Genomic DNA, 44,626 nt, shown 5'->3' on the forward strand with positions numbered 1-44,626 from the left:
TATGTGCTCTGTGTTTTTTTTTTTTGTTATTTTTTATTATAGAGCCAATCCGGGCGGCGCGGGCGCGGCGCGCCCCGCGCCCCCCCCCCCCCCCCCCCCCCGCCCCGCGGCCGGAACCGCGGACCACAGGAACCCGGGACACGTACAACCATTCGACGAACCGGGCTGTCCCAGAGGGTGTCGCCTGCGTGACCGCACGGGCGACAGCAGGTCTCGTTCTTCTGGGGGTTGTCATCCTGTACCCGCACTCCGCGCGTTCCGTCCGCACCGGCCGACGTCACCTCACGGCCGCCGTCGCCACGGCCCTCGCCGTCACCCTCGGCGGGGCCGTCCTCACCGCCGCCCCCGCCTCCGCCGCCACCGACGCCGTGACGGCCGAGGCGGGGACCACGAACCCGAAGCCGGTGGTGCTCAAGGCCACCGACCGGCTCGACGCCGTCGGCGCGACCGGATTCGTCGCGGGCGGACGCTGGTACGCGTACGCGGACGGCAGTTCCGTGCCGCTGACCGCGCCGAGCTACGACAGCGCGGGGGGCGATGTCGTCGCGACCGGTGACGACTACGCGCTGACGGCGTCCCGCGTCGTCACGCTGCACGACATGGCCACCGGCGCCGCGCCCGTCACCTTCGACCTGAACAGGCTGAACGCCCGCTACGTGAAGGCCGTCGGCCCCGCGTCCCTCCTCGTGCAGGTGGCGCTGGAGGACGGCTCCGTCGAACTGCGGCTCGCCACCGCGGACGGGGACCGGATCAGCCAGCGGAAGATCGCGGGAGTCCCCGCCGGGAAGACCTGGTTCAGCGCCTCCACGCCCCTGAACGGCTCCGTCGCCGTCCAGTACTTCTCGGGCGCGGACACGGCCCGCAAGGCCCAGTACGCGGTGGTCGACCTCGCCGCCGCCGAGGCCGTCTCCGTCCTGGCCACCTCGCCCACCCACAACGGCGACGTCAGCCTCTCCGCCACGCACGTGCTCGCGGCCACCACGAAGGGCGCCGAGGGCTACCGCGGCTTCGTCGCGCTCGACCGCGCCACCGGCGAGGAGACCCCGGTCGACCTCGGCCTCGACTCGGACCTGGTCACCGGACTCACCGGCTCCTGGGCGACGTACGCCGCCCGGACCGGCCTGACCGACGAGGGCATGCTCGACGAGACGCGCAAGGCGCTCGTGCCGCTCCGGGCCCGGTCGCTGACGAGCGGGGAGTCCGTCCGGCTCCTCGACCACGTCTCCAAGGCCCTCACCGCGCCCGACGGTTCGCTGATCGCCGAGGGCGGCACCGTCAAGGACGACGAGGGGCTCTACCGGATCGCCCTGGACGCGGACGGCAGGCCCACCGCCCGCCTCGTCGCCTCCAAGGGCGTGCCGACCGAGGTCGTCCCCCGGGGTACGGACATCCCCTACTCCGTCCGCCTCGACGGGAACACCACCCTCAAGTGGCGTTTCTCCCGGGTCAACATCGACGTGCACCTCACGCTGCGGAACCGGGCCACCGGCGCCTCCTTCTCGTACACGATGCCCCTCTCCACCGAGTCCGCCGGCTCGCCGTACTACTACGGCGACAACACCGTCGGCATCACCTGGGCGCGCATCGCCGAGCTGTCCCAGCTGGGCAGGGACGCGCGTTCCGGCATGTACGAGTGGACCATCCGCGCCGTCCCGCAGAACGGCGTCGGCCCGGACGCGGAGACGTCCGGCACCTTCCAGGCCACCCACCTCGCCGACCTGCACGACATCAAGCAGAACGGGGGCCCGTCGCTCGTCCTCCGGGACGCCGCCGGGCAGATGAAGCGGATCGACACCCGCTACGACGCCGCCACGAAGACCCTCAAGCCGACCGGGGCGCCCGTCGCCGGCGGCGGCGGATGGGGTGCCTACGACCGGATCGAGGCCGTCGGGGACGTCGACCACATCGACGGCGGCGACGTCGTGGCACGCGACCGCGACGGCTTCCTGTGGCTGCACCCGGGCGCCGGCAGCAGGTGGAGCCCGACGTTCACGCCCCGCCAGCGCGTCGGCGACGGCTGGAACACCTACGCCCGCTTCACCGGCGGCAGCGACCTGACCGGCGACGGCCGCGCCGACCTGACGGCCGTCGACGCGCGGGGCGACCTGTACCTGTACGAGGCCACCGGCTACGGGCCCCAGTGGTACAAGGCCCGCAAGAAGACCGGTCACGGCTGGGACATCTACCACCAGATCACCGCCGTCGGAAACATCGCCGGAGCGGGCGCCGGTGACCTCGTCGCCCGCGACAAGGACGGCGTGCTCTGGCTCTACCTCGGAAAGGGCGACGGCACCTTCGCCCCGCGCACGAGGATCGGCGGCGGCTGGAACGCCTACACCGACACCGTCGGCATCGGCGACGCCGACGGCGACCGCGTCACCGACCTCCTCGCCTACGGGCCGAGCGGCGCCGCCTTCTTCTACAAGGGAACCGGCGACTGGAAGGCACCCTTCGCGCCCCGTGTCGCGAGCCCGGCCCTCAACGGCGCCGGCGCCTACAACATCGTCTTCTGATCTCCGGACCCCCAGGGAGCCCACTGTGAACCCCGTACGCACCGCGCGTCCGGCGCGGCGCCGTGCCAAGGCCGCCGCCGCCGTCGTCGCCCTCTCAGGCGCACTCGGCGCGGGCGTGTCCCCGGCGAGCGCCGCGCCGTTCCCGTCCTACCGTCCACCGAACCTGCACGGCCTGAAGAACCCGTTCCTCTCCCCGGACCTGCTCGCCCGGGACGCCTCCGGGAAGCTGTGGCGGATCGGCAGCGTCCGGGACGCGAGCGGCAGGAACTTCACCGCCGCGGGAGCCCCGGTCCTGGAGGGCGGCGGCTGGCAGACGTACGACCGGATCGAGATGGTCGGCGACGTCACCCCGGACGGCTACCCGGACGCCGTCGCCCGCGACCGCGACGGCGTCCTGTGGATGTACGCCGCGAAGAGCGCGTCGTACGCGGGCTCCTTCTGGACCCGCACGAGGATCGGCGGCGGCTGGAACGCGTACACGATGTTCACCGGCGGCAGCGACCTGCGCTACGACCTCCACCCCGACCTCGTGGCGGTCGACCAGCGGGGCGATCTGTACCTGTACGAGGGCTCCGACGGCTCGGGCGACCGCGAGTACCTGCCCCGGCGCAAGATCGGCCACGGGTGGGGCGTCTACGACCGGATCACCGCCGTCGGCAACGTCGGCGGCGGGATCGAGGGCGATCTCGTCGCACGCGACAAGGCGGGGGTCCTCTGGCTGTACCTCGGCAAGAAGGACGGCACCTTCGCCCCCCGCACGAGGATCGGCGGCGGCTGGAACGCCTACGCCGACGTCATCGCCGTCGGCGACGTCGACGGCGACTGGCGCAACGACCTCTACGCCTACGGTCCGGACGGCACCGGACACCTCTACCGGGGCACCGGCGAGTGGAAGGCGCCCTTCGCGTCGCGCGTCGCCAACACGACCCTGAAGGACTCCGGGATCAAGGCCGACCTGGTCTTCTGATCCCGGCCACGTCCGCTCCGCCCGACGGCGACCGGTCCGCCCCGGTCGCCGTCGTCCCCGGCGCCACGGTCGTACAACCCTTCGACCACCTCATGGGTCTCGCGGGTGTGACGGAACCTCCGTCCCACCTCCCGCCCCGTCACGAGGACCACGCCATGCCTCTCCCTCCCCGTCCGACCCGTCGCGCGCTCGCCGTCGCGGCCGGAACGGTGCTCGCCGTCACCGCCGGCGTCGCCCTGACGCCGCCGGCCGTCGCCGCCCCGGCCGCCGTCGCCGCCCCGGCCGCCACCGACGCGACCGAGCGGCTCCCGCTGCTGTCGGGCGTCCTCGCGGGGACGGGGACGAGCGGCTACCTGACCCGCGAGGACCTGGGGCGCGAGGGAGTCTTCTTCCGCTGGGTCCGCCACTCCGACGGTGCGGTGACCCTGATACCCCACGACTACACCGTCCAGCACATCAACGGCACGGACAGCGTCGTCTCCGAGGACCGCACCACCGCGACGATCCGGGACATGACGACGGGCGCGGTCGTCCGGACCGTCCCCAACTCCGCGCTGTACCAGCAGTGGGTCCTGGGAGCCGTCGGCTCCACGCTCCTGTCCCTCTCCACGGACGGGACGACGGGATTCCAGAAGCTGCGCGTGTACCGCCCCGACGCGACCACCTTCGCGACCGGCCTGCCCGCCGACGCGACCGGGGTCACGGTCGGGACGGTCCAGGGCGGCGGCGTCGCCGTCGGCTACGAGGCCGACGGCGCGCGGTACCGGGCCGTGCTCGACCTCGCGACGAGCACGCTCAGCGGCGCCGTGCGCTTCCCGCTCTCGCACGGCGCCTGGGTCGGAGACAGGTCGGAGACCACCAGCGCCTGGCAGGCGGACAGTGCCGCGCCCCTCGTCATCGAGGACCTGAGGACCGGCGCCCGGTCCTCCGTCGACCTCGGGTACACCCACAGCCCGGTGGTCCGAGTCCTCGGCGACTGGGTGCTCTTCGGCGACACCCGCGGCTTCTACGAGCCGTCGCCCCTCCAGGCGCTCCGCGGCCGGACCGTGTCCGGCCAGGAGGTCCGCCTCCTCGACACCGTCACGAAGGCCATCCGCGAGCCCGACGGCTCGCTCCTCGTCCAGGGCGGCACCCTGGCCGACGGCGAGGGCCTCTACCGGATCCGCGTCGGCTCCGACGGCAGGCCGGCGGCGACCCGGATCGCCTCCAACGGCAAGCCGCTGAAGCTCGTCGCCGGCCCGTCGAAGATCCCCGCGGTGCTCGACCTCGACAAGAACCGCACCGGGGTGAACCTCGACTGGCCGCTGTCCCGGCTCAACGCCGAGGTCACCGTCACCCTCCGCCACCAGCGCACCGGCAAGGCGCGCACCACGGTCCTCTACCCGGCGAGCAACGACTACGTCGCCGAGGGCCTGGTCCGCTTCGCCTGGGACGGCACCCTCGACGGCGGCGGGCGCGCCTTCAACGGCGCCTACGACTGGAAGATGACCGCCGCCCCGCAGGACGGGCTCGGCCCGGCGGCCACCGCCTCCGGCTCGTTCACCGTCACCCGCAGGGCGAACGCGAGCGACCTGACGGACAACGGCTCCCCCGACCTGATCGTCCGGAACAGCGGCAGACTCGACCGGCTGGACCTCACCCACTCCTCGACGCTGCCGGGCTTCAACGCCCTCCGCACCGAGATCGGTTACGGCTGGGACGTCTACGACCGCGTCGAGACCACCCGGAACATCGCCGGCTCGGCCCTGCCCGACCTCGTCGCCCGCGACAGGAAGGGCGACCTCTGGCTCTACCAGGGGAACAGCGGGGGCGGGTTCGGCGCCCGCGCCCGGATCGGCGGCGGCTGGCAGGTCTACGACCAGATCGCGGCCGGCTCCGACCTGAACCGCGACGGCCGCCCCGACCTCGTCGCCACCGACAGGGCCGGCGACCTCTGGCTGCACAAGGGCACCGGCGTCGCCAAGGCCCCCTTCGCGCCCCGCACGAAGATCGGGCACGGCTGGAACACGTACGACCGGATCGCCGCGACCGGGAACATCGGCGGCGACCCGTCCGGCGACCTCGTCGCCCGCGACCGGTCCGGCGTCCTCTGGCTGTACCTCGGCAGGGGCGACGGCACCTTCGCGGCCCGCACCAGGATCGGCGCCGGCTGGAACACCTACGCCGACTTCACCTCGGTGGCGGACGCGAACGGCAACGGCGTCGACGACCTCGTCGGCATCGACAGCCTCGGCGACGCCAGGCTCTACCTCGGCACGGGCAACTGGAGGGCGCCGTACACCCGCCCGCAGGCGCTCGGGGGCGGCGACTACGACGACAGGCTGCTGGGCTGACCGGGGCGCCGGCCGGAGGGGCCCGTCCACCGGCCCCTCCGGCCGGCGCGCCCGGAAACGCCGCCCCTCGCCGACGGGCTGCGGCCCGGTCCCGAGCCCGTCGGCAGGGTGCTCCCCGGTGCGGAGCGGCGGCCGTGGTCAGGACTGCTGCGTGGCGAGCCGCTCGGCCGATGCGCGGCGGTGGGCCTGGAGGGGGTCCACGAGGACGCCCGAGCCCTTGCCGGGCGTGTGGTTCCAGCCCCGGATCTTCGCCGCGGCCCGGGTGAGGCGATCGTCGCCGGGCGGGACGTCGATGGAGAACAGCGACTCGTCCGGCCTGGCGTCGTCACCGCCCCAGCGCACCACGCCGTCGCAGTCGGCGAGGATGTCCCGGATCACCAGCTCCTCCAGCGGGAAGAAGCCGCCGCGGGCCCCGGAGGGATAGGAGCCGGGCCGGATCTGGACGGCCGTACCGGATGCCAGGTTGGACTCCGCCAGGCCCTTGCGTACGGAACCGGGCTCGCGCCAGCCGACGACCTCGCCCGCGCGCAGGGCGTCGATCTCGTAGTGGAACCGGGTGATCACGTGGACCAGGACGGTCTCCACCTCGGCCATGCGCATCCGGACCCCGTCGAGCGGGGTGCCGGGGACCGGCCTGGTGTAGATGTGACCGCGGTCGTCCGCGGTCTTCTCCATCTCCCAGCCGTTCTTGGAGGGAGTCCCCGTCAGCACGCGCTTGTTGCGCTCCTGCGCCTTGCGGATGCCCTCACGGATCTTGTGCGGGTCCGGGGTGCTGCCCGCGGCGAAGGCGGGAAGGGACAGCGCCTGCGACGCGGCGACGCCGGCCGCCACGAAGGCGGCGCGTCGCAGGAGGGTGCGGCGATTGATGTCCACGGTCACTTCTTCGTCTCCTCGAATCCTCTTACCGATGGTGGGACGTTCGGCCACGTCAGACGTTCCGGGAGATGGAGTTGTACTTCTCCATGATCTGGTAGAGGGCGGTCCGCTGCCGGGCGTGTTCGGTCGCCTCGGTGCCCTCGGCGCCCTGGTACCGGCGCAGGATCTGGTAGATCTCGCTCTCCGTGTAGTCGAGGCTGATGGGGCGCATGGCCTTCTCCGGAATGGCGTTGCCCGGAGCCCCGCCCGCGTTCCAGAGATGGATCAGGGGAACGGTGGACATGGCGAACTGTTCGTCGAAGCGGCACTTGTTCCAGATGTTGTACTTGGCCTCGGCGTTGGTGACGTCGCGGATCTCACCGGTCTCGTAGCCGTTCCGGATGGCGTAGTTCCACGCGAGAGCGGCCGTCAGGCCGAACTGCTGGGCTATTCCGGTGGAGCTGTCCTTGAAGTAGCCGGTCGTCAGGAAGGTGTCACGGACCACCTCGTCGACCGTCAGGTCGATCGGGTCGATGTGCCGCATCTCCCAGTAGGCGGTCGTCTGGATGAGCGCCTTGCGCATCTTGTACTTGTAGGCGAGATAGGTGGTGACGGTGTCCCATTCGAGGACGACCCTCCGGAAGCACTCCTCGTGGGTGTGCGACCTGAGGCCGCCGTCGTTGGGAAATCCGATCGACTCCATGTACTTGCCGACGTCCGTCCGCATCGCCGAGATGACGCTGGAGGCGAGGTTGGTGTCCGGCAGGGGAGTTCGGGGGGCGTTGAACGAGCCCTGTCCGACATCGCGGCCCGAGGCGATGTTGACGTCGAGATTGATCGCGCCGTCGCCGGTGCCGATGGTGCGGGTGACGATCTGGTCGTAGGCCCAGTTCGCGGGCAGCGGATATCCGAAGTTGCCGGAGAATCCGGACGACATGTCGGAGACGAACGAGGCCGTCGCGTGACCCGCCTCGCCGACGCGCGTACAGACGTTGCGCGGTCCGTAGACGCCGATGCCGAACCGGTTGCCGTCGTCGGCGATCGCGTCCGCGATGCCCTTGAAGTGGGGCAGGACGTTGCTGGTGACGTCCGCGTCGAGGGCGTCGAAGTCGACGGCGAAGAAGATCCGCGTCCCCGCCTTGAAGCCGTGGTCCAGTGCCGCGTTGATGGCGGACTGGCCGGCCGCACGCCCCTGGGGGTAGCTGAAGTTGGAGGCGTCACGGCCGAACGTCTGGTAGATCGGGAAGCAGCGCAGCCCGTTGTCGGCGATGGTCTTCAGCTCGCCGGGCTGGATCGCCTTGTGACGCAGGGGGTCCTGGTCGTTCTCCGGCGGGACGGGGTTCGTGAGGTAGCGCCCCACGTACTTGACGCCGTTCGCCTTCAGCGTGGCCGCCCGCGCCGGGGTGATCAGCGTGATGCCGTCGCACGCTTCGCCGTTGCGGGACTGGTCGCCGTACGAGACCAGCAGCGAGGCCCAGGTCGAGAAGTTGCCCGTGCCGGTGACCGGAAGCATCGCGAACGACTGGAAGGCGCTGACGGCGGAGGAGAGGCTGCCGGTGAAGGTGGAGGTGAATTCCACGGGCCGCTGGTTGAGCACCATGCCGGCCGAGAAGAGCCGCACCCACGTGCCGGAGTCGCCCGTGGCGACGGGGTGGCTCTTCAGCCCGCTCTGCGTGCCGGGTCCGAAGACACCGTTCGCCGTGCCGTCGGCCATGCCCAACTCGTACTGCACGGCGAACAGCATGGATTTGGCCACGTCGCGCGAATGGTGGCCGTCCGCCGGAATGATGTTGAAGTCCCGGCGGTTCAGGTACGACCCGTTCAGCCATCGCTGCACGGTCCGGATGGATTCCGAGCCGCCGTTGACGGTGACGTAGGCGTCCATGTTGAGCAGGCCCTTGAAGACCTTGGGCACCAAGGAGTCGCCGGGAAAGGCGGATTCCACTCCCATGTCCCGCTTGAGACTGGTGATGGACGCCGACACCCGGGAGTTGTACTTCCCGTCGATGTCGCCCCCGTCGTACCCCTTGCAGTACAGGCCGGACTGGATGATCCGCGCGAAGTTCGCGGACGGTACCGTGCCGGCGTCGAGGACCGGGTACTTCGACTGGAGCGTGCTCAGGGTCGTCGGGCCGAACGAGTCCGAGAGGGTCGCGATGCCGAGCTCGTACTGGAGCGCGCGGGTCAGCGCGAACATCACCTTCCAGCTGGTGACCCCGTTCTCGGCGACGGGCTCGATTCCCAGCCTTCCCGCGTACGTGACGTTGATGAACTTCTGAGCTCTGAGCACCATCTCGTCGGCCATGCGGCAACTCCCGTCGGTCGCGACAGAGGCACGTCACGGCATGGCGATGGGTCCCCCATGACCACAACGCCCCCCGGCATTGATTGGCGCGTGCTCCGGCCACCTGGGCGGAAAGCGTCGCGTTTGATCAACTTAAGCGCCGGAGTGGGCCCATGGCAGATCAAAGAGCGACGCGAAGGAAGTTGGCCAGAAAAAACCTGTTGCCGGCAGAGGCCGCGACGGTCAGCAGGTCTGGCCGGGTGCGCACTCCATGGCGAACTCCCAGAAGAGCAGAGCGAGGGCGCACACGGCGAGGGACACCGCGCCCATGACCGCGAAGCGCCGACGGGCCGGCCGCTGCCGCGAACGGAGGGCGATCAGGAGCCCGGCGGCGGGGGCGACCACCACACCGCCGATGCCCGACCACAGCAGCACGACGGAGACGGCTTCCCAGAACGGATCGCGATCGCGCGAGTGGAGACCGACGACCGTCGCGAGGACGAAGGCGACGGGCGACGCCAGCCACCACAGGGACAGCCCGGCGATCGTCCGCCTGGTGGAGGCGGAGAGGGTGACGGGACTGCCGGACGGGGCGCTGCGGACCGGAGCGGAACGGTGGGGCGGCATGACCGAACCGTACGTCCTCCCGCGTTGCGCGGGTCGGGCCCGGCGGCCGCTACGCACGCGGAATTCGGTGCCGTGTGCGGCGTGTCACACCCAGGAGTCGCGGGATCGCCGTGGGATCGTTGACGCGGCTCCACATCCGGGCTCCGCCCCCACCCCCGGGGCGAGAAGGCGTGGACCGGGCGAGGCAGCAGGCCGGGGACGTCCGTCCTGCCGCACCGACGCGAAGCGGTCACCGCACGCGAAAACACCCCTCAAGGGGGCGTTTTCGCAGGTCAGATCGTTTTTCCGTGGTGGGGCGGGTGGGACTCGAACCCACGGCCGACGGATTATGAGTCCGCTGCTCTAACCGGCTGAGCTACCGCCCCGAACGGTGAGGCGCGTACATGTGTGCGCGCCGTCTGCCGCAGCATAGCCGCTCATACGATCTCCTGCTCCGGATGATCGGCTCTGCTCGACCATGAAGACCGCACCGCGCCGCCGATGGTTCCCGCAGACGCGAAAAAGGACCCCGAAGGGTCCTCTTCCGTCTCGCTCCCCCGACTGGACTCGAACCAGTAACCCTCCGGTTAACAGCCGAATGCTCTGCCAATTGAGCTACAGGGGATCGCGCTCCCCCGACTGGACTCGAACCAGTAACCTGCCGGTTAACAGCCGGCTGCTCTGCCAATTGAGCTACAGGGGATTGCTGCGTTGCACCGATCGTACCCAGTCCGGCTGAACCGGGAGGGCGCTCGCTCGCTGCGAGACATACATTAGCGCAAGCAGGGGGGTGCTCCGCCAATCGGTATCCCCAGGGCCTCCAGGGAAGGATCGCAGCCGTGCGGTACAAGCTGACGTTCGTCGTGGGACTCGCCCTCGGTTACGTGGTCGGCACGCGGGCCGGGCGCGAGCGCTACGAGCAGATGAAGAAGTCCGCGAGGGAGTTCGCGCAGAACCCGGCCGTCCGGAACGCGGCGGAGTCCGCCGCCCAGACCGGGCGGCAGGCCGCGGGCAAGGCGGCCCACGCCGTGGGCGACCGGCTGCCCTCCTCCGTGACCGACCGGGTGCAGGCGCTCCGCGGCCGGGGCAACGGCAAGGTCGACGAGGAGGACTGGGGCACCAGCAACACCTGAGGCCCCGCGTGCGGCAGAATCATGTGTCATGGGGATAGTCGCCGGACTCGACAGCTCTGCGGAGTTCACACGCATCGTCGTCTGTGACACGGACACGGGTGCCGTACTGCGGCAGGGGTACGCCGCACATCCCGGCGAACCCAAGGCCGCGGACGTCGATCCGCAGACCTGGCTGCTCTCGCTCGGGGAGGCCGCCACCGGCGGGCTCCTGGAGGGCGTGGAGGCCATCGGCGTCTCCGCGCAGCAGTACGGGCTCGTGCCGCTCGACGCGCAGGGCGGCCTGGTGCGGCCCGCGCTCGTGCGCAACGACAAGCGGGCCCAGGTCGCCGCCGCCGACCTCGTCGAGTCGCTGGGCGGACGGCAGGCCTGGGCCGAGGCCGTCGGCAGCGTGCCCGTCGCCGGACAGCCGGTCGCCAAGCTGCGCTGGCTGGCCCGGAGCGAGCCCGAGAACGCCCAGCGGGTCGCCCTGGTCCTCCAGCCGCACGACTGGCTCGTCTGGCAGCTCCTCGGCCGTCCCGCCCGCCGCACCACCGACCGCGGTGCCGCCTCCGGCACCGGCTACTGGTCGGTGGGCACCGGCACGTACCGTCCCGACCTCGTCGAGCTGGCCCTCGGCCACCTGGCCGTGCTGCCCGAGGTCCTCGGGCCCTCCGACGCGGCCGGCATCACCCCCGAGGGCCTGCTCGTCTCCGCCGGCACCGGCGAGACGATGGCCGCGGCGCTCGGCCTCGGGCTCGGCCCCGGCGACGCGGTGGTCTCGCTCGGCGCCTCCGGCTCCGTGATGGCCGTGCACCACGAGGCCCTCGCCGACCCCACCGGCATGATCACCTCCTTCGCCGACGCCACCGGCATGTACCTGCCGGTGGTCTCCACCTCCAACGCGGTGCGGGCGCTGCGCGGCACCGCCGAGATGCTGGGCGTGGAGTCGCTGGAGGAACTGTCGGCGCTGGCGCTCAAGTCGACGGCGGGTGCCTCCGGGCTGGTCCTGCTGCCCTATCTGGAGGGCGAGCGGACCCCGGGCCTGCCGCACGCGGCGGGCACGCTCAGCGGGCTGCGGCGCGAGTCGATGAAGCCCGAGCACCTCGCCCGGGCGGCGTTCGAGGGAATGCTCTGCGGGCTCACCGACGCCATGGACGTGCTGCGCGGGCGGGGCGTCGAGGTCCGGCGGGTCTTCCTGCTCGGCGCGGCGGCCGCCCTGCCGGCCGTACAGGCCCTCGCTCCGGCGCTCTTCGGCGCCCAGGTCGTCGTCCCCCAGCCCGCCGACTACGCGGCGCTCGGCGCGGCCCGCCAGGCCGCCTGGGCGCTCGGGGTCGCACGGGGCACGCTGTCCCCGTCCGCTCCCCCGGCCTGGCAGGGCGCCGTCGCACAGATCCTGGAGCCCGGTGACGACCTGTCCGCCGGGCAGGCGGTCCGGCAGCAGTACGTGGCGACGCGGGAGCAGATCCACCCCGGCGCCTTCGGATCGTAAAGTCTTGCCCAGGGCTCCGCCCGCACCCCGAAACCGAGTCGTAACGCTCCCGGGGTGCGGGCGATAGTAGGAGCCGTGCTCATAAGACTTCTCCGAACCCACCTGCGGCCGTATCGAAAACCCATCGCGCTGCTCGTCCTGCTGCAGTTCCTGCAGACCTGCGCGAGCCTCTACCTGCCGACCCTGAACGCCGACATCATCGACAACGGTGTCGTGAACGGGGACACCGGCTACATCCTGCGCTTCGGCGCCCTGATGGTCGGCGTCTCCGTCGTCCAGGTCGTCTGCAACATCGGGGCCGTGTACTACGGCGCGCGGACCGCCTCGGCGCTCGGCCGCGACGTGCGCGGCGCCGTCTTCGACCGGGTGCAGTCCTTCTCCGCCCGCGAGCTCGGCCACTTCGGCGCGCCCTCCCTGATCACCCGTACGACCAACGACGTGCAGCAGGTCCAGATGCTGGTCCTGATGGCGTTCACGCTGATGGTCTCCGCGCCGATCATGTGCGTCGGCGGCATCGTGATGGCGCTCGGCCAGGACGTCCCCCTGTCCGGTGTGCTGCTCGCGGTGGTGCCGGTCCTCGGCGTCGCCGTCTCGCTCATCGTCCGGAGGATGCGGCCGCTCTTCCGCACGATGCAGACGCGCCTCGACACGGTGAACCGGGTGCTGCGCGAGCAGATCACCGGCAACCGCGTCATCCGCGCCTTCGTGAAGGACGGGTACGAGGAGGAGCGCTTCCGCGGCGCCAACGGCGAGCTGACCGAGGTGTCGCTGGCGACCGGGCGGCTGATGGCGCTGATGTTCCCGACGGTGATGACCGTCGTGAACGTCTCCAGCGTCGCCGTGGTCTGGTTCGGCGCGCACCGCATCGACAGCGGCGGGATGGAGATCGGCGCGCTGACCGCCTTCCTCGCCTATCTGATGCAGATCGTGATGGCCGTGATGATGGCCACCTTCATGTTCATGATGGTGCCGCGCGCCGAGGTCTGCGCCGAGCGCATCGAGGAGGTCCTCGGGACGGAGACCAGCGTCGTGCCGCCGGCGGAGCCGGTGACGAAGCTGCTCCGGCGCGGGCACCTGGAGGTCAGGAGCGCGGACTTCCGGTACCCGGGCGCGGAGGAGTCGGTCCTCAAGGACGTGGAGCTGGTCGCCCGGCCCGGGGAGACCACCGCGATCATCGGTTCGACGGGCAGCGGCAAGTCGACGCTGCTCGGGCTCGTGCCCCGGCTGTTCGACGCCACGGGCGGCGAGGTCCTCGTCGACGGCGTGGACGTGCGGAGGCTCGACGCGAAGCTGATGGCGAGGACCGTGGGGCTCGTCCCGCAGAAGCCGTACCTCTTCTCGGGGACGGTGGCGACGAACCTGCGGTACGGGAAGCCCGACGCGACCGACGAGGAGCTCTGGCACGCCCTGGAGGTCGCCCAGGCCAAGGACTTCGTGTCGAAGCTGGAGGGCGGTCTGAACGCCCCCATCGCCCAGGGCGGCACCAACGTCTCCGGCGGGCAGCGGCAGCGGCTCGCCATCGCGCGGACGCTCGTGCAGCGGCCGGAGATCTACCTCTTCGACGACTCCTTCTCCGCGCTCGACTACGAGACGGACGCCCTGCTCCGGGCCGCGCTGGCCGAGGAGACGGCGGACTCCACCGTGGTGATCGTCGCCCAGCGGGTGTCGACCATCCGCGAGGCCGACCGGATCGTGGTCCTCGACGAGGGCCGGGTCGTGGGCACCGGACGGCACCGGGAGCTGATGGCCGAGAACGAGACGTACCGGGAGATCGTGCTCTCCCAGCTGACCGAGGCGGAGGCAGCCTGATGGCCGGTCCTGGCGGACGCATGATGGCCGGCGGCGGCCCCGACCAGCGGTCGATGGACTTCAAGGGCTCGGGCAGGCGGCTGCTCCGGCAGCTGGCGCCCGAGCGCGGCGCGCTCTGGGTGATGCTCGTCGCCGGCGTGCTGTCGGTGGCGGCCTCCGTGGTCGGGCCGAAGATCCTCGGCAAGGCGACGGACCTGATCTTCGCGGGGGTCGTCGGGCGGAACATGCCCGAGGGCGCCACGAAGGCGCAGGCCCTGGAGAAGCTCCGCGCCGACGGCGACGGCGGCATGGCCGACATGCTGTCCGGGGTCGACTTCACCCCCGGCCACGGCATCGACTTCGGCGCGGTGGGCGAGGTGCTGCTGTGGGTCCTCGCGGTCTACGTGGCGGCGGGCCTGCTGATGCTGGTCTCCACCCGCATGTCGATCAAGGTGATCAACCGGACGGTCTTCCGGATGCGGGAGGACGTCCAGACGAAGCTCGCGCGGCTCCCCCTGTCGTACTTCGACAAGGCGAAGCGCGGCGAGGTGCTGTCCCGGGCGACCAACGACATCGACAACATCTCCCAGACGCTCCAGCAGTCGATGGGCCAGCTGGTCAACTCGCTGCTCACGATCGTCGGCGTGCTGTTCATGATGTTCTGGATCTCGCCGCTGCTCGCCCTGGTCGCGCTGGTGACGGTGCCGGTCTCGGTGTTCGTCGCGGCGAAGATCGGCAAGCGCTCGCAGCCGCACTTCGTGCAGCAGTGGAAGTCCACGGGCACGCTCAACGCGCACGTCGAGGAGATGTACACCGGGCACGCCCTGGTGAAGGTCTTCGGGCGGCAGGAGGAGTCCGCGCAGGACTTCCGCGAGCAGAACGAGGCGCTGTACGAGGCCGGGTTCAAGGCGCAGTTCAACAGCGGTGTGATGCAGCCGGTGATGTTCTTCGTCTCGAACATCAACTACGTCCTGGTGGCCGTGGTCGGCGGTCTGCGGGTCGCGACCGGCAGCCTGTCCATCGGTGACGTGCAGGCCTTCATCCAGTACTCGCGCCAGTTCTCGATGCCGCTGACCCAGGTCGCGTCGATGGCGAACCTGGTGCAGTCGGGTGTGGCCTCGGCGGAGCGGATCTTCGAGCTGCTCGACGCCGAGGAGCAGGAGCCGGACTCCCCGACCGCGGAGAAGCCGGTCGACCTCAAGGGCAAGGTGGCCCTGGAGGGCGTGTCCTTCCGGTACGAGGAGGACAAGCCGCTCATCGAGGACCTGTCGCTCACGGTCGACCCGGGCCAGACGGTCGCGATCGTCGGCCCGACCGGCGCCGGCAAGACGACCCTGGTGAACCTGCTCATGCGGTTCTACGAGGTGACGGACGGCCGGATCACCCTGGACGGGGTGGACGTCGGGCGGATGTCCCGCGAGGAGCTGCGCAAGCGCATCGGCATGGTCCTCCAGGACACCTGGCTCTTCGGCGGCACCATCGCGGACAACATCGCGTACGGCGCCACGCGCCCAGTGACCCGCGCCGAGGTCGAGGAGGCGGCGCGCGCCGCGCACGCCGACCGGTTCATCCGGACCCTGCCCGACGGGTACGACACGGTGATCGAGGACGACGGGGCGGGGGTCAGCGCGGGCGAGAAGCAGCTGATCACCATCGCGCGGGCGTTCCTGTCGGACCCGGTGATCCTCGTCCTGGACGAGGCGACGAGCTCGGTCGACACCCGCACCGAGGTCCTGATCCAGAAGGCGATGGCGCGCCTGGCCCACGGCCGGACGAGCTTCGTCATCGCGCACCGGCTCTCCACGATCCGGGACGCGGACGTGATCCTGGTGATGGAGAACGGCTCGATCGTCGAACAGGGCACGCACGAGGAGCTGCTGGCGTCCGGCGGGGCCTACGCCCGGCTGTACGCGGCGCAGTTCGCGCAGGCGGTCGCCGAGGTCGACTGACCCGGCCCGCACCGAGGGGGTGTCCCGCCCGTCCGGCGGGGCACCCCCTCGTCAGTCCAGGTAGCCCCTGAGCTGGTCGGCGTAGGCGTGGTCGCGGAGCTTGTTGAGGGTCTTGGACTCGATCTGGCGGATGCGTTCGCGCGTCACGCCGAAGATGCGGCCGATCTCCTCCAGGGTGCGGGGCCTGCCGTCGTCGAGGCCGTAGCGGAGCTGGACGACCTTCCGTTCGCGTTCGCCGAGGGTGGAGAGGACGTCCTCCAGGTGGCGGCGGAGCAGCAGGAAGGCGGCGGACTCGACGGGTGAGGCGGCGTCGCCGTCCTCGATGAGGTCGCCGAGGGCGACGTCCTCCTCCTCGCCGACGGGCGCGTGCAGCGAGACGGGTTCCTGGGCGAGGCGGAGGACCTCGCCGACCCGCTCGGGGGCCAGGTCGAGCTGGGCGGCGACCTCTTCGGCGGTGGGTTCGTAGCCGCGTTCCTGGAGCATGCGGCGCTGGACGCGGATGACCCGGTTGATGAGTTCGACGACGTGCACGGGGACGCGGATGGTCCGGGCCTGGTCGGCGAGGGCCCGGGACATGGCCTGGCGGATCCACCAGGTGGCGTACGTGGAGAACTTGTAGCCGCGCGCGTAGTCGAACTTCTCGACGGCCCGGATGAGTCCGAGGTTGCCCTCCTGGACGAGGTCGAGCATGGTGAGGCCCCGGCCCACGTACCGTTTGGCGACGGAGACGACGAGGCGGAGGTTGGCCTCGATGAGCTTGCGCTTGGCGATCCGGCCGAGGACGACGATCCGGTCCAGGTCGTGCGCCAGCCGGCTGTCCAGGTCGGGGGTGCTGGTGAGTTTCTCCTCGGCGAAGAGCCCGGCCTCGACGCGGCGGGCGAGGTCGACCTCCTCCTCGGCGCTGAGCAGCGGGATGCGGCCGATCTCGCGCAGGTACTGGCGGAACAGGTCGGAGGAGGGGCCGTTGCCGCCGGAGTCGCCGGTGCGGCGGCGCTGGACGGGTATCTCGGGGGGTTCGGCCTGCTCGTCCGGTTCGGTGGTGGTCTGGATCTCGGTCTGCACGGCGGGCGACCTCCAGGTGGGGCGGAACGGCTCCGTCACCCAGTGTGGGGTACGACACATCGCCGCCACGAGGGGCGTGCGGTGACTTTTTGAGTCCGGACCGTGACCGACGGTCAGAGTGCGGCGGCGCCGTTGTTCCGGAGGGACTGGCCGTACTGGGTGAGGACCCAGAGCTCGTTCTGCACGGCGGCGAGCTGCTCGGGGTCGCCGTGCGCGCCGAGCCGGGCCAGGGTGCCCTGGACGTCGCGGATGCGGCGGTCGACGGCGCGGAGGCGGACGGTGACGAGCTGGTCGCCGGCGTAGGCCTCGTCGACGGTCTTGGCGAAGATCGTCTCGACGGCGAGTTCGGTGACGAGGGCCCGGACCGAGTCGTTGGGGGCGGCCTCGCGGACGGTGTCGAGGTAGTCGGAGGGGGCGCCGGTGGCGCCGCCCGCGTCCTGGACGCACTGGCGGACGGCCGCGTAGGGCGGGGCGGTGAACTCGTCGGCGCCGTACGCGTCGAAGGCCGGGGAGACCAGTTCGGGCCGCTGGAGGGCGAGCTTGAGGAGTTCCCGCTCGGTGCGGTGGGCGGGGCTGCGCAGGTTGAGCGCGGGGCCGGAGGGCGCGGCGGCCGGGGCGGGGGTGTCGTACGTCCGCTGGGGCTGCTGCTGCCGGCCGGGTCCCCGCTCGCCGCCCTGGCGCTGCCAGCGGGCGATCTGGGCGACGCGCCGGACCACGAACTGGGTGTCGAGGATGCCGAGCATGCCGGCGAGCTGGACGGCGACCTCGTGCTGGGAGGCGACGTTCTTGATCTTCGCGACGATCGGCGCGGCCTCGTCGAGCGCGGCGGCACGGCCCGCCGGGGTCTCCAGGTCGTAGCGGCGGACGATCTGGCGGAGGGCGAACTCGAAGAGCGGGGTGCGGGGCTGGACGAGTTCGACGACGGCCTCGTCGCCCTTGGCGAGGCGGAGCTCGCAGGGGTCCATGCCGTCGGGGGCGATGGCGATGTAGGTCTCGGCGGCGAACTTCTGGTCGTCCTCGAAGGCGCGCAGGGCGGCCTTCTGGCCTGCGGCGTCGCCGTCGAAGGTGAAGATGACGCGGGCCGAGCCGTTGTCCATGAGGAGCCGGCGGAGGATCTTGATGTGGTCGCCACCGAAGGCGGTGCCGCAGGTGGCGATGGCGGTGGTGACGCCGGCGAGGTGGCAGGCCATGACGTCGGTGTAGCCCTCGACGACGACGGCCCGGCTGACCTTGGCGATGTCCTTCTTGGCCAGGTCGACGCCGTAGAGCACCTGGGACTTCTTGTAGACCGGCGTCTCGGGCGTGTTGAGGTACTTGGGGCCGTTGTCGTCGTCGCGGAGCTTGCGCGCGCCGAAGCCGACGATCTCGCCGCCGACGTCCTTGATCGGCCACATGAGGCGGCCGCGGAAGCGGTCGATGGGGCCGCGGCGGCCGTCCTGGGAGAGGCCGGAGAGGATCAGTTCCTTGTCGGAGAAGCCCTTGCCGCGCAGGAAGCGGGTGAGGTGGTCCCAGCCGGCCGGGGAGTAGCCGACGCCGAAGTGTGCGGCGGCGGCCTGGTCGAAGCCGCGCTCGGCGAGGAACTTCCGGCCGATCTCGGCCTCGGCGGAGCCCAGTTGGCCGGCGTAGTACTCGGCGGCGATCTTGTGGGCCTCGATCAGGCGGATGCGTTCCCCGCGCTGGTGGCCGGGGTTGTAGCCGCCCTCCTCGTACCGCAGGGTGATGCCCGCCTTCGCGGCGAGGCGCTCGACCGTCTCCGAGAAGGAGAGGTGGTCGATCTTCATCACGAAGGCGATGGTGTCGCCGCCCTCCTGGCAGCCGAAGCAGTGGAAGAGTCCCTTGCTGGGGCTGACCTGGAAGGAGGGCGACTTCTCGTCGTGGAAGGGGCAGAGGCCCTTGAGGTTGCCGCCGCCCGCGTTGCGCAGTTGGAGGTACTCGGACACGACGGCGTCGATCGGGACCGCGTCCCGTACCGCCTTCACGTCGTCATCGTTGATCCTGCCTGCCACGCATGAAGTCTACGGGTGTCCCACCCCATTCAGATCAGGCTCTCCAGGGGTACGGAGGGGTCGGCGAGGGCCTCCTGGTCCACGGCCGTACGGGCCCGGATGAGGTCCTGGATCGGGCCTGTGACGTCCCACACATTCACGTTCATGCCGGCGAGGACCCGGCCCTCCTTGAGCCAGAAGGCGATGAACTCGCGCTTGCCGGTGTCGCCCCGGACGACGACCTGGTCGTACGTCCCCGGGGGCGCCCAGCCGGAGTACTCCATGCCGAGGTCGTACTGGTCGGAGAAGAAGTAGGGCACCCGGTCGTACGAGACGTGCTGCCCGAGCATGGCGCGGGCGGCGGCGGGGCCGCCGTTGAGGGCGTTGGCCCAGTGCTCGACGCGGAGCCGGGTGTGCAGGAGCGGGTGGTGGGCGGCGGCCACGTCCCCGGCGGCGTAGACGTCGGGGTCGGAGGTGCGCAGGGACTCGTCGACGGCGATGCCGCCGCCGTCGGCCCGGTCGACGAGCGCGAGCCCGGAGTTCTCGGCGAGGACGGTACGGGGGGCGGCGCCGATCGCGGCGAGGACGGCGTGCGCCGGGTGCTCCTCGCCGTCGTCGGTGCGGACGGCGAGGACCATCCCGTCCTGGCCGACGATCTCGGTGAGCCGGGCGCCGAAGTGGAAGCGGACGCCGTGGTCGGTGTGCAGGTCGGCGAAGAGCTGGCCGAGCTCGGGGCCGAGGACCCGGTGCAGCGGGGTGGGGTCGGCCTCGACGACGGTGACCTCGGCGCCGTAGCCGCGGGCGGCGGCGGCGACCTCCAGGCCGATCCAGCCGCCGCCGGCGATCACCAGGTGGCCGTTGTCCCGGCCGAGGCCGGCGAGGACCTGGCGGAGCCGGTCGGCGTGGGCGAGGCGGCGCAGGTGGTGGACGCCGGCGAGCTCGGTGCCGGGGACGTCGAGGCGGCGCGGCTCGGCGCCGGTGGCGAGGAGCAGCTTGTCGTAGCGGATGACGGTGCCGTCGCCGAGGCGGACGGTGCGGGCCTCGCGGTCGATCGCGGTGACGGACTGGCCGAGGTGGAGCTCGACGTCGTTCGCCGCGTACCAGGCGGCCTCGTGGACGAAGACGCTGTCGCGTTCCTTGGCGCCGGTCAGGTAGCCCTTGGAGAGCGGTGGGCGCTCGTACGGGTGGTCGCGTTCGTCGCCGATGAGGATCACCCGGCCGTTGAACCCCTCGGCGCGCAGGGTCTCCGCCGCCTTGGCCCCTGCCAGGCCCCCGCCGACGATGACAAAGGTCTGATCTGCGTCGACCACGTCGTTTCCTCCTCGTTGCGACCGGTTCCAACCTACGCCCCCGGGCGTTCGTCCCGTCGTACCTCTCCGGGCCGTGCCTGCGAGGGTCCCGTACGGAGGGGGGCGACGGAAGAGGGCCACACCGGCCCCGGAGCGGCCGCGAGCCCGGCAGGACCCGAAAGGGACGGCCTAGCGCGGGACGCGGAGGCGGGCGTGCAGGGCGCGGGCGGAGGCGTCGGTGAGGTTGGCGATCTGGTCGACGATGACGCGCTTGCGGGCCCGGTCGTCGCGGGCGGCGTCGAAGGCGGCCCGGAACTGCGGTTCGAGTCCGTCGGGGGCGCGGGCGACGAGGGCCTCGGCGAGCTCGGCGACGACGATCCGCTGGTCGGCGCGGAGCGCCTCCTGCTCGGCGCGCTGCATCACGTACCGGTCGGCGACGGCCTTGAGGACCGCGCACTCGTTGCGCGTGGCGCGGGGGACGACGAGCTCGGCGGCGTACCGGGTGAGGCGGCCGGAGCCGTGGGTCCCGCGGGTGGCGCCCTCGGCGGCGAGGCAGAAGCGGCCGATGAGCTGGCTGGTGGCGTCCTTGAGGCGGGCCTGGGCGCCGGCCGAGCCGTCGTAGCCGTGCGGCCACCACTCCTGGTCGACGAGCCGGTCGAGGGCCTCGGCGAGCTCCTGCGGGTCGGTGTCGTCCGGTACGTAGCGGCCGATGGCGACGGCGAAGATGTCGGCGCGCTCGGGCTCGGCGTACAGCAGGTTGGGGTCGATGTGCCCGGCGTGCAGTCCGTCCTCGAAGTCGTGGACGGAGTAGGCCACGTCGTCGGACCAGTCCATGACCTGGGCCTCGAAGCACTTGCGGTGGGCGGGGGCGCCCTGCCGGATCCACTCGAAGACGGGCAGGTCGTCCTCGTACACGCCGAACTTGGGCGAGCCGGGGTCCTCGGGGTGGCCGCCGCGCGGCCACGGGTACTTGGTGGCGGCGTCGAGGGCGGCGCGGGTGAGGTTGAGCCCGACGCTGACGGGCTCCCCGTCGGCGTCCTTGACGAAGCGCTTGGGCTCGATGCGGGTGAGGAGCCGGAGCGACTGGGCGTTCCCCTCGAAGCCGCCGCAGTCCTTGGCGACGTCGTTGAGCGCCTGCTCGCCGTTGTGCCCGAAGGGCGGGTGGCCCATGTCGTGGGAGAGGCAGGCGGCCTCGACGAGGTCGGGGTCGCAGCCGAGGGCGGCGCCGAGCTCGCGGCCGACCTGGGCGCACTCCAGGGAGTGGGTGAGCCGGGTGCGGGGGCTGGCGTCCCAGGCGTGGCTGCGGGTGCCGGGGGTGACGACCTGGGTCTTGCCGGCGAGCCTGCGGAGCGCGGAGGAGTGGAGCACGCGGGCGCGGTCGCGCTGGAAGGCGGTGCGCCCGGGGCGTTTGTCGGGCTCGGCGGCCCAGCGTGCGGTCGCGGCGGAGTCGTATCCGGGGGTGTCGGTGAGGTCTGCGCTGTCCTTGGTGTCCTCGATGCCTTCCATGTCTCGACGGTAACCGGAGGGACCGACAGAAGAGCTCAGACGGCGGCGAGTTCCCTCGCGGGAAGGGGGGTGCGGGCGCGGTCGTAGCGGTGCAGGACCAGCCGGGCGAGGGCCGGGTGGTCGCCGAGCGGGGCGGAGGCGATCCCGGGGGCACGGGCGGCGGCGCGGGCCGCGAAGAGGCCGGGGGCGGTGAAGCAGGAGGCGACGGCGATCCGGTGCCGGCCGCGGGCGGCGAGCGCGCAGAGGGCTTCGGGGACGGTGGGGGCGGCGGCGGAGGCGTACGCGGGGAGGACGGGGACGCCGCCGAGGCGCTCGCCGAGCAGCGCGGCGATGCGGCGGGTCTCGGCGGTGGACCGGGGGTCGCGGGAGCCGGCGGAGGCGAGGACGACGCCGTCTCCCCCTCCGGGGGTCCAGCCGGCCTCGGCGAGGCGGTCGGCGAGGGCCTCGACGAGGAGGGGGTGGGCGCCGAGGGGTGCGGCGACGCGGACGGTGCCGGGGGCGGCGGCCGCGGCGGCGGGCAGGTCGTGGGTGACGTGGTGGCCGGGGGCGAGGAGGAGGGGGACGAGGACGGCGTCCCGGCCGTCGGCGGCGGTCTCCGCGAGGGCGTCGGCGAGGAGCGGGGCGTCCAGCTCGATGTGGGCGAGGCGGACGTCGAGCCCGGGGCGGAGCTCGCGGACCCGGTCGAGGAGGCGGCCCAGGGTCTCCCGGGCGCGCGGGTCGCGGCTGCCGTGGCCGACGGCGACGAGGGTGGGGGCGTTCATGGGCGGGCGCGTCCCCGGGAGGGGGAGGTGGCCGAGCCGGGCGCCGAGCTCCTCGGTGATCCTGCCGAGGAGCCCGGCGGCGCTGTCGCACGTGCGGTCCGGATCCGTCATGGACCGATCCTGGACGGAGGAGATTGCCTGCCCGTTGCGCGGGGGTCACGACTGGTTGCCGTGACCTCACGGACGCCGTGCGGGGGGTGTCAGGCCACCTGCGCGCCGTCGGGGAGCTCCGTCCCGTCGGGGCGCCACACGTAGCGGACGTCGGGCTCGCGTTCCTCGTTGCGGTGACCGTCGGTGTACTCGGCGGCGACGAAGCCGTGGCGTTCGTAGAAGCGCCGGGCCGGCCCGTTCGCCTGGAACGTCCACAGCGTCAGCCCGGCGGCCCGGCTCTGCTTGGCCAGCTCCACGAGACGGTCGCCGATGCCGCGGCCGCGCCACGGCGGATCGATGTAGAGCTGGTCCAGGTCCTCGTCGTCGAGCACCATCATGGCGACGACCGAGCCGCCGGCGGTCGCCACCCAGGTCTCCTGGCCGGGGACGACGATCTCCCGGAGCCAGTACCGGACCTCGTCGTCCGTATGGGCCCGGCGCACGTCGGGAAGCGCCGCGGCGTAGGAGCGCAGCCACACCTCGGCCACGTCGGCGGCGTCGGCGGCGGTCGCGCGGCGGATGACAAGGTCGTCGATGATCATGACGCGGATCGTATGAGGGGACCGCCCCTCTCCTCCCCCCTTTTTTCATTCCGAATCACGGAATATCTTTTCCACTATGAGAATGTCCCCGCCTGCGCTCCCCCGGCGCGCCGCAGCCGAGTTCATCGGCACCGCCGCCCTCGTCGCCGTCGTCGTCGGCTCCGGCATCCGCGCCGACTCCCTCAGCCAGGACATCGGCGTCCGGCTGATCGCCAACGCCGCCGCCTCCGCCCTCGGCCTGGGGCTCCTCATCGTCCTCATCGGCCCGCTCTCCGGCGCCCACTTCAACCCCGTCGTCACGCTCTCCGAGTGGTGGTCCCGCCGCCGGGAGGGCAGGGGGCGGGACGTGCTCGTCTACATCGCCGCCCAGATCGCCGGGGCCGTGACCGGCGCCCTGCTCGCCGAGGCCATGTTCGGGCGGGCTCCCGGCGCCTGGTCCACCGAGCCGCGCACGGCGCCGCACCTGCTGCTCGGGGAGGCCGTCGCCACCGCGGGGCTGGTGCTCGTCGTGCGGGGCCTGCGGCACATCGGGCGGCCCGGCCTCGCCCCGGTCGCCGTCGCGGGGTACATCGGCGCGGCGATCTGGTTCACCTCCTCCGGGTCCTTCGCCAATCCGGCGGCCACCCTCGGCCGCTCCTTCTCCGACTCCTTCACCGGCATAGCCCCCGCGTCCGTGCCCGCCTTCGCCGCCGCCCAGCTGCTCGGCATGCTCCTCGGGATGGGCCTCGCCGGTGTGTTGTACGGAACAGACGGGGCGTCCGGTGAACCGAACGCCGCCGACGCGCGTCGGACGGGGTGACAGAACGCCGCCGAACCAGGGAGGTTCCCGCATGCCGGCACGGCTCACGCGGCTGGTCCCCCGCACCACCCGGGCCCGCCGCCGCACCGTCCAGGCCGTGATGCTGGGCGCCGTCCTCGCGCTCGCCCCCGCGACCTGGATGCAGACCGCCGCCGCCGGGAAGCTCCGCACCACCGCCGACGTCCCCGCCCGGGACGTCGCCGTCGTCTTCGGCGCCGGCCTCTGGAAGGGGCGTCCCACCCCGTACCTCGCGCACCGCCTCGACACGGCCGCCGAGCTGTACCGCACCGGCAAGGTCCGGGTCCTCCTCGTCACCGGCGACAACAGCCGCACCTCGTACGACGAACCGAGCGCCATGCGCGCCTACCTCACCGCGCGCGGGGTGCCGGACGGCCGCATCGTCAGCGACTACGCGGGCTTCGACACGTGGGACTCCTGCGTCCGCGCCCGGAAGGTCTTCGGCGTCGACCGGGCGGTCCTCGTCACCCAGGACTTCCACATCAAGCGGGCCGTCGCGCTGTGCGACCGTGCGGGCGTCGACGCGTACGGCGTCGGGGTGCCCGAGCCCCACGACCGCACCTGGTACTACGGCACCACCCGGGAGCTCTTCGCGGCCGGCAAGGCCGCCCTCGACGCCGGCCTGCGCCCCGACCCGCACTTCCTGGGTCCGGAGGAGAAGGGCGTCACCGAGGCACTGGCCGCGCGCTAGCCGCCGCTCCGGAGGTTCGACGCGTCAGCCGCCGGACTCCGCTCGAACCAGTCCCCGCTCTCGATGACCGGGCCCAGCGGCGCGTCCGGCGCCGCCAGGAACACCCAGGCGGAGACCCGCGCCCCGTCGCGTACGCGGACGACGTCCTTGGCGACCCGCTCGTATCCGACGGGCAGCTCCAGGCGGTCGAGGAGGCCGAACAGGTCGCCGTAGTCGCCGGGCGAGGGCGTGAGCAGGGTGCCGACGACGCGGCCGCCCTCCGCCGGGACGACGTACGGATAGCCGGGCCCGTCGTGCAGGACCGCCCCGTGCAGCACGGCGTCCGCCTCGGTGCCGATCCGGCCGGCGAGAAACCGGTCGTGGTTGTACGCGCCGGGGCGCAGCGTGCCGTACACGAAGAACGGCAGCTCGTCGGTGGCCGCGCTCTCCTCGGTCCGTGCCGCGTCGGTCTCCCGCTCGACCCAGCGGGCGTACCCCTCGCTGACGCGGGTCACGCGGGTGGCGAGGATCTCGGGCGTCTCGTAGTCGTGGGCGGCGAGGAGGTGGGCCTCCAGGGCCGGGTAGCGGGCCTCGGTGGTCTTGAACACCACCTCCCACTCCTCGGTGGTCTCGATCGCGCCCCGCCAGTGGTAGACGGAGGTGACGGGCCCCGCGATCTGCGCGCAGGCGACGAGCCGCGCCTCGACGGCGCCGCGCGCCAGGGCGTCGGCCTTGGCGCGGGCGTCGGTGGTGGTGCGGACGGTGACGATCACGTCTCCACCGTACGGGCGAACTGGGCCTCGTGCAGCCGGGCGTAGGCCCCTTCGGCGGCGAGGAGTTCCTCGTGGGTGCCCTGTTCGGCGATCGAGCCGCTCTCCATCACCAGGATCGTGTCGGCGTCCCGGATCGTGGAGAGCCGGTGGGCGACGACGAAGCTGGTGCGGCCGGCGCGCAGGGAGGTCATGGCCTGCTGGACGAGGCGCTCGGTGCGGGTGTCGACGGAGCTGGTGGCCTCGTCGAGGACGAGGATCACCGGGTCGGAGAGGAACGCGCGGGCGAGGGTGACCAGCTGCTTCTCGCCGGCGCTGAGGCCGCCGCCGTCCTCGTCGAGGACGGTGTCGTACCCCTCGGGCAGGGTGCGGACGAACCGGTCGGCGTGGGCGGCCCGGGCGGCGGCGACGATCCGCTCGCGGGAGACCTCGCCGGGGACGCCGTAGGCGATGTTGTCGGCGATGGTGCCGCCGAAGAGCCAGGTGTCCTGGAGGACCATGCCGGTGGCGGAGCGCAGTTCCTCGCGGGTCATCGCGGCCGTGTCGACGCCGTCGAGGGTGATCCGGCCGCCCGTGACCTCGTGGAACCGCATGAGCAGGTTGACCAGGGTGGTCTTCCCGGCGCCGGTGGGGCCGACGATGGCGACGGTCCGGCCGGGTTCGACGGTGAGCGACAGGTCCTCGATGAGCGGCCTGCCGTCCTCGTAGCGGAAGGCGACCTCCTCGAAGGAGACCCGGCCGCGGAGTACGGCGGGCTTCTGGGGGGAGTCGGGTTCCGGGGACTCCTCCTCGGCGTCGAGGAGGTCGAAGACCCGCTCGGCGGAGGCCACTCCGGACTGGAGGAGGTTGGCCATGGCGGCGACCTGGTTGACCGGGCCGTTGAAGTCGTAGGAGTACTGGATGAAGGCCTGCACGTCGCCGACGGAGAGCGTGCCGCTCGCCACCCGCAGGCCGCCGACCACGGCGATGGCGACGTAGTTCAGGTTCCCGACGAGGGTCAGGGCGGGCTGGATGAAGCCGGAGACGAACTGGGCGCGGAAGCTCGCCCGGTGGAGCTCCTCGCCGAGCTCGTCGAAGCGGGCGACGGCCTCGGCGCGGCGGCCGAAGGCGACGACCTCGGTGTGGCCGGTGATCATCTCCTCGACGTGGCTGCCGAGGCGGCCGGTGACGGCCCACTGCTTCACGAACTGCGGCTGGGCGCGCTTGCCGACGAAGGCGGCGACGGCGACCGAGACGGGCACGGTGGCGAGGGCGACGAGGGCGAGGAGCGGGGAGATCCAGAACATCATCACGAGGACCCCGGCCAGGGTGAGCAGGGCGCGCGTCATCTGGCTGAAGGCCTGCTGGAGGGTCTGGGTGATGTTGTCGATGTCGTTCGTGGTGCGGGAGAGGACCTCGCCGCGCGGCTGCCCGTCGAGGTAGGTGAGGGGCAGCCGCGCCAGTTTGCGCTGGGCCCGGGCGCGGAGCCGGTGGCCGGCGCGCTGGACGAGGGTGGTGGCGATCCGCAGCTGGACCCAGGTGAGGGCGGAGGAGCCGGTGACGACGGCGACGGAGAGGGCGAGGACCCGGCCGACGGCGGCGAAGTCGACGCCGGCGGGGCCGGTGGCGCCGGTGATGACGAGGTCGGTGGCGCGGCCGAGGAGCAGCGGGCCGAGGACGGAGAGGGAGACGGCGGCGGCGCCGGCGGCGAGGACGGCGAGCAGCCGGGCCCGGTCGGGGGCGAGGGTGCGCAGCAGGCGGAGGCCGGAGGAGCGGAAGGAGAGGGAGCGTTCGAGGGAGGGGGCGGCGAGGCCGGGGCCGCGCTGGGGCGGCGGGCCGGTGCGGGCGGGGGTCTTCGCGGGGCTCGGGGCGCGGGTCCCGGTCGCCGTGCTCATGCGGCTTCCTCCTCGGTGAGCTGGGAGAGGACGATCTCCCGGTAGGTGGGGTTGTCCCGCATGAGGGACGTGTGGGTGCCGGTGCCGACCGTGCGGCCGTGGTCGAGGACGACGATCCGGTCGGCGTGCCGGATGGTGGAGACGCGCTGGGCGACGACCACGACGGTCGCGTCGGCGGTCTCCTCGCGCAGGGCGCCGCGGAGGAGGGCGTCGGTGCGGGGGTCGAGGGCGGAGAAGGAGTCGTCGAAGAGGTAGACGCGGGGGCGGGCGACGAGCACGCGGGCGATGGCGAGGCGCTGGCGCTGGCCGCCGGAGAAGTTGGTGCCGCCCTGGGTGACGGGGGCGTCGAGGCCCGCGTCGAGGGCGCGGACGAAGTCGGCGGCCTGGGCGACCTCCAGGGCGTGCCAGAGCTCCGCGTCGGTGGCGTCGGGCCGTCCGTACCGGAGGTTGGTGGCCACGGTCCCGGAGAAGAGGTACGGCTTCTGGGGGACGAGTCCGACGGTCCGGGCCATCAGCTCCGGGTCGACCCTCCGCACGTCGACGCCGTCGACGAGGACCTCGCCCTCGGTGGCGTCGAAGAGCCGGGGCACGAGTCCGAGGAGGGTCGACTTGCCGCTGCCGGTGGCGCCGATGACGGCGGTGGTCTCGCCAGGGCGGGCGGTCAGCGCGACGCCGTCGAGGACGGACGCCTCGGCGCCGGGGTAGCGGAAGCCGACGCCGTCGAGGTCGAGGCGGCCGGTGCCGGGGAGGGCGCGGACGGGGTCGGCGGGCGGGGTGACGGAGGTGCGGGTGTCGAGGACCTCGCGGACGCGCTCGGCGCCGGCTTCGGCGCGGGGCATGTGCATGAGGAGGAAGAGGACCATCATCACGGACATGGAGGTCTGGAGGAGGTAGCCGAGGAAGGCGACGAGGCCGCCGGGCTGGAGGGCTCCGGCGTCGATGCGGTGGGCGCCGACGTACACGAGGGCGACGGTGGTGAGCTGCCAGACGATCAGGACCGTGGGGAACATGAGGGCCTGGAGCCGGCCGGCCCGGAGGCCGACGGTGAGGAGTGCGCCGTTGGCGGCGGCGAAGCGCTCCCGCTCGTGCCGGTCGCGGACGAAGGCGCGGACGACCCGGACGCCGGTGATCTGTTCGCGCAGCACGCGGTTGGCGCGGTCGACGCGCTCCTGCATGCCGCGGAAGAGGGGCCGCATGCGCAGGACGACGGTGCCGACGGCGGCGGTCATCACGGGCACGAAGAGGAGGAGGACGAGGGCGAGCGGCACGTCCTGGCGCAGGGCCATGACGAGTCCGCCGGCGCAGAGCAGCGGGGCGGCGACGAGCATGGTGAGGACGAGGACGGCGAACGTCTGGATCTGCTGGACGTCGTTGGTGGTGCGGGTGATGAGGGAGGCGGCGCCGAACCGGCCGCGCTCCCGGGCGGAGAAGTCCTGGACGCGGCGGAAGACCTCGGAGCGCAGGTCGCGGGCGACGCCCATGCCGATCCTGGCGCCGGTGTAGGTGGCGGCGGCGGCCGCGGCGGCCTGGAGGAGGGTGACGGCGATCATCACGGCGCCGCCGCCGAGGACCCGGCCGGTGTCCCCGCGCAGGACGCCGTCGTCGATGACGCCGGCGTTGAGGGTGGGCAGGGCGAGGGAGGCGAGGGTCTGGACGAGCTGGAGGGCGACGAGGAGGAAGAGGAGGGACCGGTACGGCCGGAGGCGGGGGACGAGCAGTCGGAACAGCATGAAGGGGATCGTGGTACCTCAAGTTCGCTTGAGGTCAAGGGTGCCCCGGCGCCGTACGGTGAGGGCATGACGACTCCTCCCGCGCACATCGAGATCGACGGCACCCCGGCGGCCGATCCGGACCTCCTCGCCGCCCTGCTGACCGGCTTCGGCCACTTCACGGCGATGCAGGTGCGGGACGGGCGGACGAAGGGGCTCGCCCTCCACCTCGACCGCCTCGACCGCTCCCACCGCGAGCTCTTCGGCCGCGAGCTGGAGGGGAGGCGGGTGCGCGAGCTCATCACCGGGGCCCTCGCGAACGCCGGGCGGCGGGACGCCTCGGTCCGGGTGTACGCGTATCCGGGCACCCGCACCGTGGTGACCGTCGCCGCCCCGGCTCCCGACGGCCCCGGCGCGCCGCAGCGCCTGACGGCCGTCGACTACTGGCGGCCCGCGCCGCACATCAAGCACCTGGGCGGCTTCGGCCAGCGCTTCCACGGCGAGGCGGCCCGCCGGGCCGGCTTCGACGACGCCCTGCTGACCTCCCCGTCCGGCGAGATCGCCGAGGGCGCCGTCACCAACATCGCCTTCTGGGACGGCACTTCGGTGGTCTGGCCGTCGGCCCCCTGCCTGAACGGCATCACCATGGCGCTCCTGGAGCCCCGCCTGGAGTCGGTCCGGCGTCCGGTCGCACTGGCCGATCTCCGGGACTACCGGGCCGCGTTCGTGACCAACTCCCGGGGGATCGCGCCCGTGACGGCGATCGACGAGGTGACGTTCGCGGTCGACGAGGAGCTGATGGGGCGGGTGTTCGCGGCGTACGGAGCGGTGGAGGGGGACGAGATCCGGCCGTAGAAGCCCCCGGGAGGCCGCCGCCCCGACCCGTTCCGGCCAACTTTCCGATCACGGCGCATCTCTGCGGTAACAGCGTTACCTCTCGGCTACGTTGTCACCCATGAGCTCGCTCTACCAGGAAGCCCAGCGCCGCGGCCAGAACGCCGTGCGCACCGCGGTCCTCGACCGCGCCATCGCCCTGCTCGTGGCCGAAGGGGCCGCCGCGCTCACCATGCGGCGGATCGCGGCCGACATCGGCGCGTCGACCAAGGTCCTCTACACGATGTTCGGCGGGAAGGAAGGGCTGTTCGACGCGCTGTACCGGGAGGGCTTCGCCCGGCTGCGGCGCGCCCAGGAGCGCGTCCCGCGCGGCGACGACCCGCTCGCCCACCTCACCGCGCTCGGCGCGGCCTACCGGCACCACGCACTGGCCGAACCGGCCTACTACCGGGTGATGTTCGAGCTTCCCGTGCCCGGCTTCCGGCCGGGCCCGGAGGCGCTCGCGGCCGCCGACACCGCCTTCGGGGCCTCCACCGGGGCCGTCGCCGCCTGCATGGCCGCCGGGGTCATCCGGCCCGGCGACCCCCGGGAGATCGCCAAGATCCTCTGGGCCGCCTCGCACGGCGCGGTGAGCCTGGAGATCGCCGGGCACTTCACCCCGGAGGAGGCCGGCCCGCGCTACGACGCCCTGATGGCGGCGGTGGGCCGCGCGTTCGGCGCGCCGGAGGAGTCTCCGCGGGAGGCCGCCCGATGACGACGACCCGCCGCAACCGCTATCTGTCCGGCCGCTTCGCCCCCGTCACCGAGGAGGTCACCGCCCACGACCTGCCCGTCACCGGGCGGATCCCCTCCCACCTCGACGGCCGGTACCTGCGGAACGGCCCCAACCCGCTCGGCGTCGAGGACCCGGCCACGCACCTCTGGACGCTCGGCGCGGGCATGGTCCACGGCGTGCGGATCCGCGACGGGCGCGCCGAGTGGTACCGCAACCGCTGGGTGCGCTCCGGCTCCGTCGCCGACCGGCTCGGCGAGCCGCGCCGCGGCACCCGCGTCGACGAGCGCCTCGACATCTCCCCGAACGTGCAGGTCGCGGGGTTCGCCGGCCGGACGTTCGCGCTCATCGAGGGCGGCATCCGCCCGTACGAACTCGACTACGAGCTGAACACCCTGGGCCCGTGCGACCTCGGGGCGACCCCGGAGGGGTACAGCGCCAACGCGCACTCCCTCTTCGACCCGCACACCGGCGAACTGCACGCGCTGGCCTTCCGGTACGGCTCCGACGACGTCCAGCACATCGTCATGGACGCCGGCGGCACCGTGCGGCGGGTGAGGACCGACCGGGTGCCGGGGAACCCGTACATGCACGACTTCGCGCTGACCGAGCACCATGTGCTGCTCTTCGACTCGCCCGTGGTGTTCAGCCCCGCCCACCTGGCGACGGGCGTGCCGTTCGCCTGGGACCCGGGGCGCGGGGCCCGGGTGGGCGTCCTGCCGCGCGAGGGCGACGGGGCGGTGCGCTGGTTCGGCCTCGCGCCCGGCCTGGTGGGGCACGCCCTCAACGCGTACGAGACGGGGGACGGGCGGATCGTCGTCGACGTGGTCCGGCACGGCGAGGGCTTCGACATCCGGGACGTCGGCGCGAGCCGGCCCACCCTGGACCGCTGGACGCTCGACCTCGCCCGGGGGACGGCGCGGGAGGAGCGCCTCGACGACCGGGTGCAGGAGTTCCCGCGGGTGGACTCCCGCCGGACGGGCCGTCCCCACCGGTACGGGTACACGGCCGCCGTCGAGCTGTACGCGGCCCCGGCGGGCCCGGACGACGACCGCCCCGCGGAGGGCTTCGGGAACGCCCTGCTCAAGCACGACCTGGAGCGCGGCACGACCGAGGCGCACGAGTTCGGGCGGGACGGGACCGTCGGGGAGGGCGTGTTCGTGCCCGCCGAGTCGTCCGTGGCCGAGGACGACGGCTATGTGATGGCGTACGTGTTCGCCCCGGAGCGGGCCGCGACGGACCTGGTGATCCTGTCGGCCCGCGACTTCACCGGCGAGCCCCTCGCCCGCGTCCACCTGCCCGTACGGGTCCCCGTGGGTCTGCACGGCAACTGGGTCCCGGGCGCGGAGCCTCGGTCCGGGGACCCTGCGGTGACGGTCACCCGTTCGGCACGGGCCCTCGACTGACGACCCGTACACCGTCCTGACCTGCGGAAACATCGGGAATCCAGGCGACACACCGTATCGGACGGCGCAATCCTGATGCACCATCAGCAGGCGAGGCGCGCGACACGGCCCTTATCTCGGTCTTAGAAGGTCCGGCTCCGGGACGTCCCTCCCGGCAGGACCAGCCGGCATGACCGCTCGCGCGCCCCGGAGGACCCCATGCGCACCACTGCCCGCCTCTTCACCGGTACCGCACTGGCGGTCGTCGCGATCGGTGCCTTCGGCGCCCCCGCCGCCCTCGCGAACGGCGACGGCAACGAGTGGAGCGGCGAGAGCCGCGAGTCGAGCGGGAGCCGCGAGTCCCTGGAGATCTTCCCCTCGTCCGTCTCCCCCGGTGAGACCGTCACCGTGAACACGACCGCGTGCGGCAAGCACGGGCACGGCGTCGGGGACGCGAACTCGCTCGGCGCGGGCGAGTTCCAGCTGAACCCGAGCACGCACAAGGAGGTCGTGGTCGGACAGTTCAGGGTGCCGGAGCACGCCAAGGGCGGCTCCTACTGGATCAGTGTGGCCTGCGACAACGGCAAGACGGCCCGGGGCGACCTGACCGTCAAGCACCGGGGTCCGAGCGGCCACGTCCAGACCGGTGTCGGGGGCAGTGTGGGCCCCGACACCGCCCAGGTCACGGCGGGCGCGGCGGTGCTGGCCGCGTCTGCCGTCGGCGGTGTCTGGCTCATGCGGCGCCGGGCGAGCGGCGCGCGGAGCCACTGAGACCACCGCCTGCCCTGCCCCCGCCGCCCGCCCGAACACGGCCCGGCGGGGGCAGGGCCACATCCATGGAGCGACCGAGGCTGCCGAGGGAGACCGGGTGAGCAACAGGAGCAAGGGCTGGGGCATAGCCGCGGCCGCCTGCGTCGGACTCTGGCTCGTCCAGAACGGCTCGCAGAACGTGACCCCGCCCGTGCCGTCGGCCGCGCAGGCCTTCGCCGCCGGGCCGAGCGTGCACACCGACGCCGCCGCGGACCCGCTGCCGCCCTCGGTGCCGGTCCGGCTGCGGATCCCCGAGACGGACGTGGACGCCCCGGTGATGCGGCTCGGCCTCGCGGCGAACGGCGCGCTCGACGTGCCGCCGGCCGCCGACCGGAACATGGCCGGCTGGTACGGGGACGGCACCACGCCCGGGGCGAAGGGCACCGCGATCGTCGCGGGCCACGTCGACAACGCCGACGGGCCGGCCGTCTTCTACACGCTGGGCGCGCTCAGGAAGGGCCACCGGATCGAGGTGGACCGGGCGGACGGGCGGACCGCCGTCTTCACGGTCGACGCGATCGAGGTGTACGCCAACAAGGACTTCCCCGACCGCAAGGTGTACGCGGAGGCGGGCCGGGCCGAGATCCGGGTGATCACCTGCGGCGGCGGCTTCTCGAAGAAGAACGGCTACGAGGGCAACGTGGTCGCCTTCGGCCACCTCATCGGGGTGAGGTAGCGCGTCACGCCCACTGGTCGAAGGCCAGCTTCGCGACCAGCGAGAGCACCACGACCAGGAGCACCCCGCGGACGAACTCGGCGCCCCTGCTCAGCGCCATCCGGGCCCCGACCGTCCCGCCGACCAGGTTGAAGACGGCCATGACGGCCGCGAGCTGCCAGTACACGGAGCCCTGGTACGCGAACATGGCGAGCGCGCCGGCGTTGGTGCAGACGTTGACGATCTTCGCGGTGGCGGAGGCGGTCACCAGGTCCAGGTGGAGCACGGCGGTCAGGGCGAGGACCAGGAAGGTCCCGGTACCGGGCCCGAACAGGCCGTCGTAGAAACCGATGCCGCCGCCGACGACCACGATCGCGGTCACGATCCGCGCGCGGGTGAGCGGCGCCCGCTCCGCGCCCTCGGCCTTCACGCCGAAGGAGGGCCGCAGCATCACGAAGGCCGCGACCGCGAGCAGCACCACCATGATCACCGGGCGCAGGACGTCACTGCTGATCCCGGCCGCGAAGAAGGCACCCGCCATGGACCCGGCGAGCGCCGCGAGCCCGATGCGCACCGCCGTCCCCACCCGGACGGGCGCCTTGCGCACGTAGGTGATCGCGGCCCCGGTGGTGCCCACGATGGAGACGGCCTTGTTCGTCCCGAGGATGTGCGCGGCCGGCACGTGCGGCAGTCCGAGCAGCAGCGCGGGCAGCTGGAGCAGCCCGCCACCGCCCACCACGGCGTCGATCCACCCCGCCACGAGCGCGGCGAGGCAGAGCAGGACAAGGGTGGTCAGCGAGATGTCGGGCATGGCCGCGAGCCTAGGGACGAGATCGTTGCCCCGTCCATCAATCTCCTGATCGTTGAGCCAGTTCTGAGCTTGCGGCCCCCGGCTCCCGGTCGGGGGCGGGCGGGGCCGCCGGGGTGACGACGGCGGTGAGCAGGGTCGCGGCGAGCGCCCCGGTGCCGAGGAGGGCGGCGGCGAGCCGTTTCCGGGCGAACTCCACGCTGCTGCGGGGCGCGCTGTGTCTAGGCATGGTCGAAGTCCTCGCTGTGGATGCGGGAGGCCGGAACCCCGGCCCGGAGCAGGGAGGCGGTCGCGGCGCGGGACATCGCGGGCGGCCCGCACAGGTAGACGTCGCGGGAGGCGAGATCGGGCACCAGGTGCCGCAGGGCGCGGGGCGCCAGCGGGTCGAAGGCGCCGTCCGAAGGGCCGAGCAGGAAGTGCAGGGCGGCCTGCCGCTCCCGGGCGATGGTCTCCAGCTCGGCGCGCAGGACGAGCCCGGCCTCGTCCGAGGCCCGGTAGAGGAGGGTCACGTCGCCGGGCCCGCCGGGCAGCGTCTCGAAGAGGGCGCGCAGCGGTGTGATGCCGACCCCGCCGGCGAGCAGCAGCACCCTGCGGCGGGTGCGGAGGTGGGCGGTGAACGCGCCGAAGGGGCCGGCGGCGAGGACCCGGGTGCCGGGGCGGAGCCGGCGGATGCGGCGGGTGTGGTCGCCGAGCGCCTTCACGGTGATCCGCAGGGTGTCGTCGCGGACGGGCGCGGAGAGCGAGAACGGCAGGGCCGTCGCCCAGAGCCCGCGCCGCAGGAAGCGCCAGCGGAAGAACTGGCCGGGCTCGGCCCGGAGGTGGGCCACTCCCCTGCCCCGGACGAGGACGGAGACGACCCCGGGGCCCTCGTCGCGGACCTCGGCGACCCGCAGGTCGTGGCGGAGGGCGGCGCGGACGGGGACGACGAGCCGGTACCAGAGGAGGAGGACGGCGACGGTCCCGTGGGCCATCGACCAGAGCCAGCGGGTGAGGAGGCCGCCCGCGAGGTCGGGTCCCGCGAGCTGGTGGACGAAGCCGAGCGCGGCGGCGAGGAGGGCGCCGAGGTGGACCGCCCGCCAGGTCTCGTGCCGGATCCGGCGGCGGACGGCGCGGGCGGAGGTGACGCCGACGGCGACGAAGAGGCCGGTTCCCGCGGTGGCGGCGGCGATCGCCCCGTACGCGAGGAGGTCGCCGGTGGCGGTGACGAGGTCGGTGCGGGTGTGCACCGCGTAGCCGCAGAGGGCGAGGAGGGCGTGGGCGCCGATCAGACCGAGCACGTACCGGCCGCCGAGGGCGTGCCAGCGGGCGAGCCGGTCGGCGCCGACGCCGTGCTCGACTGCCGGGACGCGGGCCATGAGCAGCAGCAGGACGAGGACGCCGTACCCGGCGAGGAGGCCGGTGAGGTGGGCGCCGGTCGCGAAGAACGCGTCGAGGCGGGCGGAGGGCCGGGCCTGGACACCCCACAGGAGGGCGACGGCCCCGGCGCCGCCGGCGATCGCGTTCCGCAGCCGGTCCGGGGCGAACCGCAGGGCGGGCGCGGGCGGGAGCTCGGCCGGGGGGCGCTCGGACAGCTCGACGGGCAGGGGGGAGTAGAGGGGGTGGCTGGCCTCGGTGGTCACGTCCGGCACCCTAGGGCCGCCCGTATACGGAAACGGCGTCCTTAAGGCGGCCTTGAGCCGAGACTGACCGCGCGTTAATCCCCGGGGCCTCACAGCGCTCCCCGGCCCGGACGGAGATCAGCGTTCCGTACGGGAAACAGCCGGGATGCCGACGGGTAACACCCGCCGCGCACCCTTCCGGTATGCGCACACGAAGCCGGACTCCTTGATGCCCGTTCGATCCGCGTCCGGCTCCCGCTCGGAGGGGCGGGGCCCCCTGATCCACCCGCTCACCCACGACGGAGGCTCCTCATGACCACCCCCACCATCGTCCTGGTCGGCCACGGAATGGTCGGCCAGCGGTTCCTGGAGGCGCTCGCCGACCGTGGCGTCACCGAGCGGGCCAGGATCGTGGTCCTCTGCGAGGAGCCGCGCCCGGCCTACGACCGCGTGCGGCTGACCTCGTACTTCTCCGGGACGACGCCCGACGGCCTGTCGATGGTCGAGGAGGGTTTCCTCGCGAAGCACGGCATCGAGCTGTACGTCGGCGACCCGGCCGAGACGGTCGACCGGGAGGCGCGGAGGGTCACGGCCCGGTCGGGGCGGGCCTTCGCGTACGACACGCTCGTGCTCGCGACCGGCTCGTACCCCTTCGTGCCTCCCGTCCCGGGCAGGGAGGCCCGCGGCTGCTTCGTCTACCGCACGATCGAGGACCTGCTGGCGATCGAGGAGTACGCGAGGACGGCGACGACCGGCGCGGTCGTCGGCGGCGGGCTCCTCGGCCTGGAGGCGGCGGGCGCGCTGAAGGGCCTCGGGCTCGACACGCACGTGGTGGAGTTCGCGCCGCGGCTGATGCCGGTGCAGGTCGACGAGGGCGGCGGCGCGGCCCTGCTCCGCACGATCGAGGGGATGGGCCTGACCGTCCACACCGGGACGGGCACGCGGGAGGTCGTGACGGCGGACGGCGCCGTGACGGGCATGAGGCTGTCGGACGGTTCCGAACTGGCCACGGACATGGTCGTGTTCTCGGCGGGCGTGCGCCCCCGGGACCAGCTGGCCCGCGACTGCGGTCTGGACGTCGGGGAGCGCGGCGGCATCGCCGTGGACGCGTTCTGCCGGACCTCCGACCCGGCGGTCCTCGCGATCGGCGAGTGCGCCCTGGCGGCGGACGGCCGGGTGTACGGCCTGGTCGCGCCGGGCTACGAGATGGCGCAGACGGCGGCGGCGGTGATCGCCGGGGAGGGGGCCGGGGACGGCTTCACGGGCGCCGACCTGTCGACGAAGCTGAAGCTGCTCGGGGTGGACGTGGCCTCGTTCGGCGACGCGCACGGGACGGCGGAGGGCTGCCTCGACGTCGTGTACTCCGACTCCCGCTCGGGCGTCTACAAGAAGCTGGTGGTCTCCGGCGACGGGGTGCTGCTCGGCGGCGTCCTGGTCGGCGACGCCGAGCAGTACGGCCTGCTCCGCCCGCTCACGGGTTCCGTGCCGCCGGTCTCCCCCGAGCGGCTGGTGCTCCCGGCGGGCGCGGGCGCCCCGGTGGCGCTCGGCCCGTCCGCGCTGCCGGACGACGCGGTGATCTGCTCCTGCCACAACGTCACGAAGCACGCGATCGGCCGGTGCGCGAGCCTGCCCGAGGTGAAGCGGTGCACCAAGGCCGGTACGGGCTGCGGCAGTTGCGTGAAGGTGATCGAGAAGCTCCTGCCGGCGCCGGCCGACCTCGGGCTCTGCGGCTGCTTCTCGTACACCCGGAGCGAGCTGTACGAGATCGCCCGCACGCTGCGGCTGACCTCCTTCGCCGCGCTGCTCGACTCGCACGGGCGGGAGGAGGCGCGGGGCGGCGAGGGCTGCGAGGTCTGCAAGCCGGCCGTCGGCTCGATCCTCGCCGGCCTCGACCACGGGTACATCCTGGACGGCGAGCAGGCCTCGCTCCAGGACACCAACGACCACTTCCTCGCCAACATGCAGCGCAACGGCTCCTATTCGGTGGTGCCGCGCATCCCCGGCGGCGAGATCACCCCGGACAGGCTGATCGTGATCGGCGAGGTGGCCCGGGACTTCGGGCTCTACACGAAGATCACCGGCGGTCAGCGGATCGACCTCTTCGGCGCCCGGGTGGACCAGCTGCCCTCGATCTGGACGCGGCTCGTCGACGCGGGCTTCGAGTCGGGACACGCGTACGGCAAGGCGCTGCGCACGGTGAAGTCCTGCGTCGGGCAGACCTGGTGCCGCTACGGCGTGCAGGACTCGGTGCGGATGGCGATCGGCCTGGAGCTGCGCTACCGGGGACTGCGCGCCCCGCACAAGCTGAAGTCGGCGGTCTCGGGCTGCGCCCGCGAGTGCGCGGAGGCGCAGTCGAAGGACTTCGGGATCATCGCCACGGCGAACGGCTGGAACCTGTACGTCGGAGGGAACGGCGGCGCGACCCCGCGCCACGCGGACCTCCTCGCGCAGGACCTCTCGGACGCGGAACTGGTCCGGCTGATCGACCGGTTCCTGATGTTCTACATCCGGACGGCGGACCGCCTGGAGCGGACGTCGACCTGGCTGGAGCGCCTGGAGGGCGGCCTCGACCACCTCAGGGACGTGGTGGTGCACGACGCGCTGGGGCTCTGCGACGAGCTGGAGGCACTGATGGCCGCGCACGTGACCGGCTACCGGGACGAGTGGGCCGAGACCCTGGACGACCCGGAACGGCTGCGGCGCTTCGTCTCCTTCGTGAACGCGCCGGGGGCGCCGGACCCGTCGGTCCGGTTCGTGCCGGAGCGCGACCAGATCAAGCCGGACCTCACGATCCTCACGATCGGCAACCTGGAAGGGGCCACCTCCCGATGACGACGACGCTCGAACTCTCCCCGTCCCCGGACGCCTGGATGGCGGTCTGCGAGGTGGCCCGGCTGACCCCGGGCCGGGGTGTGGCGGCACTGCTGCCGGACGGAAGGCAGGCGGCGGTCTTCCGGGACCGGTCGGGCCGGACGTACGCGATCGACAACCGCGATCCGTTCACGGGGGCGCAGGTGCTGTCCCGGGGGCTCGTGGGCTCGGCGGACGGGCGTCCGTTCGTGGCGTCGCCGCTCCTGAAGCAGCGTTTCGATCTGGAGACGGGCCGGTGCCTGGACGACGAGGGGGTCGCGGTGGCGGTGTACCCGGTGCGGTCCACCGGGAAGTAACTTGACCGATCGTTCCAGATAGCCGTACGGTCTTCTCGTGGCCAGGACCAAGGAATTCGATCCGGAGGCCGCGCTCCAGGCAGCGCTCGAACTGTTCTGGGCGCGCGGCTACGAGGCGACGACGATGTCGGACCTCGTGGAGCACCTGGGCATCGGCCGCGCCAGCATCTACGCGACCTTCGGGAACAAGCACGAGCTGTACCTGAGGGCGATGGACCGCTACCTGGAGACCCGCGAGCCGGGGATGGTGGAGGAGCTGTCCGCACCGGGCCCGGCGCTGCCGGCCGTGCGCGCGCTCGTCCGCCGCTTCGCCGCCGAGGCGGCGGCGGACGGAGAGCGACTGAACGGCTGCTTCGTCACCAACTCGGCGGCGGAGCTGGGACCGCACGACACGGTGGTCGCCCGCCGGGTGGAGCTGAGCTGGGAGCAGATCGAGACGCTCCTGCACGGCGCGCTCGCCCGGGCCCGCGCCGGGGGCGAGCTCCCGGCCGGCCGCGACCCGAAGGCGCTCGCGCGGATGCTGCTCGTCCTGCTCCAGGGCGTCCGGGTGGTCGGGAAGGCGTCGAGCGACCCGCGCAGGGTCCTGGACGCGGCGGAGCAGGCGCTGGAACTGCTGGACTGAGGAACGGGCGCCCACGGGGGGCGCCCTTTCTTCGGCGCGCATTATGGAATGAACGGTCAAGTTCAGAACGAGACTCAGGGGGCTGGGATGTCGACGACAGGACTGCGGGAGCCACGCGGGGCCACGGGCCGCGCCCGGCCCGCCCGGCACGGCTTCCTCCTCCTCGGGGGCGTCCAGATGACGCTCGTCTTCACCCTCGCCTCCCTCGCCGTCCCGCTCCCCCGCATCGGCGCCGAGTTCCGGCTCGACCGCGCCGGACTGATCCTGCTGAGCGCCGCCTACGGACTGACCTTCGCCGGCCTGCTGCTGCTCGGCGGCCGGCTCGCCGACCGCTCCGGCGGGCGCCGGATCCTCACCGTCGGACTCCTCGTCTTCGGCGCCGCCTCCGCCCTCGCGCCACTCGCCCCCGGGTACGGGACGCTGCTCGCCGCCCGGTTCGCGCAGGGCGCCGGCGCGGCGCTCGTCGCCCCGGCCGCGATGACGGTGCTGCGCGCGCTGTACCCCGAACCCGCCGCGTACGGCAGGGCCATGGCCACCTGGGGCGGGCTCTCGGTGCTCGGCGCGACCGCCGGGAACCTGCTCTCCGGGGTCGTCGCGGCGGCCACCTCCTGGCGGGGCACGTTCGCCGTCCCGCTGGTGGTGACGGCGGCGGCCCTGCTCCTGGCACCGAGGCTGCTGCCCACGACGCCACCCGGCCGGGGCCGCGCCCTCGATCTGCCCGGCGCGCTGCTCGCCACCGGCGGGATCACGCTCGCCAGCTACGGGCTCGTCCTCACCGACGCCCACCCCTGGGGCTCCGCCCCGGTCCTCGTGCCGCTCCTGTCCGGCCTCGTCCTGCTCGCCGCCTTCGCGGCCGTCGAGCGGCGGACCGCCGACCCGCTCCTGCCGCCGGACTTCCTGCGCGACGGCCGCCGCGCCCTGGGCCTCGCGGCCATCGGACTCACGGCGGCCGGCACGGCCACGGTGTTCGTCCTGCTCTCCCTCGCCCTCCAGCAGCAGCGCGGCTGGTCCGCGCTGCTCACCTCCGCGGCCTTCGTGCCCTTCGCGGTCGCCCTGCTCGGCTCGGGCCGGCTCGCGGGCCCGCTGATCGGACGGTACGGACCGGGGCGGGTGACCGCCGCCGGGCTCGCGACGGCCGCCGCCGGGCTCGCCCTGCTCGCCGCGACCGGTTCCGACCCCTCCGCCCCGTACGCGTACGGGCTGCTGCCCGGCCTGCTCCTGCTGCCCGCCGGCGGCGCCCTGTCCTTCGCGGGCGCCGCCGTCCTCGCCACCGACGGGGTCCCGCCGCACCGCGCAGGGCTCGCGGGAGGCGTCCTGAACACGGCGATGGAGCTCGGGCCGACCGTGCTCTTCGCCGCCCTGCTCACCCTCGGCGGCGACGCGGTGTCGCTGGCGGCCGCGGCCGTCCTGTTCACCGCCCTCGCCGCCGCCACGATCCGCACCCGCTGACCCGACACCACCGACCAGACCCGACACCACCGACCAGACACAGGGGAACCACTCATGTCCGCACGCTTCACCGACCGCACCGTCCTCGTCACCGGCGCCGGTTCCGGCCTCGGCCGGGCCATCGCGCTCGCCTTCGCCGCCGAGGGCGCGAAGGTCGTCGTCGCCGGCCGCACGGCCGAGTCCCTCGACGGGACGGTCGCCCTGATCGAGGCCGCCGGAGGCACCGTCGCCGCGGTCACCGCCGACGTGGCGAGCGCCGAGTCCACCCGGGAGCTGGTGCGGCGCACCGTCGAGCTGTTCGGCGGCCTGGACGTGGCCGTGAACAACGCCGGGGTCTTCCGGGGCGGCGGCCACAGCGCCGCCGACCTCCCCCTGGAGGACTGGCGGGCGCTGCTCGACATCAACGTCACCGGCGTGCTGCACGCGCTCCAGGCCGAGGTCGCCCACATGCGGGCGAACGGCGGCGGGGCCATCGTGAACATCGCGTCCAACCTGGGCGGACACGTCCGGATCCCCGGGGTCTTCGGCTACCAGGTCTCGAAGGCGGCGGTCTCGGCGATCACCCGGGCGGCGGCCCTGGACCACATCGCCGACGGGGTCCGGATCAACGCGGTCAGCCCCGGCGCGGCGGAGTCCACGATGTCGCTCCAGCCCGGCGAGAGCGAGGCCGAGCGGGCGGTCCGGATGAAGGAGCAGTCGCCCCTCGGCCGCATCTCCTCGGCGGCCGAGGTGGCGGCGGCGGTGCTGTACCTCGCGTCGGACGACGCGGGCTCCGCCGTCGGCACGGACCTGGTGATCGACGGCGGAGTGGCGGCCTGAGCACGGCTCGGGGCGCTCAGCCCTGGACGGCCGCCGGGTCCATCCAGAAGACCTCCCAGTGGTGGCCGTCCAGGTCGGCGAACGAGCGGCCGTACATGAAGCCCATCTCCAGCGGCTCCTTCGCCGGCGAACCGCCGGCCGCGAGCGCGGCGTCGGCGAGCCGGTCGCACTCCTCCCGGCTCCCGGCGCTCAGCGTGACCAGGACCTCGGTGGACCGGGTCGCGTCGGAGATCTCCTTGCCCGGCGCCATGAACGACCTGAACTTGGACTCTTCGAGGAGCATGGCGAAGATCGTTTCGCTGAAGACCACACAGGCGGTGGTCTCGTCGCTGAACTGCGGGTTCGAGGAGAAGCCGAGCTTCTCGAAGAAGGCCTTGCTGGCGTCGACGTCCTTGACGGGCAGGTTCACGAAGATCATCTGCGGGGCCATGGCGCTCTCTCTTCCCTCGTGCGGTGCTGTCGAGAGGTAAGACGGGCCTGCCCCTCGGAACTCATCGGTCCTCCGGGGATTCTTTTCGCTCAGGCCACGGAGCGCAGTTCGAGGGCCGCCAGGGGGACGAACCCGCCGCCCGTCCCGCCGGTGGCCGCTCCGGGCCCGGCGAGCCGGCGGAGCATGGCGAGGGCGATCCGCTCGCCCTGCGCCTTGGCGCGCTCGGCCCGCGGCCCCCGGTGGAGGCCGTCGACGGCGGCGTGCCAGAGCTGGACCCAGCGGCCGAAGTGGGCGGCGGTAAGCGGCCGGGCGGCGTGGAGGGCGGCGTGCGGGGCGAAGGCGTCGCGGCCGTAGCCGCCGGTACGGAAGAGGGCGCGCTCCCAGAAGTCGGCGATGCGCGGCAGGTGGACCTCCAGGTCGGTCCCGGCGATCCGCGTGAAGAAGGGCCCGATCAGCGGGTCGGCGAAGGCGGCGCCGTAGAAGCGCCGCAGCAGCACGTCGAGGTCGTGACGGTCGCGGATGTCGGGGATCTCGCGGATGCCGGGGGTCTCGCGGATGCCGGGGGTCTCGCGGATGCCGGGGGTCTCACGCATGCCGGGGGTCTCACGCATGCCGGGGGTCTCGCGCACGTCGGGGGTCTCACGCATGCCGGGGGTCTCGCGCATGCCTCCAGTGTGCCGACCGCGGCCCGCTCCCCCAAGTGCCGAAGGTCCCGGCGCCGCCCGGCGCCCCGCGCGGACGGGCACGCGTCCGCCCGGCCCGCGGCCCCGGCACCGCCCGCGCCCCGTCCCGGAGGTCCCGGTGCCCGCCGCCTGCCCTTCACCGCTCGTTGACGCCCGGTCAACTCCGTACCGCTAGGTTCCGGAAGCGCGCGACCCCGTCGCCCGACCGGTGCGGCGGGGCGGTTCCCACCCTCTCAGGAGTGAGACGTGGAGCGACGCAGTTTCCTGCGTGGAGCGGTCATCGGCACCTCGGCCGCCGCCTTCGGCGGCAGCCTGTGGCAGAGCGCGGCCTTCGCCGCCCCCGCCCAGCCCGGCGCCGGCCCCTACGGAGCGCTCGGCGCGGCGGACGCCAACGGCCTCCAGCTGCCGGCCGGGTTCACCAGCCGGGTGATCGCCCGGTCCGGCCAGACCGTGACCGGCACCTCGTACGCCTGGCACAACGCCCCGGACGGCGGCGCCTGCTTCGCCGACGGCACGGGATGGATCTACGTCTCGAACTCGGAGATCAACCCGAGCGGCGGCGCGAGCGCGGTGCGGTTCGACGCGGCGGGCGCGATCACCGGCGCGTACCGCATCCTCTCCGGCACCCGCCAGAACTGCGCCGGAGGCAAGACCCCGTGGAACACCTGGCTGTCCTGCGAGGAGGTGTCCCTCGGCTACGTCTACGAGACGAACCCGTGGGGCGGCACCGCCACCCGCCGGGACGCGATGGGCCGGTTCAAGCACGAGGCGGCGGCGGCCGACCCGGTCCGCCAGGTGATCTACCTGACCGAGGACGAGACGGACGGCTGCTTCTACCGCTTCATCCCCACCACCTGGGGGAACCTCTCCTCCGGCACCCTCCAGGTCTTCAAGGCCGGGACGGCCACGTCCGGCACGTTCACCTGGCAGAACGTGCCGGACCCGGACGGCTCGCCGACCACCACCCGTGCCCAGGTGTCCGGCGCCAAGCGCTTCAACGGCGGCGAGGGCTGCCACTACGCCGACGACACCGTCTGGTTCACCACCAAGGGCGACAACCGCGTCTGGCAGGTGAACCTCGCCGCCGGGACCTACGAGCTGGCCTACGACGACTCGCTGGTCACCGGCGGCGGCGCCCCGCTGACCGGTGTCGACAACATCACCGGCAGCTCCTCCGGCGACCTGTTCGTCGCCGAGGACGGCGGGAACATGGAGATCTGCCTGATCACGCCGGACGACGTCGTGGCGCCGTTCCTGCGGATCACCGGCCAGTCCGGCTCCGAGATCACCGGGCCCGCCTTCTCCCCCGACGGCACGCGGCTGTACTTCTCCAGCCAGCGCGGCACGAGCGGCAGCTCCTCGGGCGGCATCACGTACGAGGTGAAGGGCCCGTTCCGGGCGTAGTCACGAGGTGACCGGCCCGTTCCGCGCGTAGCACCGCAGGTCCACCTGCCGCGGGGGGGGGGCGCGCGCGCCGGGGGCCCCGCCCCGGCCGCGGGGGCCGGGGCGCCGGCCGGGGCGGGGGGGGGCGGCGTCTCCCCCCGCGGCCCGGCGCCCCCCCCG

The 44,626-nt window shown here is 73.0% G+C and carries 37 protein-coding genes and 3 tRNA genes; 20 read left to right on the forward strand and 20 right to left on the reverse strand.

All coding sequences use genetic code 11. The features are described 5' to 3' along the window. The first annotated feature begins 188 nt into the window (after positions 1 to 188). The 3 genes from ACFV2S_RS02860 (at position 189) to ACFV2S_RS02870 (ending at position 5,813) form a co-directional block, all read left to right on the forward strand. Positions 189 to 2,513, forward strand: a complete 2,325-nt coding sequence (locus tag ACFV2S_RS02860; protein ID WP_385553661.1) for an FG-GAP repeat domain-containing protein — start codon at positions 189 to 191, stop codon at positions 2,511 to 2,513. A 25-nt stretch (positions 2,514 to 2,538) separates the two neighbouring features. Next, entirely contained in the window at positions 2,539 to 3,480 is a 942-nt protein-coding gene (locus ACFV2S_RS02865; protein WP_385553663.1) for an FG-GAP repeat domain-containing protein, read from the forward strand. A gap of 155 nt (positions 3,481 to 3,635) precedes the next feature. Further along, the gene (locus ACFV2S_RS02870; protein WP_385553665.1) at positions 3,636 to 5,813 is read left to right on the forward strand and encodes an FG-GAP repeat domain-containing protein; all 2,178 of its coding nucleotides are present in this window, start codon (positions 3,636 to 3,638) and stop codon (positions 5,811 to 5,813) included. A gap of 138 nt (positions 5,814 to 5,951) precedes the next feature. On the opposite strand, the gene ACFV2S_RS02875 is transcribed toward ACFV2S_RS02870, so the two are convergent. The 6 genes from ACFV2S_RS02875 to ACFV2S_RS02900 all read right to left on the reverse strand — a co-directional run bounded on the left by ACFV2S_RS02875 (position 5,952) and on the right by ACFV2S_RS02900 (position 10,261). Further along, complete coding sequence (locus tag ACFV2S_RS02875; protein WP_385553667.1) at positions 5,952 to 6,692, reverse strand: hypothetical protein; 741 nt, start codon at positions 6,690 to 6,692, stop codon at positions 5,952 to 5,954. A 49-nt stretch (positions 6,693 to 6,741) separates the two neighbouring features. Then, positions 6,742 to 8,973, reverse strand: a complete 2,232-nt coding sequence (locus ACFV2S_RS02880; protein WP_385553669.1) for a glycoside hydrolase domain-containing protein — start codon at positions 8,971 to 8,973, stop codon at positions 6,742 to 6,744. Positions 8,974 to 9,195: 222 nt separating this feature from the next. After that, positions 9,196 to 9,579, reverse strand: coding sequence for a hypothetical protein (locus ACFV2S_RS02885; RefSeq protein ID WP_385553671.1), 384 nt, complete (start codon positions 9,577 to 9,579; stop codon positions 9,196 to 9,198). Positions 9,580 to 9,867: 288 nt separating this feature from the next. Next, a tRNA-Ile gene (locus tag ACFV2S_RS02890) sits at positions 9,868 to 9,944 on the reverse strand. Between the two features lie 166 nt (positions 9,945 to 10,110). After that, positions 10,111 to 10,183: transfer RNA gene (locus ACFV2S_RS02895), tRNA-Asn, on the reverse strand. 5 nt (positions 10,184 to 10,188) lie between these two features. Continuing rightward, positions 10,189 to 10,261, reverse strand: a tRNA-Asn gene (locus ACFV2S_RS02900). A 136-nt stretch (positions 10,262 to 10,397) separates the two neighbouring features. Here ACFV2S_RS02900 and ACFV2S_RS02905 point away from each other — a divergent pair. From ACFV2S_RS02905 to ACFV2S_RS02920, 4 genes are all read left to right on the forward strand, one after another. Next, positions 10,398 to 10,691 carry a YtxH domain-containing protein gene (locus ACFV2S_RS02905; protein WP_385553673.1) on the forward strand — a complete coding sequence of 98 codons (294 nt, stop codon included), beginning with the start codon at positions 10,398 to 10,400 and terminating at the stop codon, positions 10,689 to 10,691. 28 nt (positions 10,692 to 10,719) lie between these two features. Next, positions 10,720 to 12,159 (forward strand): FGGY family carbohydrate kinase, encoded by a 1,440-nt coding sequence (locus ACFV2S_RS02910; RefSeq protein ID WP_385553675.1) that lies wholly within the window; start codon positions 10,720 to 10,722, stop codon positions 12,157 to 12,159. A 75-nt stretch (positions 12,160 to 12,234) separates the two neighbouring features. Further along, the gene (locus ACFV2S_RS02915; protein WP_385553677.1) at positions 12,235 to 13,968 is read left to right on the forward strand and encodes an ABC transporter ATP-binding protein; all 1,734 of its coding nucleotides are present in this window, start codon (positions 12,235 to 12,237) and stop codon (positions 13,966 to 13,968) included. Then, positions 13,968 to 15,896, forward strand: coding sequence for an ABC transporter ATP-binding protein (locus ACFV2S_RS02920; RefSeq protein ID WP_385553678.1), 1,929 nt, complete (start codon positions 13,968 to 13,970; stop codon positions 15,894 to 15,896). Before ACFV2S_RS02915 ends, ACFV2S_RS02920 begins: the two co-directional genes overlap by 1 nt. Before the next feature lie 51 nt (positions 15,897 to 15,947). Here ACFV2S_RS02920 and ACFV2S_RS02925 read toward each other — a convergent pair whose 3' ends face one another. The 6 genes from ACFV2S_RS02925 to ACFV2S_RS02950 all read right to left on the reverse strand — a co-directional run bounded on the left by ACFV2S_RS02925 (position 15,948) and on the right by ACFV2S_RS02950 (position 23,191). Then, a complete protein-coding gene (locus tag ACFV2S_RS02925) occupies positions 15,948 to 16,958 on the reverse strand; it encodes an RNA polymerase sigma factor (RefSeq protein ID WP_385554360.1) in 1,011 nt (336 codons plus the stop codon). A 113-nt stretch (positions 16,959 to 17,071) separates the two neighbouring features. Beyond that, positions 17,072 to 18,964, reverse strand: a complete 1,893-nt coding sequence (gene dnaG, locus ACFV2S_RS02930; RefSeq protein ID WP_385553680.1) for a DNA primase — start codon at positions 18,962 to 18,964, stop codon at positions 17,072 to 17,074. A 29-nt stretch (positions 18,965 to 18,993) separates the two neighbouring features. After that, positions 18,994 to 20,253 carry an NAD(P)/FAD-dependent oxidoreductase gene (locus tag ACFV2S_RS02935; protein ID WP_385553682.1) on the reverse strand — a complete coding sequence of 420 codons (1,260 nt, stop codon included), beginning with the start codon at positions 20,251 to 20,253 and terminating at the stop codon, positions 18,994 to 18,996. Positions 20,254 to 20,421: 168 nt separating this feature from the next. Then, on the reverse strand, positions 20,422 to 21,738 hold the full coding sequence (locus ACFV2S_RS02940) for a deoxyguanosinetriphosphate triphosphohydrolase (RefSeq protein WP_385553684.1): 1,317 nt from the start codon (positions 21,736 to 21,738) through the stop codon (positions 20,422 to 20,424). Positions 21,739 to 21,773: 35 nt separating this feature from the next. Next, a complete protein-coding gene (locus ACFV2S_RS02945; RefSeq protein WP_385553686.1) occupies positions 21,774 to 22,610 on the reverse strand; it encodes a sirohydrochlorin chelatase in 837 nt (278 codons plus the stop codon). An 89-nt stretch (positions 22,611 to 22,699) separates the two neighbouring features. Next, positions 22,700 to 23,191, reverse strand: a complete 492-nt coding sequence (locus tag ACFV2S_RS02950) for a GNAT family N-acetyltransferase (protein WP_383786588.1) — start codon at positions 23,189 to 23,191, stop codon at positions 22,700 to 22,702. 76 nt (positions 23,192 to 23,267) lie between these two features. Between ACFV2S_RS02950 and ACFV2S_RS02955 the strand changes: the two genes are divergently transcribed. Next, a complete protein-coding gene (locus ACFV2S_RS02955) occupies positions 23,268 to 23,990 on the forward strand; it encodes an aquaporin (RefSeq protein ID WP_385553689.1) in 723 nt (240 codons plus the stop codon). Positions 23,991 to 24,021: 31 nt separating this feature from the next. Further along, complete coding sequence (locus ACFV2S_RS02960) at positions 24,022 to 24,699, forward strand: vancomycin high temperature exclusion protein (protein ID WP_383786593.1); 678 nt, start codon at positions 24,022 to 24,024, stop codon at positions 24,697 to 24,699. Here ACFV2S_RS02960 and cutA read toward each other — a convergent pair. Genes cutA through ACFV2S_RS02975 form a run of 3 tightly spaced genes read right to left on the reverse strand, consistent with a single transcriptional unit; the run spans position 24,696 to position 29,052 of the window. Beyond that, complete coding sequence (cutA, locus tag ACFV2S_RS02965; protein ID WP_385553691.1) at positions 24,696 to 25,451, reverse strand: divalent cation tolerance protein CutA; 756 nt, start codon at positions 25,449 to 25,451, stop codon at positions 24,696 to 24,698. The two genes, ACFV2S_RS02960 and cutA, sit on opposite strands and share 4 nt — an antisense overlap. After that, positions 25,448 to 27,322 carry an ABC transporter ATP-binding protein gene (locus ACFV2S_RS02970; RefSeq protein WP_385553693.1) on the reverse strand — a complete coding sequence of 625 codons (1,875 nt, stop codon included), beginning with the start codon at positions 27,320 to 27,322 and terminating at the stop codon, positions 25,448 to 25,450. The genes cutA and ACFV2S_RS02970 overlap by 4 nt, the downstream gene beginning before the upstream one ends. Beyond that, on the reverse strand, positions 27,319 to 29,052 hold the full coding sequence (locus ACFV2S_RS02975; protein ID WP_385553695.1) for an ABC transporter ATP-binding protein: 1,734 nt from the start codon (positions 29,050 to 29,052) through the stop codon (positions 27,319 to 27,321). Before ACFV2S_RS02975 ends, ACFV2S_RS02970 begins: the two co-directional genes overlap by 4 nt. Positions 29,053 to 29,118: 66 nt before the next feature. Here ACFV2S_RS02975 and ACFV2S_RS02980 point away from each other — a divergent pair, with 66 nt between their 5' ends. The 5 genes from ACFV2S_RS02980 to ACFV2S_RS03000 all read left to right on the forward strand — a co-directional run bounded on the left by ACFV2S_RS02980 (position 29,119) and on the right by ACFV2S_RS03000 (position 33,508). Further along, entirely contained in the window at positions 29,119 to 29,886 is a 768-nt protein-coding gene (locus ACFV2S_RS02980; RefSeq protein ID WP_385553697.1) for an aminotransferase class IV, read from the forward strand. A 100-nt stretch (positions 29,887 to 29,986) separates the two neighbouring features. Further along, positions 29,987 to 30,619 carry a TetR/AcrR family transcriptional regulator gene (locus tag ACFV2S_RS02985; protein WP_385553699.1) on the forward strand — a complete coding sequence of 211 codons (633 nt, stop codon included), beginning with the start codon at positions 29,987 to 29,989 and terminating at the stop codon, positions 30,617 to 30,619. Continuing rightward, positions 30,616 to 32,043: a carotenoid oxygenase family protein gene (locus ACFV2S_RS02990; RefSeq protein ID WP_385553701.1), complete on the forward strand. Its 1,428-nt coding sequence runs from the start codon at positions 30,616 to 30,618 to the stop codon at positions 32,041 to 32,043. Before ACFV2S_RS02985 ends, ACFV2S_RS02990 begins: the two co-directional genes overlap by 4 nt. A gap of 198 nt (positions 32,044 to 32,241) precedes the next feature. Further along, positions 32,242 to 32,793 (forward strand): hypothetical protein, encoded by a 552-nt coding sequence (locus ACFV2S_RS02995; protein ID WP_385553703.1) that lies wholly within the window; start codon positions 32,242 to 32,244, stop codon positions 32,791 to 32,793. Positions 32,794 to 32,890: 97 nt separating this feature from the next. Continuing rightward, the gene (locus tag ACFV2S_RS03000; protein WP_385553705.1) at positions 32,891 to 33,508 is read left to right on the forward strand and encodes a class F sortase; all 618 of its coding nucleotides are present in this window, start codon (positions 32,891 to 32,893) and stop codon (positions 33,506 to 33,508) included. Between the two features lie 4 nt (positions 33,509 to 33,512). Here the strand turns inward: ACFV2S_RS03000 and ACFV2S_RS03005 are convergent, their stop codons facing one another. Genes ACFV2S_RS03005 through ACFV2S_RS03015 form a run of 3 tightly spaced genes read right to left on the reverse strand, consistent with a single transcriptional unit; the run spans position 33,513 to position 35,914 of the window. Continuing rightward, positions 33,513 to 34,298, reverse strand: a complete 786-nt coding sequence (locus ACFV2S_RS03005; RefSeq protein WP_383793802.1) for a sulfite exporter TauE/SafE family protein — start codon at positions 34,296 to 34,298, stop codon at positions 33,513 to 33,515. A gap of 37 nt (positions 34,299 to 34,335) precedes the next feature. Then, the gene (locus ACFV2S_RS03010; protein ID WP_383793805.1) at positions 34,336 to 34,524 is read right to left on the reverse strand and encodes a hypothetical protein; all 189 of its coding nucleotides are present in this window, start codon (positions 34,522 to 34,524) and stop codon (positions 34,336 to 34,338) included. Next, on the reverse strand, positions 34,517 to 35,914 hold the full coding sequence (locus tag ACFV2S_RS03015) for a ferric reductase-like transmembrane domain-containing protein (RefSeq protein ID WP_383793808.1): 1,398 nt from the start codon (positions 35,912 to 35,914) through the stop codon (positions 34,517 to 34,519). Before ACFV2S_RS03015 ends, ACFV2S_RS03010 begins: the two co-directional genes overlap by 8 nt. Before the next feature lie 291 nt (positions 35,915 to 36,205). Between ACFV2S_RS03015 and nirB the strand changes: the two genes are divergently transcribed. From nirB to ACFV2S_RS03040, 5 genes are all read left to right on the forward strand, one after another. Then, the gene (nirB, locus tag ACFV2S_RS03020; RefSeq protein WP_385553708.1) at positions 36,206 to 38,725 is read left to right on the forward strand and encodes a nitrite reductase large subunit NirB; all 2,520 of its coding nucleotides are present in this window, start codon (positions 36,206 to 36,208) and stop codon (positions 38,723 to 38,725) included. Continuing rightward, positions 38,722 to 39,060, forward strand: a complete 339-nt coding sequence (nirD, locus tag ACFV2S_RS03025) for a nitrite reductase small subunit NirD (protein WP_383793814.1) — start codon at positions 38,722 to 38,724, stop codon at positions 39,058 to 39,060. Before nirB ends, nirD begins: the two co-directional genes overlap by 4 nt. 37 nt (positions 39,061 to 39,097) lie before the next feature. After that, on the forward strand, positions 39,098 to 39,682 hold the full coding sequence (locus ACFV2S_RS03030) for a TetR/AcrR family transcriptional regulator (RefSeq protein WP_385553711.1): 585 nt from the start codon (positions 39,098 to 39,100) through the stop codon (positions 39,680 to 39,682). Between the two features lie 87 nt (positions 39,683 to 39,769). Next, positions 39,770 to 41,131: an MFS transporter gene (locus tag ACFV2S_RS03035; RefSeq protein ID WP_385553713.1), complete on the forward strand. Its 1,362-nt coding sequence runs from the start codon at positions 39,770 to 39,772 to the stop codon at positions 41,129 to 41,131. A 54-nt stretch (positions 41,132 to 41,185) separates the two neighbouring features. Continuing rightward, on the forward strand, positions 41,186 to 41,950 hold the full coding sequence (locus ACFV2S_RS03040) for an SDR family NAD(P)-dependent oxidoreductase (RefSeq protein WP_385553715.1): 765 nt from the start codon (positions 41,186 to 41,188) through the stop codon (positions 41,948 to 41,950). A gap of 16 nt (positions 41,951 to 41,966) precedes the next feature. Here the strand turns inward: ACFV2S_RS03040 and ACFV2S_RS03045 are convergent, their stop codons facing one another. Then, positions 41,967 to 42,380: a VOC family protein gene (locus ACFV2S_RS03045; protein ID WP_385553717.1), complete on the reverse strand. Its 414-nt coding sequence runs from the start codon at positions 42,378 to 42,380 to the stop codon at positions 41,967 to 41,969. 89 nt (positions 42,381 to 42,469) lie between these two features. Further along, positions 42,470 to 43,045, reverse strand: coding sequence for a group III truncated hemoglobin (locus tag ACFV2S_RS03050; protein WP_385553719.1), 576 nt, complete (start codon positions 43,043 to 43,045; stop codon positions 42,470 to 42,472). A 264-nt stretch (positions 43,046 to 43,309) separates the two neighbouring features. Between ACFV2S_RS03050 and ACFV2S_RS03055 the strand changes: the two genes are divergently transcribed. After that, positions 43,310 to 44,467 carry a PhoX family protein gene (locus ACFV2S_RS03055; RefSeq protein ID WP_385553721.1) on the forward strand — a complete coding sequence of 386 codons (1,158 nt, stop codon included), beginning with the start codon at positions 43,310 to 43,312 and terminating at the stop codon, positions 44,465 to 44,467. Positions 44,468 to 44,626 lie beyond the last annotated feature (159 nt).

The sequence above is a fragment of the Streptomyces sp. NPDC059695 genome (assembly GCF_042733785.1).
Lineage (GTDB): Bacteria > Actinomycetota > Actinomycetes > Streptomycetales > Streptomycetaceae > Streptomyces.

What these genes read in the sequence shown, in the direction of transcription:
- ACFV2S_RS02870 (WP_385553665.1), top strand. Translation starts at nt 3,636, where the DNA reads ATGCCTCTCCCTCCCCGTCCGACCCGTCGCGCGCTCGCCGTCGCGGCC.
- ACFV2S_RS02880 (WP_385553669.1), bottom strand. Translation starts at nt 8,973, where the DNA reads ATGGCCGACGAGATGGTGCTCAGAGCTCAGAAGTTCATCAACGTCACG.
- ACFV2S_RS02885 (WP_385553671.1), bottom strand. Translation starts at nt 9,579, where the DNA reads ATGCCGCCCCACCGTTCCGCTCCGGTCCGCAGCGCCCCGTCCGGCAGT.
- ACFV2S_RS02910 (WP_385553675.1), top strand. Translation starts at nt 10,720, where the DNA reads ATGGGGATAGTCGCCGGACTCGACAGCTCTGCGGAGTTCACACGCATC.
- ACFV2S_RS02920 (WP_385553678.1), top strand. Translation starts at nt 13,968, where the DNA reads ATGGCCGGTCCTGGCGGACGCATGATGGCCGGCGGCGGCCCCGACCAG.
- ACFV2S_RS02940 (WP_385553684.1), bottom strand. Translation starts at nt 21,738, where the DNA reads ATGGAAGGCATCGAGGACACCAAGGACAGCGCAGACCTCACCGACACC.
- ACFV2S_RS02945 (WP_385553686.1), bottom strand. Translation starts at nt 22,610, where the DNA reads ATGACGGATCCGGACCGCACGTGCGACAGCGCCGCCGGGCTCCTCGGC.
- ACFV2S_RS02950 (WP_383786588.1), bottom strand. Translation starts at nt 23,191, where the DNA reads ATGATCATCGACGACCTTGTCATCCGCCGCGCGACCGCCGCCGACGCC.
- ACFV2S_RS02955 (WP_385553689.1), top strand. Translation starts at nt 23,268, where the DNA reads ATGAGAATGTCCCCGCCTGCGCTCCCCCGGCGCGCCGCAGCCGAGTTC.
- ACFV2S_RS02960 (WP_383786593.1), top strand. Translation starts at nt 24,022, where the DNA reads ATGCCGGCACGGCTCACGCGGCTGGTCCCCCGCACCACCCGGGCCCGC.
- ACFV2S_RS02970 (WP_385553693.1), bottom strand. Translation starts at nt 27,322, where the DNA reads ATGAGCACGGCGACCGGGACCCGCGCCCCGAGCCCCGCGAAGACCCCC.
- ACFV2S_RS02975 (WP_385553695.1), bottom strand. Translation starts at nt 29,052, where the DNA reads ATGCTGTTCCGACTGCTCGTCCCCCGCCTCCGGCCGTACCGGTCCCTC.
- ACFV2S_RS02980 (WP_385553697.1), top strand. Translation starts at nt 29,119, where the DNA reads ATGACGACTCCTCCCGCGCACATCGAGATCGACGGCACCCCGGCGGCC.
- ACFV2S_RS02985 (WP_385553699.1), top strand. Translation starts at nt 29,987, where the DNA reads ATGAGCTCGCTCTACCAGGAAGCCCAGCGCCGCGGCCAGAACGCCGTG.
- ACFV2S_RS02990 (WP_385553701.1), top strand. Translation starts at nt 30,616, where the DNA reads ATGACGACGACCCGCCGCAACCGCTATCTGTCCGGCCGCTTCGCCCCC.
- ACFV2S_RS02995 (WP_385553703.1), top strand. Translation starts at nt 32,242, where the DNA reads ATGCGCACCACTGCCCGCCTCTTCACCGGTACCGCACTGGCGGTCGTC.
- ACFV2S_RS03005 (WP_383793802.1), bottom strand. Translation starts at nt 34,298, where the DNA reads ATGCCCGACATCTCGCTGACCACCCTTGTCCTGCTCTGCCTCGCCGCG.
- ACFV2S_RS03010 (WP_383793805.1), bottom strand. Translation starts at nt 34,524, where the DNA reads ATGCCTAGACACAGCGCGCCCCGCAGCAGCGTGGAGTTCGCCCGGAAA.
- nirB (WP_385553708.1), top strand. Translation starts at nt 36,206, where the DNA reads ATGACCACCCCCACCATCGTCCTGGTCGGCCACGGAATGGTCGGCCAG.
- nirD (WP_383793814.1), top strand. Translation starts at nt 38,722, where the DNA reads ATGACGACGACGCTCGAACTCTCCCCGTCCCCGGACGCCTGGATGGCG.
- ACFV2S_RS03035 (WP_385553713.1), top strand. Translation starts at nt 39,770, where the DNA reads ATGTCGACGACAGGACTGCGGGAGCCACGCGGGGCCACGGGCCGCGCC.
- ACFV2S_RS03040 (WP_385553715.1), top strand. Translation starts at nt 41,186, where the DNA reads ATGTCCGCACGCTTCACCGACCGCACCGTCCTCGTCACCGGCGCCGGT.
- ACFV2S_RS03045 (WP_385553717.1), bottom strand. Translation starts at nt 42,380, where the DNA reads ATGGCCCCGCAGATGATCTTCGTGAACCTGCCCGTCAAGGACGTCGAC.
- ACFV2S_RS03050 (WP_385553719.1), bottom strand. Translation starts at nt 43,045, where the DNA reads ATGCGCGAGACCCCCGGCATGCGTGAGACCCCCGACGTGCGCGAGACC.